51 protein-coding genes and 2 tRNA genes (1 of these 53 running past the window's edge) are annotated in these 57671 nt (G+C 62.2%); 20 read left to right on the top strand and 33 right to left on the bottom strand.

The annotated features are described in order from the left end of the window. The 8 genes from GJ695_RS15480 to GJ695_RS30135 all read right to left on the bottom strand — a co-directional run. Positions 1–1770 carry the 5' portion of a TonB-dependent receptor gene (locus tag GJ695_RS15480; protein WP_154366201.1) on the bottom strand. It extends 1251 nt beyond the left edge of the window, so only the first 1770 of its 3021 coding nucleotides appear in the window; it begins with the start codon at positions 1768–1770; the stop codon falls past the left edge of the window. 349 nt (positions 1771–2119) lie between these two features. Further along, positions 2120–3262 (bottom strand): sugar ABC transporter permease, encoded by a 1143-nt coding sequence (locus GJ695_RS15475; protein WP_154366199.1) that lies wholly within the window; start codon positions 3260–3262, stop codon positions 2120–2122. Next, entirely contained in the window at positions 3259–4779 is a 1521-nt protein-coding gene (gene xylG, locus GJ695_RS15470; RefSeq protein ID WP_154366197.1) for a D-xylose ABC transporter ATP-binding protein, read from the bottom strand. Before xylG ends, GJ695_RS15475 begins: the two co-directional genes overlap by 4 nt. A 52-nt stretch (positions 4780–4831) precedes the next feature. Further along, positions 4832–5836 (bottom strand): D-xylose ABC transporter substrate-binding protein, encoded by a 1005-nt coding sequence (xylF, locus tag GJ695_RS15465; RefSeq protein WP_154366195.1) that lies wholly within the window; start codon positions 5834–5836, stop codon positions 4832–4834. A 65-nt stretch (positions 5837–5901) separates the two neighbouring features. Further along, complete coding sequence (gene xylB / locus GJ695_RS15460) at positions 5902–6681, bottom strand: D-xylose 1-dehydrogenase (RefSeq protein WP_154366193.1); 780 nt, start codon at positions 6679–6681, stop codon at positions 5902–5904. A gap of 85 nt (positions 6682–6766) precedes the next feature. Continuing rightward, a complete protein-coding gene (locus GJ695_RS15455) occupies positions 6767–7981 on the bottom strand; it encodes a XylR family transcriptional regulator (RefSeq protein ID WP_154366352.1) in 1215 nt (404 codons plus the stop codon). 125 nt (positions 7982–8106) lie between these two features. Next, complete coding sequence (locus GJ695_RS30140; protein ID WP_229260508.1) at positions 8107–9984, bottom strand: exo-alpha-sialidase; 1878 nt, start codon at positions 9982–9984, stop codon at positions 8107–8109. Continuing rightward, positions 9984–11423: a GDSL-type esterase/lipase family protein gene (locus tag GJ695_RS30135; RefSeq protein ID WP_229260509.1), complete on the bottom strand. Its 1440-nt coding sequence runs from the start codon at positions 11421–11423 to the stop codon at positions 9984–9986. The genes GJ695_RS30140 and GJ695_RS30135 overlap by 1 nt, the downstream gene beginning before the upstream one ends. Before the next feature lie 123 nt (positions 11424–11546). Here GJ695_RS30135 and GJ695_RS15445 point away from each other — a divergent pair, with 123 nt between their 5' ends. Next, the gene (locus tag GJ695_RS15445; RefSeq protein ID WP_154366191.1) at positions 11547–11966 is read left to right on the top strand and encodes a hypothetical protein; all 420 of its coding nucleotides are present in this window, start codon (positions 11547–11549) and stop codon (positions 11964–11966) included. Here GJ695_RS15445 and GJ695_RS15440 read toward each other — a convergent pair. The 3 genes from GJ695_RS15440 to GJ695_RS15430 form a co-directional block, all read right to left on the bottom strand. Next, positions 11953–13578, bottom strand: coding sequence for a glycoside hydrolase family 43 protein (locus tag GJ695_RS15440; RefSeq protein WP_154366190.1), 1626 nt, complete (start codon positions 13576–13578; stop codon positions 11953–11955). The two genes, GJ695_RS15445 and GJ695_RS15440, sit on opposite strands and share 14 nt — an antisense overlap. Further along, positions 13575–14771 (bottom strand): MFS transporter, encoded by a 1197-nt coding sequence (locus GJ695_RS15435; RefSeq protein WP_229261292.1) that lies wholly within the window; start codon positions 14769–14771, stop codon positions 13575–13577. The genes GJ695_RS15440 and GJ695_RS15435 overlap by 4 nt, the downstream gene beginning before the upstream one ends. Before the next feature lie 108 nt (positions 14772–14879). Continuing rightward, a complete protein-coding gene (locus tag GJ695_RS15430) occupies positions 14880–17144 on the bottom strand; it encodes an ATP-binding protein (RefSeq protein WP_154366186.1) in 2265 nt (754 codons plus the stop codon). A gap of 210 nt (positions 17145–17354) precedes the next feature. Between GJ695_RS15430 and GJ695_RS15425 the strand changes: the two genes are divergently transcribed. The 8 genes from GJ695_RS15425 (at position 17355) to GJ695_RS15390 (ending at position 23162) form a co-directional block, all read left to right on the top strand. Continuing rightward, the gene (locus tag GJ695_RS15425) at positions 17355–17915 is read left to right on the top strand and encodes a peroxiredoxin (protein ID WP_154366184.1); all 561 of its coding nucleotides are present in this window, start codon (positions 17355–17357) and stop codon (positions 17913–17915) included. Positions 17916–17949: 34 nt separating this feature from the next. Then, positions 17950–19173 (top strand): protein-disulfide reductase DsbD family protein, encoded by a 1224-nt coding sequence (locus tag GJ695_RS15420; protein ID WP_154366182.1) that lies wholly within the window; start codon positions 17950–17952, stop codon positions 19171–19173. A 24-nt stretch (positions 19174–19197) separates the two neighbouring features. After that, on the top strand, positions 19198–19782 hold the full coding sequence (locus GJ695_RS15415) for a sigma-70 family RNA polymerase sigma factor (protein WP_208023410.1): 585 nt from the start codon (positions 19198–19200) through the stop codon (positions 19780–19782). After that, a complete protein-coding gene (locus tag GJ695_RS15410; RefSeq protein ID WP_154366180.1) occupies positions 19775–20413 on the top strand; it encodes an LTA synthase family protein in 639 nt (212 codons plus the stop codon). The genes GJ695_RS15415 and GJ695_RS15410 overlap by 8 nt, the downstream gene beginning before the upstream one ends. Positions 20414–20461: 48 nt before the next feature. Further along, positions 20462–21394, top strand: coding sequence for a sensor domain-containing diguanylate cyclase (locus tag GJ695_RS15405; protein WP_154366178.1), 933 nt, complete (start codon positions 20462–20464; stop codon positions 21392–21394). Between the two features lie 57 nt (positions 21395–21451). After that, positions 21452–21793 (top strand): YciI family protein, encoded by a 342-nt coding sequence (locus tag GJ695_RS15400; RefSeq protein WP_154366176.1) that lies wholly within the window; start codon positions 21452–21454, stop codon positions 21791–21793. A 9-nt stretch (positions 21794–21802) separates the two neighbouring features. Continuing rightward, the gene (gene udk, locus GJ695_RS15395) at positions 21803–22543 is read left to right on the top strand and encodes a uridine kinase (RefSeq protein WP_229260510.1); all 741 of its coding nucleotides are present in this window, start codon (positions 21803–21805) and stop codon (positions 22541–22543) included. A 196-nt stretch (positions 22544–22739) separates the two neighbouring features. Further along, positions 22740–23162, top strand: a complete 423-nt coding sequence (locus tag GJ695_RS15390; RefSeq protein ID WP_154366174.1) for a type II toxin-antitoxin system HicB family antitoxin — start codon at positions 22740–22742, stop codon at positions 23160–23162. Between the two features lie 289 nt (positions 23163–23451). On the opposite strand, the gene GJ695_RS15385 is transcribed toward GJ695_RS15390, so the two are convergent. Together GJ695_RS15385 and acs are read right to left on the bottom strand one after the other, a co-directional pair. Then, positions 23452–23541, bottom strand: a tRNA-Ser gene (locus GJ695_RS15385). A 133-nt stretch (positions 23542–23674) separates the two neighbouring features. Next, the gene (gene acs, locus GJ695_RS15380) at positions 23675–25660 is read right to left on the bottom strand and encodes an acetate--CoA ligase (RefSeq protein ID WP_154366172.1); all 1986 of its coding nucleotides are present in this window, start codon (positions 25658–25660) and stop codon (positions 23675–23677) included. Between the two features lie 209 nt (positions 25661–25869). Between acs and GJ695_RS15375 the strand changes: the two genes are divergently transcribed. From GJ695_RS15375 to GJ695_RS15355, 5 genes are all read left to right on the top strand, one after another. After that, on the top strand, positions 25870–26460 hold the full coding sequence (locus GJ695_RS15375) for a YqhA family protein (protein ID WP_154366170.1): 591 nt from the start codon (positions 25870–25872) through the stop codon (positions 26458–26460). 16 nt (positions 26461–26476) lie between these two features. Then, positions 26477–28006: a fumarate hydratase gene (locus GJ695_RS15370; RefSeq protein ID WP_154366169.1), complete on the top strand. Its 1530-nt coding sequence runs from the start codon at positions 26477–26479 to the stop codon at positions 28004–28006. Further along, the gene (murI, locus tag GJ695_RS15365; RefSeq protein WP_154366167.1) at positions 28006–28836 is read left to right on the top strand and encodes a glutamate racemase; all 831 of its coding nucleotides are present in this window, start codon (positions 28006–28008) and stop codon (positions 28834–28836) included. The genes GJ695_RS15370 and murI overlap by 1 nt, the downstream gene beginning before the upstream one ends. Positions 28837–28951: 115 nt before the next feature. Next, positions 28952–29027 (top strand) — tRNA-His (locus GJ695_RS15360). Positions 29028–29151: 124 nt separating this feature from the next. Then, positions 29152–29478: a hypothetical protein gene (locus GJ695_RS15355; RefSeq protein WP_154366165.1), complete on the top strand. Its 327-nt coding sequence runs from the start codon at positions 29152–29154 to the stop codon at positions 29476–29478. On the opposite strand, the gene GJ695_RS15350 is transcribed toward GJ695_RS15355, so the two are convergent. Further along, positions 29475–29882: a response regulator gene (locus GJ695_RS15350; RefSeq protein ID WP_154366163.1), complete on the bottom strand. Its 408-nt coding sequence runs from the start codon at positions 29880–29882 to the stop codon at positions 29475–29477. The two genes, GJ695_RS15355 and GJ695_RS15350, sit on opposite strands and share 4 nt — an antisense overlap. A gap of 186 nt (positions 29883–30068) precedes the next feature. Here GJ695_RS15350 and GJ695_RS15345 point away from each other — a divergent pair, with 186 nt between their 5' ends. Further along, positions 30069–30518 (top strand): hypothetical protein, encoded by a 450-nt coding sequence (locus GJ695_RS15345; protein WP_154366161.1) that lies wholly within the window; start codon positions 30069–30071, stop codon positions 30516–30518. A 325-nt stretch (positions 30519–30843) separates the two neighbouring features. On the opposite strand, the gene GJ695_RS15340 is transcribed toward GJ695_RS15345, so the two are convergent. The 5 genes from GJ695_RS15340 to dusA form a co-directional block, all read right to left on the bottom strand. Further along, positions 30844–31245: a hypothetical protein gene (locus tag GJ695_RS15340; protein WP_154366159.1), complete on the bottom strand. Its 402-nt coding sequence runs from the start codon at positions 31243–31245 to the stop codon at positions 30844–30846. Between the two features lie 139 nt (positions 31246–31384). Then, on the bottom strand, positions 31385–31726 hold the full coding sequence (locus GJ695_RS15335) for an energy transducer TonB (protein ID WP_154358880.1): 342 nt from the start codon (positions 31724–31726) through the stop codon (positions 31385–31387). Positions 31727–31795: 69 nt separating this feature from the next. Beyond that, positions 31796–32128 carry an energy transducer TonB gene (locus tag GJ695_RS15330; protein WP_154366157.1) on the bottom strand — a complete coding sequence of 111 codons (333 nt, stop codon included), beginning with the start codon at positions 32126–32128 and terminating at the stop codon, positions 31796–31798. A gap of 109 nt (positions 32129–32237) precedes the next feature. After that, the gene (locus GJ695_RS15325) at positions 32238–33989 is read right to left on the bottom strand and encodes a methyl-accepting chemotaxis protein (protein WP_229260511.1); all 1752 of its coding nucleotides are present in this window, start codon (positions 33987–33989) and stop codon (positions 32238–32240) included. 338 nt (positions 33990–34327) lie between these two features. Continuing rightward, the gene (gene dusA, locus GJ695_RS15320) at positions 34328–35311 is read right to left on the bottom strand and encodes a tRNA dihydrouridine(20/20a) synthase DusA (RefSeq protein ID WP_208023411.1); all 984 of its coding nucleotides are present in this window, start codon (positions 35309–35311) and stop codon (positions 34328–34330) included. Positions 35312–36754: 1443 nt separating this feature from the next. On the opposite strand from dusA, the gene GJ695_RS15315 reads away from it, so the two are divergent. Continuing rightward, a complete protein-coding gene (locus GJ695_RS15315) occupies positions 36755–37510 on the top strand; it encodes a helix-turn-helix domain-containing protein (protein WP_154366153.1) in 756 nt (251 codons plus the stop codon). After that, positions 37497–38231 (top strand): hypothetical protein, encoded by a 735-nt coding sequence (locus tag GJ695_RS15310; RefSeq protein ID WP_154366151.1) that lies wholly within the window; start codon positions 37497–37499, stop codon positions 38229–38231. The genes GJ695_RS15315 and GJ695_RS15310 overlap by 14 nt, the downstream gene beginning before the upstream one ends. On the opposite strand, the gene GJ695_RS15305 is transcribed toward GJ695_RS15310, so the two are convergent. Then, on the bottom strand, positions 38228–38800 hold the full coding sequence (locus tag GJ695_RS15305) for a helix-turn-helix domain-containing protein (RefSeq protein WP_154366149.1): 573 nt from the start codon (positions 38798–38800) through the stop codon (positions 38228–38230). The genes GJ695_RS15310 and GJ695_RS15305 overlap by 4 nt on opposite strands. 44 nt (positions 38801–38844) lie before the next feature. Between GJ695_RS15305 and GJ695_RS15300 the strand changes: the two genes are divergently transcribed. Beyond that, complete coding sequence (locus GJ695_RS15300; protein WP_154366147.1) at positions 38845–39297, top strand: GNAT family N-acetyltransferase; 453 nt, start codon at positions 38845–38847, stop codon at positions 39295–39297. A 3-nt stretch (positions 39298–39300) separates the two neighbouring features. On the opposite strand, the gene GJ695_RS15295 is transcribed toward GJ695_RS15300, so the two are convergent. From GJ695_RS15295 to GJ695_RS15275, 5 genes are read right to left on the bottom strand one after another with little or no spacing between them, the layout of a single operon-like run. After that, positions 39301–40050 (bottom strand): glycosyltransferase family 2 protein, encoded by a 750-nt coding sequence (locus GJ695_RS15295; RefSeq protein ID WP_154366145.1) that lies wholly within the window; start codon positions 40048–40050, stop codon positions 39301–39303. Beyond that, the gene (locus GJ695_RS15290; protein WP_154366143.1) at positions 40044–40379 is read right to left on the bottom strand and encodes a cupin domain-containing protein; all 336 of its coding nucleotides are present in this window, start codon (positions 40377–40379) and stop codon (positions 40044–40046) included. The genes GJ695_RS15295 and GJ695_RS15290 overlap by 7 nt, the downstream gene beginning before the upstream one ends. Positions 40380–40390: 11 nt before the next feature. Further along, a complete protein-coding gene (locus GJ695_RS15285) occupies positions 40391–41122 on the bottom strand; it encodes a glycosyltransferase family 2 protein (RefSeq protein ID WP_154366141.1) in 732 nt (243 codons plus the stop codon). Beyond that, positions 41115–41750: an HAD family hydrolase gene (locus GJ695_RS15280; RefSeq protein WP_154366139.1), complete on the bottom strand. Its 636-nt coding sequence runs from the start codon at positions 41748–41750 to the stop codon at positions 41115–41117. Before GJ695_RS15280 ends, GJ695_RS15285 begins: the two co-directional genes overlap by 8 nt. Next, a complete protein-coding gene (locus tag GJ695_RS15275; protein ID WP_208023412.1) occupies positions 41737–42210 on the bottom strand; it encodes a PI-PLC domain-containing protein in 474 nt (157 codons plus the stop codon). The genes GJ695_RS15280 and GJ695_RS15275 overlap by 14 nt, the downstream gene beginning before the upstream one ends. Before the next feature lie 288 nt (positions 42211–42498). Between GJ695_RS15275 and GJ695_RS15270 the strand changes: the two genes are divergently transcribed. Both GJ695_RS15270 and GJ695_RS15265 read left to right on the top strand, forming a co-directional pair. After that, positions 42499–43677 (top strand): hypothetical protein, encoded by a 1179-nt coding sequence (locus GJ695_RS15270; RefSeq protein WP_154366136.1) that lies wholly within the window; start codon positions 42499–42501, stop codon positions 43675–43677. A 92-nt stretch (positions 43678–43769) separates the two neighbouring features. Next, on the top strand, positions 43770–44891 hold the full coding sequence (locus GJ695_RS15265) for an alpha-hydroxy acid oxidase (protein WP_154366134.1): 1122 nt from the start codon (positions 43770–43772) through the stop codon (positions 44889–44891). Between the two features lie 22 nt (positions 44892–44913). Here GJ695_RS15265 and GJ695_RS15260 read toward each other — a convergent pair whose 3' ends face one another. From GJ695_RS15260 to rluB, 8 genes are all read right to left on the bottom strand, one after another. Beyond that, positions 44914–47160: a DUF3141 domain-containing protein gene (locus GJ695_RS15260; RefSeq protein WP_166455201.1), complete on the bottom strand. Its 2247-nt coding sequence runs from the start codon at positions 47158–47160 to the stop codon at positions 44914–44916. A gap of 125 nt (positions 47161–47285) precedes the next feature. After that, positions 47286–49118: a translational GTPase TypA gene (gene typA / locus GJ695_RS15255; RefSeq protein ID WP_154366132.1), complete on the bottom strand. Its 1833-nt coding sequence runs from the start codon at positions 49116–49118 to the stop codon at positions 47286–47288. Positions 49119–49205: 87 nt separating this feature from the next. Then, complete coding sequence (truB, locus tag GJ695_RS15250) at positions 49206–50129, bottom strand: tRNA pseudouridine(55) synthase TruB (protein ID WP_154366130.1); 924 nt, start codon at positions 50127–50129, stop codon at positions 49206–49208. Further along, entirely contained in the window at positions 50129–50530 is a 402-nt protein-coding gene (gene rbfA / locus GJ695_RS15245; protein WP_154366127.1) for a 30S ribosome-binding factor RbfA, read from the bottom strand. The genes truB and rbfA overlap by 1 nt, the downstream gene beginning before the upstream one ends. Positions 50531–50608: 78 nt before the next feature. Further along, on the bottom strand, positions 50609–53497 hold the full coding sequence (infB, locus tag GJ695_RS15240; protein WP_154366125.1) for a translation initiation factor IF-2: 2889 nt from the start codon (positions 53495–53497) through the stop codon (positions 50609–50611). Between the two features lie 46 nt (positions 53498–53543). Then, a complete protein-coding gene (gene nusA, locus GJ695_RS15235) occupies positions 53544–55109 on the bottom strand; it encodes a transcription termination factor NusA (protein ID WP_154358931.1) in 1566 nt (521 codons plus the stop codon). Beyond that, positions 55106–55594: a ribosome maturation factor RimP gene (gene rimP / locus GJ695_RS15230; protein WP_154366123.1), complete on the bottom strand. Its 489-nt coding sequence runs from the start codon at positions 55592–55594 to the stop codon at positions 55106–55108. Before rimP ends, nusA begins: the two co-directional genes overlap by 4 nt. 237 nt (positions 55595–55831) lie before the next feature. After that, a partial coding sequence (gene rluB / locus GJ695_RS15225) for a 23S rRNA pseudouridine(2605) synthase RluB (protein WP_154366121.1) occupies positions 55832–57671 on the bottom strand: 1840 nt, incomplete at its 5' end.

Here is a 57671-nt window from a genome sequence, read left to right as displayed (position 1 = left end):
CGACTGGTCGTTGGTGCCGGCGTAGTTGTCGGCGCCGAAGGTCGCCTGCTGCCAGGCCGGGCACGCGCTGGCGGGACCGTTTTCCTGGCACAGGATGTCGTGATAGGTGTGCAGCTGGGCATAGCTGCCCGGGAAGCCTTGCGCCAGCGAGACGTTCGGGAAAACCACCGCCGGCACGGACACGCCGCCATTGAAGAAATTGTCGAACGAGTGCAAATTGGTGCTGCCGCTGAAGCGCGGGTCGCTCAGGTAGGCCAGGTGCGGAATGCTGCCGGCGCCGGTGCCAACCTGCCATGGCTGGCTGATGGCGGCCCAGTTGTAGTTCGGGTTGGAGTTCTGCGTCACCGCATCGCGGTCGGTCAGGCGCACGCCGAAACGCACGTCGCGCAGCACGGGATGATCGAAGTCGTATTTGACGTCGGTACGCCACGCGGTTTCATTCGCCTTGCTCTGGTCCAGGTGTTCCATGGTGAACGCCCAGTAGTAGTTCGCCGGGTTGGCCAGGTAGGCGCGGTCGGCGTCGGTGAACAGGATCTTCGGCACGTTGCCGGTCAGGTCCAGCTTCTCGCTCGGCATGGTGACGCCGGTGGCCACGGTGGAGTCGACGCTGTGGGTGTCGGCCTTGATGTGCTGGACGTCGGTGGTGACGGTCCAGTTGTCACGGCGCCAGCGCAGGTTCCACGACAGGTCGGTGGTGCTGGACTTGCGGTTCGAGGTGCGGGTGTCGTCGCCGAAGTTGATGCCGCCGTCGGCCGGATCGGTCAGGGTGCCGGTCAGCAGCGCGCCCTTGGAGTTGAAGGTCGCGTCGGGCGAGACCTTGATGTTGTAGGGGCTGGACTGGGCGAAGATCGCCTGCTCGTCCCACTGCATCTCGTACTTCGATTTGAAGTAGGTCAGGGAGCTGGACCATTCGTCCTTCTTCCATTGCAGCGCGCCGTATGCGCCTTCGCGCTTGCGGTTGAATTCCAGCGTGCGCCATTGCGCGCCCTTCGGCACGTAGACGGTCTTGCCGCTGGCGTCCTTGAGCGGGTAGTAAGGCTCGACCTGGAAGGCGTCGGTGCGGGTGCCCGACTCCGAGTAGGCCAGATCCAGCAAGGCGCCGACTTCGCCGACCGGCGTTGTCCAGCGGTCCGACACCAGGCCGGAATACGACGGCGAGGTCTTGCCCTTCTTCAGTTCCGACCAGGTGCGGTCCGCCGACAGCGAGGCCTTGAAGCCCTTGTAGTCGAACGGCATGGCGGTGCGCAGGTTCACCAGGCCGCCGACGGCGCCTTCGACCTGCTCCGCCGATGGATTCTTGTAGATGTCGACGCCGGCCACCAGTTCAGGCGGCACGTCGCCGAAGTTCAGCGAGCGGCCGCCGTTGGCCGAGAACGAATCGCGGCCATTCAGCTCGGAGCGCACGTAGCTCAAGCCGCGGATCGACACGCCGGAACCTTCCACCGAGAAGTGCTCCGGATCGCCCTTGGCCATGGTGCGGTCGATGGTCACGCCAACCACGCGTTGCAGCACCTCGGTCACCGAACGGTCGGGCAGCTTGCCCATGTCTTCGGCGACGATGGAGTCGACGATTTCATCGGAATTCTGCTTGATCTTCTGCGCCGACTGCAGCGCCGCGCGCTGGCCGGTCACGATCACCGCGACAGGTTCACCGGCGGGGGCGTCGGTGGTTTTCGGTGCGTCGCTTGTCTGGGCCACGGCTGCGCCGCTCAGCATCATCGTCATCTGGGCCAGGCCCAATGCGATTGCCGTTTTTTTGAACTGTTTCATCTGTGCTCTCCAAAGTTATACGAATTTTTCATAGCTCTCTGGCTATTTGGTATTGGCATTTCTCGTTGTCTGTGGGGGTGAAGGAAAATTCAGGGCGAGTCAGTCCGCCGGCGCTGAACAGCGCAATCGTTTTGTCGTCATTGATCTTCGTCTCGCTCGTCTGTATTTTTTTATCGCTGCTGCCTGCCGGCGGGGTGCCAGTGCGCGCGAATTTGAGCCATTGTGCAAGTTACACAATTGAGTCGCAATTGCGAAATTCACCAATCAGGCGAATGATAATCAGCAATCGTCGCGCCGATCATACAGATGCGAGGCCCGCCGCTGCGGGCCCCGTAAGTAAAACGCTTAATCAGCGGCGGCCGGAGCGCGTCGCCACATCCACCCACACCGCCAGCGTCAGGATCGCGCCCTTGACGATCATCTGCCAATACGTATCGACATCCAGCATCGACATGCCGTTGTCGAGCGACGCCATCACCAGCGCGCCGATCAAGGCGCCGTACACGGTACCGGAGCCGCCGCGCATCGACGTGCCGCCGATGAAGCACGCGGCGATCGCATCCAGTTCGCCCGAAGTGCCGGCCGACGGCGAGCCTGCGGCCAGGCGCGCGGTGTTGAGCAGGCCGGCCAATGCGCACATCAGGCCCATGATCCCGAAGATCCACAGCTTCACCGCCTGCACGTTGATGCCGGACAGGCGCGTGGCCTCCATGTTGGAGCCGACCGCGTAGATGCGCCGTCCGAACACCGTCTGCGTGGCGACGTAGCTGAAGATCCCCAGCAGCACCAGCAACAGCAGCACCGGCAGCGGAATGCCCTCGTACTCGTTGAGCGTGGTGACGAACGCGAACAGCACCACGCCGATGGCGGCCAGGCGCAGGCCATGACGCCACATCGCCGGCACCGGCAGATTGTGGCGCGCGAGGTTCACGCGCTGGCGCCAGATCAGCACAGCGGCCAGCACGAACAGCGCCACGCCCAGCGCCACGCCGATCTGCGGCGGCAGATAGCCCTGCCCGATCTGCACCATGGAGTCCGACACCGGCGCCACCGTCGCGCCATCCGTCACACCGAGCACAATGCCGCGATACGCCAGCATGCCGCCCAGGCCGACGATGAACGACGGGATGCCCGCATACGCCGTCAGGAAGCCGTTGAACAGGCCCAGGGCCAGGCCGCATGCCAGCACCACCGCGATCGTCGCCGGCAGCGGCATGTGGTGCGTCACGTCCAGCACCGCCGCGATGCCGCCCAACAGGCCGAGCAGCGAACCGACCGACAGGTCGATCTCGCCGGCGATGATGACGAAGGCCATGCCGCACGCCACCACGCCGGTCACCGCCATCTGGCGCATCAGGTTGGACAGGTTGCGCGGCGAGATGAAGCCGCCCTCGGTCTTGAAGCTGAAGAAGGCCCAGATGATGGCGATGGCGATCAGCAGCGCGAGGATTTTGTATTGCGTGAACAGCTGTTTGATTTTGGTCGGGTTCATTGATGTAGCGCCGCCGAGAGCAGCATTTCCTGAGTCAGATTCTGATTGACGAAATCGCCGCGCAATTCGCCTTCGCCCATCACCAGCACGCGGTCGGACACGCCCATCACCTCGGCCAGTTCCGACGACACCATGATGATGGACATGCCCTGGCTGGCCAGCTCCAGCATCAGCTTGTAGATTTCGAACTTGGCGCCGACATCCACGCCGCGCGTGGGCTCGTCGAGGATCAGCACCTTGGGCCGCGTCAGCAGCATCTTGGACAGCACGGCCTTCTGCTGGTTGCCGCCCGACAGCGCGGTAATCGGCAGGAACGGGCTGGCCATCTTCAGGCCAAGGCGCGCGACTTCCTCGCTCACCGTTTTCAGTTCGGCTTCGCGGTCGATGCGTGTAAAGCGCGCATAGCGGCCCAGCACCGACAGCGTGATGTTCTGGCCTACATCCAGGTCACGCACGATGCCATGCTGCTTGCGGTCTTCCGGCACCAGCGCCAGGCCGTTGCGGATTGCCTTCAGCGGCGTGGAGGTGTCGATCTTCTCGCCCGCCAGCCACACCTCGGCCTCGCTGTCGCCGGGATAGGCGCCGAACAGCGCCGACACCAGCTCCGTGCGCCCCGCGCCCACCAGGCCGGCGATGCCGAGAATCTCGCCCTTGCGCAGCTGGAAGGAGACGTTGTTCACCTTTTTGCGTTCCGGCTTTTCGACGTCGTAGCAGGTGACATTGCGCGCTTCGAACACCACGTCGCCGATGCCGCGTTCCAGCTGCGGATACAGCTGGCTCATTTCTCGTCCCACCATCTGCGCGATGATCTGCCGCACGTCCATCTGTTCCATCGGCGTGGTGGCGATGTGCCTGCCGTCGCGGATCACCACGATGGTGTCGCAGATCGCCTCCACTTCATCGAGCTTGTGCGAGATGTAGACGCAGGCCACGCCCTTGGCCTTCAGGCCTCGGATGATCTCCAGCAGCACCTGGATTTCGGACGCCGTCAGCGAAGACGACGGCTCGTCGAGGATCAGCAGACGCGCGTTCTTGTTGAGCGCCTTGGCGATTTCGATCAGCTGCTGGTGGCCGCCGCCGTAGTTCGATACCGGCAGCACCACGTTGACGTCATCGAGCTTGAGTTCCTTCAGCAACGCGTCGGCGCGCCGGTTCATGGCGGGATAATCCATGCGGCCGCCGGGCAGCGTGAGTTCGTTGCCGAGGAAGAGATTCTCGGTCACCGACAGTTCCGGCACCAGCATCAGTTCCTGGTGGATGATGACGACGCCGGCCGCTTCGCTCTCGCGGATCGACTGCGCCATGAGCGGCTGGCCGTCCAGCAGAATTTCGCCGTCCCAGGTGCCGTGCGGGTAGACGGCGGACAGCACTTTCATCAGGGTCGACTTGCCGGCGCCGTTTTCGCCGCACAAACCAATGCACTCACCCGGCCTGATTTTCAAGTCGATGCCGTCGAGCGCGGGAACACCGCCAAATTTTTTGACGATGCCCTTCATTTCTAGCAAATAGCCGGACATGGGGATTCTCGCAGAGGTGAAAAAACGGGGCCGGACGGCCCCGTTGCAGCGCTTACTTGGCCGCCAGCTGGGCCTGGGTATAGAAGCCGTCCTTGATCACGACATCGATGTTCGCCTTCGTCAGCGCGATAGGCTTGAGGAACACCGAATCCACTTCCTTGAAGCCGTTGTTGTACTTGGCATTGAAGGCCGGCTTCTCGCCGCGCACCAGTTGCACCGACAGCTTGGCCGCTTCCGACGCGATCAGCTTCAGCGGCTTGTACACGGTCAGCGTCTGCGTTCCCGCGATCACGCGCTTGACGGCCGCCAGATCGGAATCCTGGCCCGACACGGCCACCTTGCCATCCAGCTTCTGCGCAGCCAGCGCCTGGATCGCGCCGCCGGCGGTGGCGTCGTTGGAGGCCACCACGGCGTCGATCTTGTTGCCGTTGGCGGTCAGCGCATTTTCCACGATGGACATCGCCTCGGACGGGCTCCAGTCCTTCACCCACTGCTTGCCGACCACCTTGACGTCGCCCTTGTCGATCAGCGGCTGCAGCACCTTCAGCTGGCCTTCGCGCAGCATCTTGGCGTTGCTGTCGGTCGGCGCGCCGCCCAGCAGATAGAAATTACCCTTCGGCTTCACCGCCAGCACGCCCTGCGCCTGCAACTGGCCGACCATGTTGTTATCGAAGGAGATGTAGGCGTCGATGTCCGCGTTGAGAATCAGGCGGTCGTAGGAAATGACCTTGATCTTGGCTTTTTTAGCCTCGCGCACGGCGTTGGTCAGCACGGTGGCGTTGTACGGCACGATCACCAGCACGTCCACGCCACGCGAAATCAGGTTCTCGATCTGGGCGATCTGGCGCTGCTCGCTGGCGTCGGCCGACTGCACGAACACCTTGGCGCCCTGCTGCTCGGCGGCGGCGACGAAGTAGTCGCGGTCGCGCGCCCAGCGCTCCAGCCGCAGATCGTCAATGGAAAAGCCGATTTTAGGGTTCTTGGCGTCGGCCATGGCGTTGCCGCCGGCGAAAGCCATCATGACGGCGATTGCTGCCGTGCTCAGTAATTTCTTCATCAATTAAGTCTCCAATTATGCTGCCGAGTTCTATGCCCAACTAAACATTGCACCGCTATGTTACATCACGCGCCGTACCACCCCGCGTCCACATAGTATTCGCGTCCCGAACAGCGCGCCGCACTGTCGGAGGCGAGGAACAAGGTCAGCGCCGCCACGTCGGCGATTTCCACGCGGCGCGGCAGGCATTGGCCGGCCAGCATGCGCGCTTCCTCGTCCGGCGTATGCCACAGCGCCTCCTGGCGCGGCGTGCGCACGCCGCCGGGAATCACGCTGTTGACGCGGATGTTGTCGCGCCCCAGATCGCGCGCCATGCCGCGCGTCATGCCCTCGATACCGGCCTTGGCGGTCATGTACAGGGTCAGCTCCGGCAAGGCCAGGTGCCAGGAGATGGAGCTGAAATTCAGGATCACGCCGCCGCCCGCCGCGCGCATGCCCGGCGCCACGGCCTGGGCGCAGAAGTACAGGTGACGCAGGTTGACCGCCATGCGGTTTTCCCAGTACGCCGGCGTAACGTTGGCAATTTCGTGACGGTCGTCGTTGGCGGCGTTGTTGACCAGGATGTCGACGGCGCCAATGCGCTCGAAGATCTGGGCCACCTTTTGCAGATCGGTCAGGTCGCACGGCACGAAGGTCGGCGGCGTGGGCAGCGCGGCCAGGCTGGCCGCCAGTGCGCGCGAATCCTGTTCGGCGATGTCGAGGAAGGTGACCAGTGCCCCTTGGCGCGCGAAGGCTTCGACGATGCCGGCGCCGATGCCGCTGCCGCCACCGGTGACGACCACGCGCTTGCCGGCGAGGCTGGGATAGATGGCCTGCTCGCGCGGCGTGTTGTAATGTTTGTCCAAGGTCTGTTCTCCAAAATAGCTGGAGGATTTTGACCCGACTAAACATAAGCCGCAATTACGAAAATCACCAATCGCGGCAATGATATTACGCCGCCAGCTCCGGCGGCGGCAGCGCCGAGCCGTCGTCGACGATGCCCAGCATGGCACGGTCCTGATAGGTGCGCGGCGTGCATCCCAGCTCGCGCTTGAACACCGCGTGCATGTACTGCACCGACGTAAAGCCGCAGCACAACGCCACCTCGGCGATGCTGCGCTCACCGCGCGCCAGCATCGAGGTCGCGGCGTCGAGCTTGAAACGCAGGATCACGTCATGCACGCTGCAATTGAGCTCCTGGCGGAAGTAGGACTCCAGCGACGAGCGTGAAATGCCCACGTACTCCGCCACCTGGTGCGTCTTGATGCCCTGGCAGGCGTACTGGCGGATGAAGTGGCGCGCGCGCATCACGTGCGGATGCTTGGGCGCCTCGTGCTGCGTCGAGGCCAGCACGTTGATGCCGACCGGCGGCACCAGCACCCGCGTGCCGCTCATGCGCACGCCGTGCAGCATCTGGTCCAGCAGGTGGGCGGCGGTGCGGCCCATCTCCTGCGCGCCCTGGATCACGGAACTCAGCGGAATGCGGGTCAGCATGCGCGCCAGCGGATCGTTGTCGATGCCGATCAGCGCCACCTGCTCCGGCACCGCGATGCCGGCCATGATACAAGCCTGCATCAACTGGCGCGCGCGCGCATCGGTGACGGCGATGATGCCGACCGGCTTGGGCAGGCTATGCAGCCACTGGATCTGCTGCTCCACCGCCTCATCCCACGACGGCGCGCTGGTGCCCAGGCCGCGATAGATGTGCGGCTCCATCTTGTCCTTGTCCATCAGGGCGCGGAAAGCGTGCTCGCGCTCCTGCGCCCAGCGGTTTTCCTGCGCCTCCGGCAGCGAGAACATGGCGAAGTGGCGCAGGCCAGCCTCGATCAGGTGATCGCGCGCCATCTTGATCAGCTTGAAATTGTCGGTGGCGACGTAGGGCACGTCCTCCGGATAGGCGGCCTGGTTTTCGTAGGAGCCGCCCACGGCCACCACCGGCACGCGGCTGCGCGTCAGCGCGGCGGCCACCGCCGGATCGTCAAAGTCGGCGATGATGCCGTCGCCCTGCCAATGCTCGATGCCCGGCAGGCGCAGCCGGAAGTCCTCCTCCAGGAACAAGTCCCAGGTCGCCCGCGTCGAGCTCAGATACGCGGCAATGCCCGCGATAACCTCGCGGTCAAAGATCTTATTTGCATTGAACAGCAGCGCAATCCGGTGTGACTTCATCTGCATATCGACTTTCCCGCTCCAGGACGTATGTGGCCTTCTTAATACTACAGGCCGTCCGAACGGCGGAGATATGAAAAATTTCGCATCATCCATAACGAAATTGACTAAATTCCTAAAAGAAATTACGTTTTCGGCTTGCCGAACACGATACCGCGCCCCGCCGTGCTCATATACACCACGCCAAAGGTGTTCATGTCACCGGCCACAAACTGGGCATCGCCGGGGCCGCCGTACTGATGTTGGTCGTCATTAATCCGCAACCATGTGGCGCCGATGTCGGTGGAGCGGTATACGCCGCGCACGCCGTCGACCTCGCCCCAGATATAAACAGTGGGATAATTCGCGCCCGGCGCGGCCTTGCCGAAGCCGACCGCCGCCGTGTAGCCGACGCCAGGAATGCCGGTGAAACTGGCGCCGGAATCGGTGGAACGGGCCAGGCCGCCGTCATACAGCGCCACCCAGACGTCGCCTTCCCGGCCCGGCGCCGCGCGCACGGTCTTCGATCCGCGCGGCGACGCCAGCCTGGCGGCCGGCGCGAAACTGGCGCCGCCGTCGGTGCTGACCAGCATGCGATCGCCCGCCAGCGCGTAGAACTTGTGCGGATTGAGCGGATCGGCCACCGCGCGGCCACGCTCGGTATTCAAACCCTTGACCTCGTTCCAGCTTCCGCCCTCATCGGCCGAGCGGTAGCAGATGGTCGATTTTTCCGGGCAGTGGACGATGACCTTGCCGTCCGCGCTCAGGGCCACCTGCCCCTGCTTGCCGTTCATGGCGGCGGTTTTGCGCCAGCTGACGCCCATGTCGTGCGACACATACATGGCGCTGCCGGCGCGCACCACCACATTCGGACTGGCGGCGGCATAGTCCAGGCCCCACGTCGTGCCCATGGTCGGCGTGTGGATCGGTGCGTACTGCGTCACGTCGGTGTGACGGAAGCCGTCGTAATCACCGATCGCCGAAATGACCGGGCCGCCGGGAATGCTGACCAGGTTCAGCGGCACGGATTCCTCCAGGCCCCTGTCTTCGAACTTCCACACCGGCCTGGCCACATGGATGTCGGTGGAGACAAACACGCCATTGCCGGAGACGGCCATCAACCGCTTGCTGTCGAACGGATCGAACTCGATGCTGGCGGTCCAGTGAATGAAGCTGCCGGCGATCCAGCTGACGCCGTTGGCATCGATCTGCACGCCGTTGGCGACGATGCTGTGCCAGCTCTTGCCGCCGTCCGTCGTTTCATAGAACTGGTCGCCAATGCCGCCGCGCATGTCGTAGTGCGAGATGGTGGACACCACCATGCGCTGCGGATCGTGCTGATCGACGGTGATGCCGGCGTAGGCGGCGTTCAGCGGCGGCGAGATGTCGGTCCACTTGCCGCTGGCGATGTCGTACTGCCACACGCCGCCCTCTTCCAGCCCTTCGCCGATCTTCTTGTCCGCGTGCGGACCGGCGCCCAGCGCGAAGGTGACCACCAGTTTGCCATCGGCGACCACGGCGCGGTGCGGCATCAGCTTCTGCGGACCGCCTGTCATGGCGCTGAAGGTCTTGCCGCCATCGGACGACACATACATATTTTCGCCAAAGCGCGAGACGCCGACAAACAGCTTGCCACCGTCCAGCAGCACCAGGCTGATGCCGTTCTTGTTGGTGGTCGTCGTGACGTCCAGGCCATCCAGGCGGTGCCAGCTCAGGCCCTCGTCGGTGCTCTTGAACAGGCCGTTGGCGCGGGTGCCAACGTACAGGATCTTGCCGTCGCGCGGATCGACTTGCAGCTTCTCGCCGTTGCCGCGTCCCATGCCGTTGCCGTGTACCTTGAACTGGCTGGTGACGTCGATGCGCTGGAACGTCTGTCCGTAATCGCTGGACTTGAGCACCGCGCTGGCGCCGCCGTTCAGGTAGGCGATGCCGGCGGTCATGTAGAGCTTGTTGGGCGCCGATGGATCGAGCGCCAGCGATTCGATGCCGAGCAGGCCGGTGTCCTTATCGGACACCCAGTCCATCAGCGGAATCCAGCGTTTTTTTTTGCGTCCCAGCGGTAGGCGCCGCCGACATCGGTGCGGGCGTAGACCAGCCCTGGCTCGGTCTTGCTGGTGACCAGGCCGGAGACGAAACCGCTGCCGCCGATGGAGACGTTATCCCAGGCGTATTGCGCTGCGTTCGGCAGCAGCTTGTTCAGCGTCGGCGCCATGGCCTTGGCCCAGATTTCGTAGCCTTTCTCATTCGGATGCAGCAGGTCCGGCATGATGTCGCGCGACAGCGTGCCGTCCGCTTGCAGGAAGGACTTGCCGATATCGAGGAAGAACACCTTCTGGTTGTCGGCAAAGCCGGCGATGATGGCGTTGACCTTCTCGTTAATCTGGCGCAGTTTGTCGTCCGGCTTTTCGCCGCGCGGGAAGATCGCCAGCAGCAGGATCCTGGTGTCGGGCAGACGCTTTTGCAGCTCGTCGATATTGCGCTTGATGCCGATGGCGGTGGTCTTCGGATCTTCCTGGCGGTGGCCGGTGTTGTTGGTGCCGAACATCAGTACCGCGACTTTCGGCGCCAGGCCGTCCACTTCGCCGTGCAGCAGGCGCCACAGGACATTTTCGGTACGGTCGCCGCCGAAGCCGAGGTCCAGCGCGTTCAGCGGTTTGTAGACACGGTTCCACACCGGCAGGCCATCTTTTTCCCAATTGTGGGTGATGGAGTCGCCGATGAAGACCACCTGCGCGCTCTTGCCGACCTGTTTGGCCTCGGCCAGCTTGTCCTCATGGCGCTTGGTCCACCAGTCGACCGACCAGGATTCATTCAGTTTGTCCGGCGTGACGGAGACGGTTTTGTAGTCGGGGCAGCTGACGTTGGGTTTGCCGCTGGCTTGGTACTTGACGTTGGCGACCGACACCTTGCCGGTGCCGCTACCATCCAGCGCGAACGGCTGGGTGACGGCGCTGAAGTCGTCGCCCTCGCGATAGAAGCAGCTCATCGAGAACACCAGGTGCTGCCAGCCCTTGCCGGCCATGGCGCGCGCCGGCACCAGGTATGGCACGCTGCGCTCGCAATCCTCGCCGCAGCGCAGCTTGAAGGTGATGCCGCCATTCGACAGTTCCTGCACATTGACGTCCAGCGCCAGCACGCCCTTGGCCAGATACGGACGCAGATCGACCGGCTTGCCGCCATCCACCCGCAGGCTGGCGTACCAGGCCTTGTTGAAATCCAGCGTCAGCGCGTCGTCCTTTTTGCCCTTGGTGGATTTGGCGACGGTGACCACGCTTTCCGGCACCTTGACCTGGCGTGAAATCTCGACCTTGTCGCCTTCCAGCGTCTTGTTGGTTTCAAAGTCGGAGACCTGGATGTGCCACGAGTCCAGCGGACGGCTGGCGTACACATTCAACTCATTCGGCGCGGCCGCGAAGGCGGACGATGACAGCACAGCCAGGGCTGCGGCAAGGCGGATGTTCATGGGATGTCTCACGTATTTTTATGCGCACCATTGTGCTGCCACCAGCCGCGCACGGCAATTACGAAAATCACCAACTGGCACAACAATATTGAACTTGTTTCTTTGCTTACGGTCTAACCTTGCATGAGTCAGCCAAACAACGCCGAAGAAACGCCAATAGCCGTCCTCGAAGCGAGGATGGATGGTCGCATATCATCCATGGAGGCAACATTCTCCAGTTTCGTCAAGCTGATGGATGAACGACAGAAGATCTCGGACGCAAGATTCGACCGGATCGAGGCCATGCTCACAGAAATGCGCGCCAACATCGCCAGCCTGCGCACCACCATCGTCGTGACCGGCATTAGCAGCGTGCTGGCCGCAGTCCTTGGCATCTCTGCATTTAACGCTGCGCTCTACTCCAATATGTTGGCGGCCCTGACCGCCGGCAAGGAAATGGTGGCAATACAGGCGGAAGTGAAAAAGCAGGCCGAGCAAACCGCAGTGCTCATCAAAAATATGCAGGCGCAACAGGAGAAAAAAAAGCCGCCTACTTCGGATTAACGCAATACGGCCGCTCGCGATATTCGAAGTAATCAAAGTCCGCATGCAACGCCGTGCCCGCCATATCCTGGCAAGCCACGCCGACAAACGCGCCGGTGAAGTTGGGCATGCCCGGCGCATTGGCCTCGTCCGACAGAATGCTGGCGTCAAACTGCTGCGGCAACCACTGCCAGTCGCCATCGCCGAGCCGATACGCAAACAACAGCCGCTCCTCGTCCACCTCCACGCGCAGCTGCACCGGCACGCCCGGCGGCAACGCAATCGGCGCGGTAAAAGTATCGGTCTGCAAATGATTCGGCAAACTGCTCATCACCCGAACATGCCTGCCCAGCACCTCATCATGCGAAATGTACAGATAGTGGAACTTGGACGCGTTGTAGTAACAAACCAGCCCAGCCTGCTGCTGATAATGCTCCGGCTCAAACTCCACCACCGTCGACGCGCTGTAGCAATGCGATTGCTGCCGACGCGCCACCAACGCCTGCCGGAACTGGCTGCCCATGCTCTCCCGCCCGTACAAGCGCAAATGCCCCGGCCGCGCAGTCAGACTGAACAGCTCCTCCGGCCACGGCGAGCGCAACCACTGAAACGCAACCGGCAACTCGGGCACATCGAAATCCTCCCGCACCGGCAACGCCGCAAAGCGATGCTCCGGCAAGCCCGGCGTCGCAGCCGCCAGCTCCGGCGTGCCCAGCCCGTCCACGGTGCGCAGCCAGCCATCCTCACCCCACACCATCGGCTGTATCGCCGTCTCGCGCCCCAGCGTGCAGGTGCCGCGATTGCGCAACGGCCGCCCGCACAGATAGACCATATACGTCTGCCCATCCTGCGTCTCCACCAGATCCGCATGGCCCGCGCGCTGCAACGCCAGATCCGGCCGATGCCGCGAACTGAGTATGGTCTGATCCGGATGCAATTCATATGGCCCGTTCAGATTGCGCGAACGCGCCATCGTCACACCATGATTCCAGCCAGTGCCACCCTCGGCCGTGAGCAGATAGTAGTAGCCGTTGCGCTTGTACAGATGCGGCGCTTCCGTCAGCCCATGCGCCGTCCCCTTGAAGATATTCTCGCGCTTGCCGATCAGCCGCCCTTCCGCATACTCCTGCGCCACAATGCCATTGAACCGGTTGCTGCCCGGCCGGTGATCCCACAACTGATTCAGCACATACTTGCGGCCGTCATCATCATGGAACAGCGACGGATCGAAGCCGCTGCTGTTGAGATACGCCGGCTCCGACCACGGCCCCTCGATGCTCGGACTGGTCACCAGATAATTATGAAAATCGCGCAAGGAAGCACTGCCCGTCGCGCCGCCGGTCGACGTGCGGCCATAGCGCTTGACGTCGGTATAGACCAGCCAGAACAAGCCATCCGCATACGTCAGGCAAGGCGCCCACACGCCGCAGGAATCCGGCGCACCCAGCATGTTCAACTGGCTCGCGCGCGTCAGCGGACGGGTCAGCAAACGCCAGTTCACCAGATCGCGCGAATGGTGGATCTGCACGCCCGGATACCACTCGAAGGTGGACGTGGCGATGTAGTAATCGTCGCCCACGCGCACGATGGACGGATCGGGATTAAAGCCCGGCAGGACAGGATTCTGAATCATGAAGTTTTCTCTCGTACCAAAGTCCACAGCAACAGCGCCGCCACCAGATCCAGCACCGCCAGGCTGACGAAGAACGGCGTATAGCCCACGCTGGCCATCAGCCCGCCGATCAGCAGCGAAAACAGCAGCAGCCCGAAATTGCCGAACGTGCCGCACATGCCCGCCACCGTCGCCACCTCATTGCGGCGGAACAGATCGGACGACATGGTGATGACGGTGACCGACAAGGTCTGGTGGGCAAAGCCGGCCAGGCTGAGCAACGCGATCGCCGCATAAGGACTCTGCACGAAGCCGACAAACGCCACGCCCATCATCATGCATGCGCCAAGCGTGAACGCACCACGCCGCGCATTAATCAAGCGCACGCCGCGCCTCTGCAAGGCCAGCACCACCATCGGCCCGAACAGGCAGCCAAGGTCGGCGGCGAGGAACGGCAGCCAGGCAAACATGGCGATCTGCGCCAGATCGAAATGCCGCACGGTGGTCAGGTACAGCGGCACCCAGAACGACAGCGTGCCCCATGCCGGATCGGCCAGGAAGCGCGGCAGCGCAATGCCCCAGAAATTGCGCATCCTGAGAATGCTGAGGATGGAAGGCCGGCCCTCGCCCTGCAGATGCTGCTCCTGACCGGCCGCGATATGCTGCGCCTCCTCGGCGGACAGGCGGCGATGCCGCGCCGGCGCGTCGTACAGCAGCAGCCACGCCGCCACCCAGACCAGCCCCAGCGCGCCGGTGATCACGAACGCGGACTGCCAGTTGTAATGCAGGATCGCCCACACCACCAGCGGCGGCGCCAGCATCGAGCCGAACGATGCGCCGATATTGAAGATGCCGCCCGCCATGCCACGCTCCTTGGCCGGGAACCATTCCGACACCGCCTTCATGCCGGCCGGATTGGCCGAGCCTTCCGCCAGCCCCAGCATGCCGCGCAGCACCGCCAGCATCTGCCAGTTGGTGGCCAGGCCGTGCGCCATGCAGACGAACGACCAGGCCGTCGCAAACAGGGCGAAGCCGAATTTAAGGCCGATCACATCCAGCACGTAACCGCACAGCGGCTGCAGCATGATCGCGCCCTGGAAGGCGGCGGTAATGTACGAGTATTCCCTGGTGCTGATACCCAGTTCCGTCAGCAGCGTCGGCGCGGCGACCGCCAGCGTGCTGCGGGTCAGGTAGTTGATCACGGCTCCCAGCATGATCAACCCTATCATCCACCAGCGTAGTCCCTTGATTTTCATGGTTGCGCAATCATTATGGCGGGACCGCAAAGATAGCACACTACCAGCGGCAGTCAAACTTTATGATTACGACAACTGTGGCGTACCGCCGCCCATCTCGGCCAAAGCCTCCGCCAGCTCCTGGCGCAGCGCCTCAAGGTGAGGCCTGATCGCTTCCAACTCGCCGGCGTCAGCCAGCTTTTCGATCTGCGCGCAGCGCGCGTGCAGCGTGTCGACGCCGAGATAGGCGGCGCCGCCCATCAGGCTGTGCGCGGCCAATGCGATCATCATGGCGTCCTCGTTATCGAGTCCCAGCGCCGCCACCGCCAGCAGGCGCGGCCCTTCGATCATGAAGGCGGCGCGCATGGCGTGGTGCAGCTTGTCTTCCAGCTCCGGTCGCTGCGCGTCGGACGCCTGCAGTTCGGCCACATCGAACATCACATCCAGTTCCGCCAGCGTCGGCGCCACCGCGGAGCGCTGCTCGCTGACCAGCGGCCTGCCCTGCGCCAGGATGACCTCGATCTGGCGCGCGATCTCCGCGTGCAGATCATGTTCATCGATCGGCTTGGCCAGGAAACCGTTGGCGCCGGCCGCCAGGAAGCGCTGCCGTTCCTCCGGTGTTGCGTTCGCCGTCAGCGCGATCACCGGCACGGAAGGATCGCGTACATTGTCCAGCCCTGCGCGCAGGTGCTGCACGGCGGCGATGCCGTCCATGCGCGGCATGCGGCCGTCCATGATCACCAGGTCGTAATCGCGCGCAGCCAGGGCCTCCAGCGCCAGCACGCCATCCTCGGCGATGGTGACGGTGTGGCCCATGATGCCCAGCAGTTCGCGCAGAATGATCTGGTTGGTGCTGCCATCTTCCGCGCACAGCACGCTCAGGCGCGCGGCATGCGGATGGCGTACTTCCGTCTCGCGCCGGGCCACCGGCACGCCGCGTTCGAGCGGCAAGTACACGCGGAACATGCTGCCGACGCCGACTTCGCTGCTGGCCTCGATACGTCCGCCCATGGCGGCAACGATATTCTTGCAGATGGCCAGGCCCAGGCCGGCGCCGCCGTATTTGCGCGAGGTCGCCGCATCGGCCTGCTCGAACTTCTGGAACAGCCGGCCCAGCGCCTCGGCCTCGATACCGATGCCGGTGTCGCGCACGGTGATGACGATGCCCTGTTCCGCCTGCGCCGCCACCGTGACGCGCACCTCGCCACGCTCGGTGAACTTGATGCCGTTGCCGACCAGGTTGACCACCACTTGCCGCAGCCGCGTCGGATCGCCGCGCCACCACAGCGGCAGCGCCGGATCGACGACAGAGATCAGCGAAATGCCCTTGGCGCCGGCGCGGTCGCCCAGCAGGCTGGCCACATCGTTCATCAAGGCCGGCAGGTCGAAGTCCAATACCTCCAGCGGCATCTTGCCCGCTTCCAGTCGGGAGAAGTCGAGGATGTCGTTAATGATTTGCAGCAGCACCTCGGCGTTGCTCAGACTCAGGCGCAACTTGTTTCGCGTGTTGGACGTCAGCGCCGCATCCTTCAGCGATGAGCGCAGCATGCCGATCACGCCGCCCAGCGGCGTGCGCACCTCGTGGCTGATCATGGCCAGGAAATCGCTCTTCAGCTGATTCGACACTTCCGCCGCGCGCTGCGCCGCCAGCGACTCGGCATAGCGCTCCTGCGACGCCCGCAAGTCCGCCTCGCGCGCATGCAGCGTGACGATCTGCGCTTCCAGCGTCTGGCGGTAGCGCTGTTCATTCTCCAGGCTGCGCGCATGCGTGGCGCGCTGACGCGCCAGCGCGCCGTCCAGCCCGTGCAGCAGATAGGTGCAGGACACCGTCAGCACAGCGGAGACAAACAGGAAATTGACGCTCAGGATGGACCAGTGCGCCAGCGAGCCGGCCAGCACCACGGCCATGCCCGGCTCAATGCCGCCGACGTAGCCGGCCAGGAACAACGTGGCGCTGCACCACAGCAGCGCCAGCGTCGCGGCGCGACTGCCGATCAGCACCGTGCACAGCACCGGCACCGCCAGCAGGTAAATCTGCGACACCGGCCCAAGCGAGCACAACAGAACGACCGCGATCAGGTAAGCGATGCCCAGCAAGCCGAGCGCCCGCCAGCGGTACGCCAGTTCGCGCCGGTAGTGGAGCACGCCGACACCGGTCAGCGCGACCACGTCGGTCGCCACCAGCGGCCAGTGGCCCGCGAGCGCGCCGCCCCACATGCTGGGCAGGATGATCAGCACGCCCAGCCAGAAGGAAACGGCACACAAGCCATTCAGCAGGCGGACGCGCCACCCCTGCAGATCCTGGTCGCCCTGCCCTGGCGACGCCAGGCGCAGGTCCAGGGCTGCGCGCAAGGCACGTACCGGTTGGCTGTCTATCAAAACGGACTCACTGAAGAGAGGGTTGCAATTAGCGCATGATTTTACTACTTTCTTCCGGCTGAGCCGCCGAATTCCGCGCGTAACTTTTTTTATGATTGACCGCAACTTTCGTCCGCTGTCCGGCGAACTGGCAGGTATGCCCCTCAACCGAGGAGCCAACCACCATCACCAACGGAGATCACCATGACACGATTCGCGACCTTTCTGGGCAAAGCGGTAACCTCAACCGTACTGGCGCTGTCGGCCGTCACCGCCATGGCGGCACTGCCCCAAGGCGCGAAGGCGCCCGATTTCCAGCTGGACGCCGCGCTGGCCGGCAAGCCGATGAGCTTCTCGCTGGCCAAGGCGCTGCGCCAGGGACCGGTCGTGCTGTACTTCTTCCCTGCCGCCTTCACCCAGGGCTGCACGCTGGAAGCGCACGCCTTCGCCGAAGCCACGGACGACTTCAAGAAAATGAACGCCACGGTGATTGGCGTAACGGCCGGTAACGCCGAGCGCGTCGCCGAGTTCTCGAAACTGGAATGCCGCGACAAGTTTGCCGTCGCCGCCGATCCGGGCGCCAAGGTCGCGGCCGAGTACAAGACGCAATTCCAGACCAAGGACGGCAAGATGCTGTCCGACCGCACCTCGTTCGTCATCGCGCCGGACGGCAAGATCCTGTTGAGCTACACGGATGGCAATCCGGAACTGCACATCCAGAAAACCATGGACGCCGTCAAAGCATGGCACGCGGCAAACAAATGAAGAATGCAGTCTTGAGCCGTAACGGGAGCGGCACATGCTGACCCTGCTCGCCGGCGCCTTCCTCGGCGGGCTGATCCTTAACCTGATGCCCTGCGTCTTCCCGGTGATTTCGCTGAAGGCGTTCGGCCTCATCCGCCACAGCCAGGACCGGCGCGCGGCACGGATGGAGGGACTGGGATTCCTCGTTGGCGTGGTGGTCACCATGCTGCTGCTGGGCGCCGCGCTGCTGGCGGCGCGTGCCGGTGGTTCCGCTGTTGGCTGGGGCTTCCAGCTGCAATCGCCGGCCCTGATCGCGGCGCTGGCCCTGATCATGCTCGCCCTGGCGCTGAACATGATGGGCGTGTTCGAGATCGGCCTGGCAGCGCAGCGCATCGGCGGCATGGCCGGCCCGCGCAGCGGACCGCTGGGCGCGGCGCTGACCGGCGCGCTGTCGATCATCGTCGCCACGCCGTGCACCGCGCCATTCATGGCCGGCGCGGTCGGCGCGGCGCTGCTGCGTCCACCTGCCGAAGGCATGGCCATCTTCCTGGCGCTGGCGCTCGGCTTTGCCGCGCCGTTCACCACGGTTGCGCTGGTGCCGGCATGCGCACGCTTGCTGCCCAAGCCGGGCGCCTGGATGGCGGTGCTGAAACACGTGCTGGCGTTTCCGATGCTGGCCGCCGCCGCGTGGCTGGCGTGGGTGCTGGACCAGCAGGCAGGTTCCAACGCACTGGGAACGCTGCTGGCGGCCTCGGTGGTGCTGGCGTTTGCCGCCTGGCTCTACGGCGTGGCGCAGCGGCGCCAGCTGTCCGGACTGGGTTACCGGCCGCAATTGGCGTTTGCCCTGCTGCTGGTTGTCGGCATGGCGCTGCCCCTGGCAAACCTGCCACGGACCAGCGAGCGCGACACCGCGACCGCGTCGGTCAAGCCGGGCACCTGGACGCCGGCCGCGGTGGCAGCGCAGCGCGGGCACGGCAAACCCATCTTCGTCAATTTCACCGCATCCTGGTGCATCACCTGCCAGGTGAATGACAAGGCGGCGTTATCCGTCAGCACGGTAAAAGCCGCGATGGCGCAGACCGAAACAATTTACATGGTCGCCGACTCAACCAAATATAATCCGGAGATTGACCAGGCCATCAACGAGTTCGGTCGAGGCGGGCTGCCGGTGTACGTGGTCTATCCGGCCGACGGCGGCGAACCTGTGCTCCTGCCCCAGCTGCTCAGTCCGGACATCGTGATCTCTGCTTTGGAGAAGGCCTCGCACAAACGCTCCTGACACCACATCAACCGGAAAGCAGATTTGAGAGATACGCCGCCATCCGAGAACGACACCGCCAGCGCCGCGTGGCCGCTGCTGATGGTGCGCGCTCAGGATGGCGACCAGCTCGCCTATGCCCGGTTGCTGAAGGCCATCGTACCCGCCGTGCGCGGACTGGTGCGGCGGAAAATTCGCCAGGACGAGGCGCTGGTGGAAGACGTGGTACAGGACGTGCTAATGGCCGTGCACCGCGTCCGCCACACCTATGACCCGAGCCGGCCGTTCTTGCCGTGGCTGTCCGCCATCGCCTCGGCCCGCGCGATTGACGCCCTGCGCGCGCGCGGCCGCCGCGAATGCTGGGAAGTGATCGATGAGGAAGCCGTGTTCGAGCATGCGGACGAATCCATCGCCCAAGGGCATGAGCAGCTGGCCATCCAGCAGCAGGTGGGCAGCCTGTTGAGCCGCCTGCCCGAACGGCAGCGCAACATGGTGGAGATGGTGCACCTGTCCGAAATGAGCCTTGCCGACGCGGCAACCGCCAGCAGGATGACCTTGTCGGCGGTGAAATCCGTCCTGCATCGCGCCCTGACCACGCTACGCCGAGATAGAAATACCGACTATGACTAATCACGACGCCCTGATAGAACAGCTTGCCAGCCAGGCCCATCCGGTCAAACGCACCGCCCCTGCCTGGCCGCGCGCGGCCGGCCTGATGCTGCTGGCCCTGCCGAGCGGATTGCTGGCCTCGCTGCTGATGGATCGCGGCACGGCGGACTGGTCGCATCCCGGCGCGCTGTGGGCGGGCCTGTGGATGCTGGTCTCGTTTTGCCTGGGCGCGCTGGCGATCAAGACCGCCTTCGCCCTGAGCATCGCAGGACACCGCATTACCCACCGGCGCTGGCTGATCGCCCTGTCCGTCGCCTGGCTGCTGGTCGGACTGATCGATGCCACGCTGTCGCCGGACCCGGTGGGCCAGCTCGGCGACGGCCAATACTGCTACACCTTCATGCTGCTGGCCGGTGCGCCCATGGTCGTGCTGGTGGTGGCCGCCCTACGCCGCACGCGCGCGCTGCATCCGGCGCGCAGCTTGGCCATCGCCGGCGTGGGCGTGGCGGCCATGACGCAGATCCTGCTGGGATTCTGCCACCCGGTCGCCGGCGAGTTGGTCGACCTGATGATGCACCTGGCCGCCGCCATCACCCTGGTCGGCGTCACGGTGCTTGGCGGACGGCACTGGATCAAAATATCAACGCCGTAGTCACTCCGTGGCAGAATCATGCCCTTTCCGCCTTTTCCGTCTGCCCCAATGACCTCCTCGCCTCCCGACGCCAGCGTTTATCGCACCCTGCTTGAATCCACCCGCGCCATTCCCTGGCAGATCGACTGGGCCACGATGCAATTCACCTACATCGGTCCGCAAATCGAAGAACTGCTGGGCTGGAAGCAATCCAGCTGGCTGTCCGTGAACGACTGGGCCGAGCGCATCCACGAGGAAGACCGCCAGAAGACCGTCGACTTCTGCGTCGCCCAGTCGCAAAGCGGCGTGGACCACGAGGCCGATTACCGTGCGCTGACCAACGACGGCGACTATGTCTGGATCCGTGACGTGGTGCACGTGGTGCGCAACGCAGACGGCAGTGTTGCATCGCTGGTCGGCTTCATGTTCGACATCACCGCGCGCAAGCAGGCCGAAGACAAAATCCTGCAACTCCAGCGCGAACTGGAAGTGCTGTCCTACCGCGACAGCCTGACCGGCGTGGCCAACCGCCGCATGTTCGACACCCTGTACCCGGTCGAATGGGCCAAGGCGCGCGCCACGGGCGAGCCGCTGTCGCTGGTGGTGATCGATATCGACTACTTCAAGCAATACAACGACCACTACGGCCATGTACAGGGCGACGAATGCCTGCGCCGCGTGGCCCAGTCGCTGGACACCGGCGCGTCGCGCTCGCGCGACCTGTGCGCCCGCTTCGGCGGCGAGGAGTTCGTTCTGCTGCTGCCGGCCACGGACGAAGCCGCCGCCCGCAACGTCGCCGAGCGCTGCCGCAAGCTGCTGGCGCAGAAGGAAATCCCGCACGCCCGCTCCGGCGTCGGCCGCCAGATCACCACCAGCATGGGCGTCGGCACCATCGTGCCCGGCTCGCAGGATGATCCGAGCGTGTTCCTGGACCGCATCGACCGTCGTCTCTACCAGGCCAAGTCCGCCGGCCGCGACCGGATCTGCGACACGGAAACGTGATTGTCGATATTGGGGCGTGTCGTTCGTCTATATTGAACAGACGAGAAAGGAACCATCATGACCCAATATCTTGTAGCGATTCACCATCCCGACAATTACGACCCAGCCGCGATGGAAGATGAAGCCATGCACCGCGATATCGATGTGCTGAACGACGAAATGGTCGCCGCCGGGATCAGGATCTTTGTCGGCGGCTTGCGCCCGGCAAGCAATGCCCGCTCGATCCGCGCCCAGGCGGACGGCAAAGCGAGCATCACCGACGGCCCGTATCTGGAAACCAAGGAGCACATCGGCGGCTTCTGGGTGCTCGAAGCACAGAGCCTGGATGAGGCGCTGGAGTGGGGATGCAAAGCCGCAATCGCCTGCCGCGCCCCGGTCGAGGTGCGGCCATTTTTTTAACAAAATGGCATGCCACGGAAGGAAGATTTGCCTTTGGCGGCAAGGGCTAAAGCCGCCAATTCCGGGCCTTCCCCTGTCGATTCGGGCGCGATTCCGGTATCATTCGGCATGAATACGATTTCCTTCCAACCGTTTATTATTGGCGTCGCAGGCGGTAGCGGCAGTGGCAAGTCCACTGTGTCCCAGAAAGTGCTCGCTGCGTTTGGCGCAGATATGGTCTCGGTCGTGATGCAGGACGATTACTACCGCGACCAAACCCACCTCAGTCCTGAAATCCGTCCCCAGCAGAATTACGACCACCCACAAGCCTTTGAATGGTCGTTGCTGGTGCAGCATATCCAGGCGTTGCGCAACGGCGAAACGATCGAAATGCCGGAGTACGACTTCACGCTTCACAATCGCTCCGACCGCACCATCACCGTCAAGCCAGCGCCGGTCATCGTGATCGAAGGCCTGTTTGCCCTGTACGACGCGGACCTGTGCGACATGATGTCGCTGAAGATCTACGTCGACACCGCCTCCGACATCCGCTTCATCCGCCGCATGCAACGCGACATCACCGAACGCGGCCGCTCGGTGGAGAGCGTCGTCGGCCAGTACCTGGAAACGGTACGCCCGATGCACAAGCAATTCATCGAACCCACCAAGCGCAACGCCGACATCATCATTCCCCATGGCGCCAATGGCCCGGCGGTTGATATGATTACAACCAAGGTGGCAAGCGTTATCGGTCAGGCGAAGCGAAACTGATTTGTTGGCACGAGTCTCTAACAACTCGTCCAGTCCTGCCCCTTCCTGTTAGACCTGCAAACACTGCACTCAGCCACATGCGCCAAGGATTTCATCCTTCGGCGCATTTGTCGTTTGACGCCCATCACTGCTACACAAATACGTTCTTGTATGTAGTAGGATCACACACTCGGGAATGAGGTACAGGGGGCAACAAATGGACATCCCAGTTGTCATTTTCAAAGACGAAGGTAGCGTGTACGGCGTGAACGTACCTGACATTAAAGGCGTTCATTCTTGGGGCGATACCATAGAAGATGCGTTGAAAAACGTCAAAGAGGCTATCGCCAGTCACATCGAAACTCTACTGGAGTTGGGCGAGACGATAGACATCACTAAGAACAAGATTGAGGATTTGCAGAGAAATCCAACACATGCCGGTGGGATTTGGGCATTGGTCACTCTCGATCTGGACAAGCTGGACAGCAAACCGGAGCGCATTAACATCAGCCTGCCTCGGTTTGTTTTGAACAAGATTGACCGATATGCAATCATTCGCCATGAAACGCGCAGCGGCCTGCTGTCGCATGCAGCGCTGCAATTAATCGACACCGAGTCAAAGAGTCTCGATTCTGCTTAACCTCGGCAAAGGCACAAACGCTCATCATGACTGAGCACGCCACCCAATGAGACGTGCCGGCCTTTGGACATTTGCGAGAGAGAATGATGCTTTTAGGAATTTTGCGCTGCGCGCGGCGCCTTCGGCGCGCCACCGCGCAGCGGTGGCAATCGGGCGATTCGGAGCGGCTCGCCCCGGTAGGGGCGATGCCTTCGAATTCCCCGCGCAGAGCGCGCAGGCGCTCTGCTTCTCTCCGCCCAGGCACAAAACAAAAAAGCCACCCGAGGGTGGCTTTTTGCTTTTGTGTCCTTGGCGGAGAGAGGGGGATTCGAACCCCCGATAGGTTTGACCCTATACACGCTTTCCAGGCGTGCGACTTCAACCACTCATCCACCTCTCCTGCATTTCCCCTACATCCGGGAAGCGCCAGATTATAGCAAAGATTCCGGACAGTACCAAGATTATTTGCCGCTAAGTCATGACACTCAGATCACACCCGGATGGGATTCCCGCCTGCACGGGAATGACGCATCTTACGAGGTCTCTTTCAATTGCTCCAGAATGGCCGGATTCTCCAGCGTCGACACATCCTGCGTGATGCTCTCGCCCTTGGCCAGCACGCGCAGCAGACGACGCATGATCTTGCCTGAACGCGTCTTCGGCAGGTTGTCGCCGAAACGAATCTCCTTCGGCTTGGCGATCGGGCCAATCTCCTTGGCCACCCAGTTGCGCAGCTCCAGCGCGATCTTCTTGGCGTCGTCGCCAGTCGGACGCGCCTGCTTCAGCACCACGAACGCGCAGATCGATTCCCCCGTCGTGTCATCCGGCTTGCCGACCACCGCCGCCTCCGCCACCAGCGGATTGGCCACCAGCGCCGATTCAATCTCCATCGTGCCCATGCGGTGACCCGACACGTTCAGCACGTCATCGATACGGCCGGTGATGGTGAAGTAGCCGGTGTCCTTGTTGCGGATCGCGCCATCGCCAGCCAGGTACATCTTGCCGCCCAGCTCTTCAGGGAAGTACGACGTCTTGAAGCGCTCAGGGTTATTCCAGATGGTACGAATCATCGACGGCCATGGACGCTTGACGACCAGGATACCGCCCTGCCCGTTCGGCACATCCACACCCGCCTCATCCACAATCGCGGCCATGATGCCCGGCAGCGGCAGGGTGCACGAACCCGGCACCATCGGCGTCGCACCTGGCAGCGGCGTGATCATGTGGCCGCCGGTTTCGGTCTGCCAGAAGGTATCGACGATCGGGCAACGCTCGCCGCCGACCTGCGTGTAGTACCACATCCAGGCTTCCGGATTGATCGGCTCGCCCACCGTGCCCAGCAAACGCAGCGACGACAGGTCGTAGTTTTTCGGATGGACTTTCGGATCGACGTCCGATGCCTTGATCAGCGAACGGATCGCCGTCGGCGCGGTGTAGAAGATGTTGACCTTGTGCTTGGCCACGGTTTCCCAGAAGCGGCCGGCGTTCGGGTAGGTCGGCACGCCTTCGAACACCACTTGCGTCGCGCCCACCGCGGTCGGGCCGTAGGCGATGTAGCTGTGGCCGGTCACCCAGCCGATGTCGGCGGTGCACCAGTAGACGTCGGACGGCTTCAGGTCGAACGACCATTTCATCGTCAGCGCCGCCCACAGCAGGTAGCCGCCGCTGGAATGCTGCACGCCTTTCGGGGTGCCGGTCGAGCCGGACGTGTACAGGATGAACAGCGGATGCTCGGCGTCCACCCACTCCGGCTCGCACACCGCCGACTGGCCTTCGACCAGTTCATGCAGCCACAGGTCGCGGCCTTCCTTGAAGGTGATGGCGCCGCCGGTGCGTTTGTAGACGATCACATCCTTGATGGTGTCGCAGCCGCCGAGGCCCAGCGCTTCGTCGACGATGGCTTTCAGCGGCAGGTGTTTGCCGCCGCGCAGTTGTTCGTCGGCGGTGATGACGGCCACCGCGCCAGCGTCGATGATGCGCTCCTGCAGCGACTTGGCGGAGAAGCCGCCGAACACCACCGAGTGCGTGGCGCCGATGCGCGCGCAGGCCTGCATGGCGGCCACGCCTTCGACCGACATCGACATGTAGATGATGACGCGGTCGCCTTTCTTGATGCCGCGCGCCTTCAGGCCGTTGGCGAACTTGCAGACTTTTTCGTGCAGTTCCTTGTACGACACGCGCGTCGACGTGCCGTCATCCGCTTCGAAGATGATGGCGGTCTTGTCGGCGTTGCCGTTGGTCAGATTGCGGTCGAGGCAGTTGTACGAGACGTTGAGCTTGCCGTCTTCAAACCATTTGTAGAACGGCGCGTTGTCTTCGTTGAGGGTTTTGGTGAACGGCGTTTGCCAGTCCAGATGTTCTTTCGCCAGGCGCGACCAGAAGCCTTCGTAGTCGGCTTCGGCTTCGGCGCACAGCGCGTTGTAGGCGTCCATGCCGGAGACGGCGGCTTGTGCTGCAAACGCCGCCGGTGGCGCGAAGACGCGGGATTCCTGTGGACCTTGTTGGGTAGTGGTGCTCATGGTGTCTCCAAAATGTTGTAATCGTTTGCTAGCAACATAAACGCTATCGCTTACTGCGCCCTTACAGCCTGCCCCATCCCCGGCGGAGAATGGTGTGCCGGACAATTTTACCAATAATTCAATGCAGCGTTCCGATGCGGCCGCTCGGCAGCGCGTGTAAAATGTCGGCAGTTTTCATAGTCTGCCTCATTTCCAGGAGTTTTGCCCTAATGACCGAGCCAAAGCAGAAGCTGCGTCCCCTGCCCGCCTTTATCTTCATGACCCGCTGGCTGCAGTTGCCGCTGTACCTGGGCCTGATCCTGGCGCAGTGCGTCTACGTGTTCCACTTCTGGGTCGAGCTGAAGGACTTGATCGGCGCCGCGCTTGGCAACGACGCAGCGCTGCAGCACATCTTCCAGGCCGTCGCCGTGCCCAACGCGCCGGTGCCGGACAAGCTCAATGAAACCACCATCATGCTGGTGGTGCTCGGCCTGATCGACGTGGTGATGATTTCCAATCTGCTGGTGATGGTGATCATCGGCGGCTACGAGACCTTTATCTCCCGCATGAACCTGGATACCCATCCGGACCAGCCGGAGTGGCTGTCGCACGTCAACGCCTCGGTGCTGAAGACCAAGCTGGCGATGGCGATCATCGGCATTTCGTCGATCCATTTGCTGAAGACGTTTATCAACGCCAGCTCCTACAAGTCGGAAGTGATCATCGCGCAAACGGTGATCCATGTCGTGTTCCTGCTGTCGGCACTGGCCATCTCTTACACCGACCGCATCACCACGGTGACGCACAACGAATCCCATTAACCCCCGCGAGAACATCATGACCATCATAAAGCAAGAAGACCTGATCGAATCCGTTGCCGCCGCGCTTCAGTACATCAGCTATTACCATCCAGCCGATTACATCGAGCACCTGGCCCGCGCCTACGAGCACGAGCAAAGCCCGGCCGCCAAGGACGCCATCGCGCAGATCCTGACCAACTCGCGCATGTGCGCCGAGGGCAAGCGTCCGATCTGCCAGGACACCGGCATCGTCAACGTCTTCCTGAAGATCGGCATGGGTGTGCGCTTTGAAGGCTTCACCGGCACCGTCACCGACGCCGTCAACGAAGGCGTGCGCCGCGCCTACAACTACGACGACAACAAGCTGCGCGCGTCGATCGTGGCCGACCCGCACTTCGACCGCAAGAACACCAAGGACAACACCCCGGCCGTGGTCCACATGGAACTGGTCGAAGGCGATACCGTCGACGTCAAGGTCGCAGCCAAAGGCGGCGGTTCGGAAAACAAATCGAAGATGATCATGATGAATCCATCCGATTCGCTGATCGACTGGGTACTGAAAACCGTGCCGACCATGGGCGCCGGCTGGTGCCCGCCAGGCATGCTGGGCATCGGCATCGGCGGCACCGCCGAGAAGGCCATGCTGATGGCCAAGGAAGTGCTGATGGAAGACATCGACATGTTCGAGCTGAAGCAGCGCGGCCCGCAGAACAAGCTGGAAGAACTGCGTATCGAACTGTGCGACAAGATCAATGCGCTGGGCATCGGCGCGCAAGGCCTGGGCGGCCTGACCACCGTGCTGGACGTGAAGATCATGATGCACCCGACGCACGCCGCGTCGAAGCCGGTCGCCATGATTCCGAACTGCGCCGCCACCCGCCACGGCCACTTCGTGCTGGACGGTTCCGGTCCTGCCTACATGACGCCGCCACCGCTGTCGACCTGGCCTGACGTGTCGTGGGCGCCGGACACCGAGAAATCGAAACGCGTCGACCTGAACACGCTGACCAAGGAAGAAGTCGCTTCGTGGACGCCGGGCCAGACCCTGCTGCTGAACGGCAAAATGCTGACCGGCCGCGACGCCGCGCACAAGCGCATCCAGGACATGCTGGCCAAGGGCGAAGAGCTGCCGGTGGACTTCAAGAACCGCGTCATCTACTACGTCGGCCCGGTCGATCCGGTGCGTGACGAAGTGGTCGGCCCGGCCGGTCCCACCACCGCCACCCGCATGGACAAGTTCACCGACATGATGCTGGAGAAAACCGGCCTGATCGCGATGATCGGCAAGGCCGAGCGCGGCCCTGCCGCCATCGAGTCGATCAAGAAGCACAAGTCGGCCTACCTGATGGCGGTGGGCGGTTCGGCCTACCTGGTGTCGAAAGCCATCAAGCAGTCGCGCGTGCTGGGCTTTGCCGACATGGGCATGGAAGCGATCTACGAGTTCGACGTGGTCGACATGCCGGTCACCGTGGCCGTCGATTCGCAAGGCACGTCGGTGCACAACACCGGTCCGGCGGAATGGAAGACCCGCATCGAGCAGCTGAACGTCCCTGTCGTGACGGCCTGATGCAGATCGCCCACGCTCCCGGTTCGCCCATCGGCGTCTTCGATTCCGGCGTGGGCGGACTGTCGGTGCTGCGCCACATCCGCGCGCAGCTGCCGCACGAAGACTTGCTGTACTTCGCCGATTCCGGCCATGCGCCGTATGGCGACAAGACCGAGCAGTATGTGGTCGACCGCGCGCTGGCGGTGACGGACTATCTGCTGTCGCACGGCGCCAAGGCGCTGGTGGTGGCGTGCAATACCGCCACCGTGGCCGCCATCAAGGCGGTGCGGGCGAAGTATCCGGAGCTGCCGGTGGTGGGTGTCGAGCCGGGCCTGAAGCCGGCCGCGGCGGCCACGCACAACGGCAAGGTCGGCGTGCTGGCGACGGCGCGCACGCTCAAGGGCGACAAGTTCCTGCAGCTGCGCGAACAGATCAGCGCGGCCACCCAGGCCGAGTTCCTGCTGCAACCGGCGGTGGGCCTGGTCGACGAGATTGAAAAAGGCGACCTGCACGCGCCAGCCATCGGCGCCATGCTGGAACGCTACATCGCGCCGCTGCTGGAACAAGGCGCCGATACGCTGGTGCTGGGCTGCACGCACTACCCGTTTGTCCGCGACGGCATCGAACGCGTGCTGCGCGACCATGCGCGCGCGGACGTCACCTTGATCGACACCGGCGACGCCGTGGCGCGCCAGCTGGGCCGCCTGTTGGAGGCTGCCGGCCTGTTGCATGCTGGCGATGACAGTCAGGCCATTCTGCGCGGCTACACCACCGGCGACGCGGTCGCCCTGGCGCAAGCCTTTGCCGATTTGCTGGGCCTGAAGCCGGATGTGGAAAAGGTTGATGTTTAAGCCATGAGGCGTCGCCGGAAAGAATGCTGTAATTAAATTTGCAGGAATCGGAACTGGCTTGTATAATTCTGGCTCGTTGTTCAGCAGTAGTCGAACAGCAAGTAGTAAATCAGTGGTGGCTGTAGCTCAGTTGGTAGAGTCCAGGATTGTGATTCCTGTTGTCGTGGGTTCGAGCCCCATCAGCCACCCCAAAGAATTAAGTAAAAAGCCCAGTCCCAGGACTGGGCTTTTTGCGTTTCAGCCGCCGTTTGATGCACCTCTACGCTGACATACGCGACACAAGCTAGCCTGCTCCGATAACCAACGGAGGCCGCCATGGCGCGCAAGAGCTTGCTTGACATCGAATCGGAGCAGCAGGATGATCATCTACCCTCTTCTGAACAACAACCTGCGATCATGAACGAGCTCATCAAGGCGGTTGCAGTGATTCAATCCAATTACGCGACCAAGGAAGAGCTAGCGGTCATCAATGGCAAGCTGGATGTCCTCGCCAGCAATCAACAAGCATTTCAAGCGCACGTGTCCCATACTTTTGCCACCAAAGCAGAGCTTAACGATGCGGTCTACCAGCTCACTTGGCGCATGGCGGGATTTTCCGTGGCAATCATTGGCGCCGTGGTGGCATCCATCCGCTGTCTCTAGCCCCTGGCCGCAGCGCGCTGGGCGCGGATCTGGGTGGCGATTTTTTCCAGCGTGTCCATCACCGCGCCGGGCGTGAAGGGTTTGACGATGTAGCCCTTGGCGCCGTTGCGCAAGGATTGCTCCACGGTGCTGCGCTCGGTGCTGGCCGTGACCATCAATACCGCCGCTTTCGGCTGCTTCTCGCTAATCCAGTTCAACAGGCTCAGGCCGTCGCCGTCGGGCAGCTGCACGTCGAGGCAGATGATGTCGGCGCGCTGCGAGCGCAGGCGGGTGCGGGCTGATTCGGCGGTGGCGGCGTCGCCCACCACGTCGAACTGGTCGCCCTGGATAATCACGCGCAACAAGCTGCGCGTCATCTCGTTGTCGTCAATAATGAAAACGCTCAGTCCCTGGTGCAATGGCATGCAGGCCTCCTGTGGCTATCATGCTGCCAACTATAGCGCAATGTCCTTACTAATGCGTAACGTTACAACTTTTTGGCCATGCTTATTGCCCGCTGGAACTGGATTCCCGCTACAATGGAACGATCGTTGCATGCGTATGCAAAGCCTCGCAATACCTCTACTTATCCCCCAGAACCGCATAAGTGTATGTCTCAAGAAAAACCTATCACTGAAGTCAGCACCTACAGCAAAGACACGCCGATCGGCCGCCCGGACATCGATGGCCGCGCCGCCGTCTTCGTGCCCTCCGAAACCTTCGATCCGAACGCCAACTCGGCGATCCGCCTGGGCGCCGGCATCGTCGGCTTCGGCAACCCGGACGGCACGCTGACCGTCTACTTCGAGGCCAACCGCTTCGACGACAGCAGCCTGCACAAATGGGAAAACAAGGCCCGCAAAGCCTACGACCGCATGGTGGCCGGCGCGCCGACCGTGTCCAAGGCCAAGATCAACGCCAGCAACCTGGAACAGATCGGCACCATCGACGGCATGGGCATCCACCTGAAGCAACCGGAACGCCTGAACCTGTGGCTGGAACGCGCCAACGCGCTCGACACGGCGCCGGCCAATCCGGTCACGCTGTGGAAAACCAAGTAAAAGTTGACTGAAAGATAGACACAAGCTTTAGTCCTACATTTCGTCGGACGTTTGGCTGATTCCTGGAAGACAGGGGGTGGACTATTCTGGAGTTATTCCAGTTCCCACCTACTTTCAGGAGCCTGTCATGGCACGTTATCTACACATCGCATTTGGCGCCTTGCTGATCACTGTAGCCGGCGCATCGGCCTACGAACTGTGCTCGGAAAACGTGCTGCACCAGTCTTCCATCTACGTGATGCGTTAAGCGTCACCAGCTCACCAGACAAAAAAAATCCCGCCGCGCCTTCCCAGGCGCCGCGGGATTTTTTACGTCCGCAAGCGATCAGCGGCGGTGGTAGCCGCCCCAGCCGCGTCCGCCCCAGCCACGACCGCCGCCGCAGCACCAATGGCCGAACGAAAAGTCCAGGCCGATCGATACCGGCGGGTAGTAGTACGACGGCGCCGGCGCGTAATACACGGGCGCCGGTGCGTAGTACACCGGCTGGGTGACGTAGGTGGTGGTGGCGTAGCTCGGCTCGGTACTGTAGACAACGCGCGCCGGTTGCTGCGCCGGCAATTCCTCGGTCCAGGTGCCCGATTGCGTCTGCGCGCCGGACGGCAGCACCGACACGGTGTGCCACTGGTACGGATCCTGCACGCGGGCAGTGGTGTAATAAGCTGGACGCTGCGTGGCGCAGCCGGTCAGCGCCGCCAGCGCGGCAACGGCGATAACGATAGTTTTCATGGCGGTTTCTCCTCAATCCAGATCGTACTATATAAGGAAGCGCAGCACGCTTCGCGTCCCATTACAGTTTATTACAACCCGCGTGTTACACGAAAAAAAAGGAACCCGCGGGTTCCTTTTTTGCTCAGGCCGCAGCCGCTCAGTCCAGCTTCCAGGCGTAATCCACCTTGGTCCAGGTCTCGGCCGGGGCGCCGTCCTTGGTGCCCGGCTTGAACTTGCAGGCGCTCAGCGCCTTGATGGCGGCCTTGTCCAGATTCTTGAAGCCGCTGCTCTTGTCCACTTTCGAGTCCGCGACGCTGCCGTCCGGCTTGACCAGGAACGACATCGAGACCGTGCCCTGCTCTTCGTTCATCAGGGATGCCTTCGGATATTCGGCCTTGCAGTTCTTGGCATCGAACGATGCAGGAACTTCAGCGGCAAAAGCGGTGCCCGATACCAGCACTGCTGCGATCACACTCAACCAACGCTTGTTTGTAAACATCTGATTTCCCCAAAAGTGTAAGAATCCGGCGAGCAGGCCATGCCCGGTGCATGGCCCGGTTGAGACTGATTACAGCTTCCAGCTGTAGTCGACCTTGGTCCAGGTCTGGGCTACAGCGCCATCCTTGGTGCCTGGTTTGAATTTGCAGGCGCTCAGTGCTTTCAGGGCGGCTTTATCGAGGTTTTTGTAACCGCTCGATTTTTCCACTTTGGAATCCATGACGTTGCCGTCGGCGCCGACCAGGAAGGCCATGGTGACGTCGCCCTGCTCTTCGTTCATCAGCGAGGCTTTTGGATATTCCGCTTTGCAGTTTTTGTCGCTCAGCGAAGCTGGCACTTCAGCGGCGAACACAGCCGAGGTAGCGATCGACAGGATGGCGGCGGCGAATACAGACTTGTTCATATTACGATTTCCCAACAATTTGTTATTAACGACTGGTTAAACGAACTCCACAGCGGGCCATCTGTCCACAACAGCGGACGGCAGACTGCGGCAAATAATTTAGAACTGCTTAGAACTCTTCCCACTCATCGCTGCCGGCGGTGCTGGCTGCCGCGGCGACTTTTTTCGGTTTGGCTGCCGGTGCAGGCGCTGGCTTGGTCGCCAGTTTCTTCACAGGAGCCCGTGCTGCGGCGATCGGTTTGACAACGGCTGCCTTGGCGGCCATCGCCGGCGCGGCCACTGCTGCGCGCTCTTCACCTTCCACCAGCTTGAAGATGCTGACCACGCGCGACAACTCGCCGGCCTGATCTTGCAAGCTTTGTGCTGCGGCAGCGGCTTCTTCCACCAGCGCGGCATTCTGTTGGGTCATGCTGTCCATCTCGATGATGGACTGGTTGACCTGGGCAATACCAGCGCTCTGTTCCTGGCTGGCATTGGCGATTTCACTCATGATGTCGGTCACGCGACGCACCGAGGTCACCACCTCGTCCATCGTCACGCCGGCCTGGCCGACCAGCTTGGTGCCGGCGCCGACTTTTTCGACCGAGTCATCGATCAGCATCTTGATTTCCTTGGCGGCGCCAGCGGAACGCTGGGCCAGGTTGCGCACTTCCGACGCCACCACCGCGAAGCCGCGGCCTTGTTCGCCGGCACGGGCCGCTTCCACCGCGGCGTTCAGCGCCAGGATGTTGGTCTGGAAGGCGATGCCATCGATCACGCCGATGATGTCCACAATTTTCTTGGCCGAGGCGTCGATCGAGCTCATGGTGTCGACCACTTGCGACACCACCTGGCCACCCTTGACCGCCACATCCGAAGCGGCCGAGGCCAGCTGGTTGGCTTCACGGGCGTTGTCGGCGTTCTGTTTCACGGTCGAGGTCAGCTCGTCCATGGCCGAGGCGGTTTTCTCCAGCGACGAGGCCTGCATTTCGGTACGCGACGACAAGTCGACGTTGCCGGCGGCGATTTCACGCGAGGCGGTGCCGATGGTCTCGGTGCCGGTGCGCACCTGGCTGACGATGTCGCGCAGGCTGTTGCGCATTTCACGCATTTCGAAGACCAGGCTGTTCTTGTCGGCGCCGGTGGTGTTGATCGAGATCGACAGGTCGCCGCCAGCGATGGCGCCGGCGATCGATGCGGTGTAGTCCGGCTCGCCGCCCAGCTGTTTCTGCAGGCTGCGGGTGATGACCAGGGCGGCGGCCACCGAGATCGCCACGGCCAGCAGGCCCATGATGATCATGAAGCTGCGGGCGCTGGAGAAGCCGCTGGCGGCATCGACCTGCATCTGCGCATTCATCTTGTCTTCCAGCGCGCCCAGTTGCTCCAGGGCGGTCATCCATTTTTTCTGCGCTGGACGGATTTCCTTGACCAGCACGCGGGTGGCTTCTTCCGCTTTGCTACCCAGCCACAGTTCCGAGGCCTTGGCGATGGCAGGCATCGCGGTGGCTTCCGCTTCCTTGACGGTGGTCAGCAGGGCTTTTTCTTCCGGAGTCGATTCGGCGTTGAACTGCGTGGTCAGCTTGGCCTGGAACTCGGCGTATTTGCCGGCCAGTTCCTTGATGCGGTTCATGTCCGCTTCCATGTCGGCCGGGTCGGCGATCATGGTCAGCACGCGCAGCGAGTTGACGCGCTCGGCGACGTTGTTGCGCATATCCAGCACCAGACGGGAGACGACGTTATTGACGTTGATCACGTGATCGAGACGGTTCTGGATCTGCGACATGCGCAGGATGCCGACAGCAGTCACGGCGACCAGGAACACCAGCACCAGGGCGAATCCGAGGCCCAGCCGCGTTCCGACTTTCATTTTTGCTAAATTCATTTCGTCTTCTTCTTAAGTGACTGTTGATAGAAGTTGCCCTGAACGACGCACGGCTCAATGTGCGGCGCCCAAACAAAACCCTTGCTGATAAGTAATAAGCTGTGACAGTAGCAAACAATGACTGCGAATGCAAAAATTTGCAGGTCCACCGGCAGCCAGCATGTAGTTTTTTGGAACCGCAATACAACACGAAAGACGGTGGATATGTGTGTATATTCAGGAATTATAGATGCAAATTTTGCCTCAAAGCAAGCATTTACTGCCTCCAAAATACGCAAACGAACTTTCTACGTGGAAATTCCACCACACCCGATAAAAGTTTGTGTAAATACGTATTTCTACGCAGCAATACGCAGGCGGGCTGCGGCTTCCAGCAGGAGATTGGCGTCGCCGAGGGCGAGCTTTTTGGAGTCGGACAAAGTCTGACGGAAGGCACGGGCGCCGGGCAAGCCGGTCATCAGACCCAGCATGTGGCGCGTGAGGGAATTGAGCTTCATGCCGTGCGGACTGTACAGGGCCAGCTGGGCTTGAATGTAGGGGATCATCGCTTCGAGCACCTGATCGCGGGTCTTCGGCGCGCGGCTATCACCATAGTAGCGTTGGTCGAAATTGGCCATCACGAACGGATTGTGATAGGCCTCGCGGCCCAGCATCACGCCGTCCAGGTGCTTCAAATGCTCGTCGATTTCGGCTTCGGTCTTGATGCCGCCGTTGATGATGATTTCGAAGTCAGGGAAGTCGCGCTTGAGCTGGTAGGCGTAGTCATACTTCAGCGGCGGGATTTCACGGTTTTCCTTCGGCGACAGGCCTTTCAGGATCGCATTGCGGGCGTGCACGATGAACGTGGTGCAGCCGGCATCAGCCACTTTGCCGACGAAATCGCGGACGAAGTCGTAGCTTTGCACGTCGTCGATGCCGATGCGGTGCTTGACGGTGACGTCGATCGACACCGCGTCGCGCATCGCCTTGACGCAGTCGGCCACCAGTTGCGGCTCGGCCATCAGGCAGGCGCCAAACGCGCCCTTCTGCACGCGCTCGGACGGGCAACCGCAGTTCAGGTTGATTTCGTCGTAGCCCCACTTCTCGCCCAGCCTGGCGCTGGTGGCGAGGTCGGCCGGATCGCTGCCGCCGAGTTGCAGGGCGACCGGATGCTCCTCCTCGTTGAAGCGCAGGTGGCGCTCGACGTCGCCGTAGACCAGCGCGCCGGTGGTCACCATCTCCGTATACAGCCAGGTGTGCTGGCTGATGTGGCGGTGGAACACGCGGCAATGGCGGTCGGTCCAGTCCATCATGGGGGCCACGGAAATCCTTCGACCGCCCATTTTTTCTGTATGTACTTGATTTTCAAACGTATATTGCATTTTTTAACTTCTTAAGACTTCATTAAAGACTCACGACTTTTCACTCCCAGCTGCCACAACTTTTGCCACACAGCCAATCGTTCCTCTAAGATAGTTTTGTCAAAAACTTTTCTATCAAGAACCAAAAAAAATGATTGATAGCAACTATTCTATCAATCGGTGACAAGTGACAAGCCAGGATTCGAAAGCACGGATTTCCATCGATGTCTCAGAACTTTAACAAAAAGCAAGACGCGATTGCATGGGCAAAGACGACAGAGGCCGACATGATAACCCGAAAAATCACACCGGGCCTAAGTACCGGTGCGATCCGAGTTGCCAGTGTCGTCGACAAATACATCGAGGAAGCCACCGAGGTGCAGAATCTCAAAGTGTCGCGGACGATGCACACCCACACTTTCCTCGACTCGAACTTACTAAAAAGACACCATCACTCAAAAAATACTCATTTGTTACATTAAGTGAGTTTTCCCTACATGTCTTTATATATCTTTACATAAGTTCAACCAAATAAGGCAAGTAAAAATTTCTCAGGGAGGAAATATGTTGATTAAGAGAAAACTAAGTAAGCGTTTTTTTTTGGGCAAGTTTAGCTCTAGGAATTTTTCAATTATTAACGACAGATGCGCTAGGGCAAACTGAATCAACCACCGGTCCGGTCGATCATAAACATGATCAATACAACAATATTTGTAAACTCATTGAGAAAGAAATAAATATAGCCACCTCAATCATTAATGATGAGAAAAATCTCGAAAATAAAAAATTCGTTAGTTTTTACGATAAAAATGCGCCTTTATATAAAGTAAAAATAAATGATATAAATATTGAATATATTTTAACTGAAGAAAATAAAAAAGTAACAACAAAAATAAATATCAAGTCTGGAGTTAGCTCAAGTGAAGTTGGGAAACTACTTAATATTGCAGTTCCGCTTCCCAAAAAAATTAAGGACGGTTGTGATGCCTACAACTTAATATTTTCCAAGAGAGGAAGTACATATGACCTAGAAATCTTTGCAGCCTTTGTCGATTAAAAAATACGGGAGATATCTATGCCAACGTTCACGCCATCCTCAACAAGTTACCAACCAGGTGTTCGTTTGCTGGCCGGATTGTCCCGCTCTCCAGGTCCTCGCGAACGCCGCCCCCCCCTGTCGTAAGCCCCGACCCCCACGTCTTTTAGATCATCGTGAATCTGTTTCAACGTGCGCCGCTGCTTGCGCGATCGCGCCGCCTCCGTTTTGAGGGGGGGCGTCGTTATAGAGCGAAAAGTTGATGCGCCGCCCGGCTCGCCACGGCGGCTTGGGGCGATATTCACGTATATTCCGCCATATTCAGCTTCTCATTCCCGCGTGAATCCAGAAGAATACGCCTCAAGCTCACCATAAAAAGGGACATACAGATGAATTTTGGGGAAAAGCTGAAACAGATCCGCACCGAGAAAAATCTGACGCAGCCGCAGTTCGCGGAAGCGATCGGCATCGAGCAGTCCTACCTGTCCAAGCTGGAGAACGACAAGTCGCAGCCGTCGGCCGACATGTTCAGCGCCATCGTCAAGTCGCTGCAACTGTCGCCCGGCGAGGTGCTGGCCGATATCGACCGCACCGTCCTGCACACCAGCTTGCGCCATATTCCGGAAGTCAGCCAGTTCCTCAACGGCGAGGTGAAGCGCCGCCTGCACGACGCCCGCCAATACATCTGGAGCGCGGCGGCCGCCTGCCTGCTTGGCTTCGCGCTGATGCTGGCTGCCAACGACGGCATCTTCTACGCCAACAACCTGTACAAATACAAGTCGCCCGGCGTGATCCTGGAGGGCGAGTCGGACCAGATCTTCGAACAGTTCATCAAGATCGGCAACCTGAAAGTGCAGGCGCACACGCTCACCCTGGAAGAATTCATGAAATCGCAGGCCGAGTTCGAAGCCAACCGGGTCAAGGTCCAGACCATCGAGGTATGGGGTAATCGGGGCGGCGTATTTTTTGAACCGGCCGCCGGCGGCAGGCGCAAGTTCGAGCTGGTCGACGTGACCAACGTGCGGCCGGCGCAAAACCAGATCCTGCAATACCTGGGCGCGCTGCTGATGTTTGGCGGGCTGCTGTTGCTGGTGGTCGAATGGCGCATGCGCAAAGCCGCCGGAGGTCGCCATGTCGCAGCTTAGGACCTTCTTTGCCGGCGCCGCCGCCATGGCCGGCGCCCTGGTAGCTGTGATGCTGCTGACCGGCGCGCGCGATCCGGGCAAGCACGCCGAGTTCGACGACATCACCGTCGGCCGCATCAACATCGTCGAGCCGGACGGCACCAGGCGGCTGGTGATTTCCAACCGCGCCCAATTCCCCGGCGACTTCATGCAGGGCAAGGAAGGCGAACGGCCGGACCGCCGTGCATTCGCCGGCATGCTGTTCATCAACGACGAAGGCACCGAGAACGGCGGCCTGATCCAGAAAGGCGGCATCAGCGACGACGGCAAGGTATCCTCCGGCCTGTCGCTGACCTTCGATCGCTTCCGCCAGGACCAGACGCTGCAACTGCTGACCAACGACAGCGCCAATCACCAGCAAACCGGCATCAAGATCAACGACGTGCCCTATTTCCAGAAAACCTCGATGGCCGACATCCACCGCTTCGCCGACGAGGCGCGCACGCTGGCGCCCGAGCAGCGCGCAGCCTATTGGCAAAAGCTGACGGAAGAAGAGCGACTGAGCGTCAACCGCATCTGGCTCGGCAACACGCGCGACCACGGTTCGGCGCTGCAACTGAAGGACGCCCAGGGCCGCGTGCGCATGATGCTGCTGGTCAGCGCCAACGGCGCCACTGAAATCCAGATGCTGGACGCAACAGGCAAGGTCAGCAAAACCATCTCGCCAGCTTCCAAGGATTAAGCGAACGGCAGCGTCACCAGGCCGACCAGGTAGCGGGCGGGTGCGGCGCCGGGATTGGCGTAAGTGATGGGCTGGTCTTCGCGGAAGGCCAGGCAGTCGCCGGGATGCAGGCGCCAGCTGCCGTCGCCGGCGGTGATGTCCATCACGCCTTCCAGCAGCCACACCTGCTGATGCGTGTCGGCCTCGCGCCGCACCTGGCCGTAGGCGACGCGCTGGCCCGGCGGGAAGATCACTTCCACCAGTTGCAGCGGCGAGCGCGCCGCCGGCGACAACTGACGCCGCACGTAGCCGGATGCCGGATCGGTCCACACCGCCTGCGTGTCGGCCGTGCTCAACGGCGACGGCGCCGCTGGCGCGTCCTGGGCCGCGTCGAACAGCGAGGCCAGCGTGACGCCCAGCGCGCCGGCCAGCTTGTCCAGCACGGTGGCGGTGGCGCTGCTCTCGCCGCGCTCGATCAGCGAAATATTGGAACGGCTGACGCCGCTGCGCTCGGCCAGGGCCGTCAGCGACAACTGGCGCGCTTCGCGCAGGGCCAGCACGCGGCTGGCGATCAATTTGTTGATATCCATTTAATCCATTATACTGGATTACATCATCCAACAAACTGTCCGCCATGCACATCGCCTTCGAAACGCCCAACCAGCCGGAAGTGATCGCCCTGATCGCCGACCTCGATGCCTATCAGATGACCTTGTATCCGCCGGAATCGGTCTACGCGCTGGACCTGAACGCGCTGATGCAGCCGGAAGTGAAGTTCGCGGTCGCCCGCGACGCGGCCGGCGCCATCGTCGGCTGCGGCGCGGTGGTGCTGTCGCCGGCATACGGCGAGATCAAGCGCATGTATGTGCAGCCGGCCCTGCGCGGCCGGGGCCTGGCGCGTCGCCTGATGGACGCGCTGGAACACGCCGCGCGCGACGCCGGCTGTCCGCTGCTGGTGCTGGAGACCGGCCCGGCGCAACCGGAGGCGATCGGCCTCTACACCCGCCACGGCTTCGCGCGCTGCGGCCCGTATGGCGGCTATCCCGACGATCCCTACAGCGTCTTCATGCGCAAGCCGCTGGCTTAGCGGTCATGCGCTGCGGCGCGCCACCAACTCGCCGCAGTGGGCGATGAAATAATCCAGGTCGGACGGAACGCCCAGGCCATACATGCCGGCGCGGTCCGCTCCGATATTGTAGTACGCCAGCTTTTGCCCCTTGGCGATCATGCTGTTGTAGGCCGGCGCCACATAAAACTCGCCGTTGACGCGCAGATCCTGGGCAATCATGGCGTCGGCCGCCGCGACAAAATCGCTGCCGCGCGCATAGTTGTAGATGCCGACGGTGGCTTCGTGCGACACCACCTGCTTTTCAACCACTTCGGTGATCTCGTCATTGTCATTCAGGCGCACGAAAGACCATTTCGGATCGTCCGCCGTCATGGTCATGATCAGGCCGTCGACGCCCTGCTGGCGCGCCAGGTAGTCATCGATACTGACGTCGATATACTGGTCGCAGTTGGCGATCATCAGCGGCTGGTCGTTATCGATCAGCTCGCGCGTGAGCAACACCGTGCACGCCGCGCCTTCGGTCACCTGCTGCACCGGAATCACCGCGCTGCCCGGCGCGATCTGCAGCAGGCGTTCGCCCAGCGCGTAGCGCTCCAGGTGTTCCTGCTGGCACACGAAGATAAAGCGGTGCGGCTGCGCCGGGCGCAGGTTCTCGATGACCAGCTCGATCATGGGCTGGCCGAATACCGGGATCAGCGGTTTCGGATCGGTGTAGCCGGCCTTGGCAAAGCGGCTGCCGTGCCCGGCCATGGGAAGCACAATGTTCAGCATGCCGTTGCATCTCCAAGGTATTTGTCGTTGATCGCCCCCGGCACCTTCACCACCACGGTGACGGTATCTTCGAGCACGTTGAAATCGGTGGACTCGTTCGGGGCGATCACGATGATGTCGCCGGTCCGGTATTCCACGCCGTTCATGGTCACGCGGCCGCTCTGGATCATGGTGATTTCGGTGGCGATCTTGTGGTAGTGGCGCGCCTCGCTCATGCCGGCGGCGTAGCTTTTCACGCCCACTTCAGCGGCCTGGGTGGCCAGCGCCGTCGGCGTGAAATCGCCGACGAACCAGCCGCGGATCATGTCGTCCTGCTTGAATACTTGCATAGCTTTTTCCCTTACGCGCGGCGCATTTCGTATTCTTCGATCTTCTTCGGCGAATAAAACGTGTGATAGGACTCGTTGGCCACCGCCAGCGCCTTGACGCGGCGGTTCAGCAGCACCATTTCGTTGAGCACCGGGGCGATGTAGAACACGCCGTCAATCGACGCTTCCTTGCGGATGGAATGCTGCGCCGCCCGCACGAAATCACTGCCGTGCTTGAAGTAGTAGAAACCAGCGATGGCATGGCGGCTGATTGGCCGCTTCTCGGCCGTCTCCACCACATCGCTCTCGTTTTCGATCAGCACATACGACCAGCGCGGATGCACGGAGTTGAAGGTGATGCAGCCGGCATCGGCCTGCATGGCGTTCAATTCGGCCAGGTAATCGTTCAGGTCGACATCGAAAATCTGGTCGCCATTCACGATCAGCAGCGGCTCGTCATTGCCGATGTGCTCGATGGCCAGCAGCGCGCTGCAGGCCGCGCCGCGCGTCGGTTGGCGCAGGCGGATGAAGATGCTGCTGGGGCCTGCCAGCAGGCGCAGCGTGCTGTCCAGGTGGAAGCGCGTGCAGTCCTCTTCGCTCAGCACGAAGATGAAGCGCTTCTCTTCCTTGATGCTCGCCAGATTCTCCAGCACGTGCTGGATCATCGGCTTGCCGAAGATCTCCACCAGTGGCTTGGGGAAGGGATATTCCGGCGTTTCGAAGAACGATGACGGCACGCTCATCGGCAGCAAAATATTAAGCATGTTCGGCCTCAATCATGGCAATTTTCTGTTTGATGGTGAGGTAATTGACTTCGCTGACATCGTTGACGCACAGCACATGCGCGCCCGATTCGCGCGCCGCCTTGATGCCGTTCGGATTGTCCTCGACGATCAGGCATTCGTCCGGCTGCAGCCCCAGCCGCGCAATGGCCACGTTGTAGATTTCCGGCGCCGGCTTCGGCAGTTGCACGTCTTCATTCGACAGGAAGAACTCCAGCATCGGCATCAGGCTGGCGCGCTCCAGCATCATCTCGATCGTGTGCCGGATCGAATTCGAACACACCGCCATGCGATAGCCTTCATGTTGCAGGCGGGTCAGCGCAAACTGGTGGTGAAAGATCGGCTTGCACTTGGCGTAGATCACTTCCATCGTGTAGACCTGCTTCATCTCATTGATAAAGCCGTGCAGCGCCTGCGGCAGGCCGCGCTCCATGGAGAGCATCTTCAGCTTGGTCTTGGTCGGCAAGCCGTCGTAGGTGATCAGGTGGTCATGGCGGCTGATTTCCATGCCAAACAGGCCCAGCGCGCGGTTCAGCGCTTCGTAATGCCATTCCTTGGCATCGATCAGGACCCCGTCCATATCGAAAATAACAGCTTTAATTTTGGCCATGGAAGAACTGCCTTGCAATAGTAGGGAAATCGGTGCACAGGCTGAGCGACGCCTGCTGGTGCAGGCCGGCGTCTTTCAGTTGCTGCCAGAAGGCCAGGTGCGGACGCTTGTGCAATTCCGGCGACACCAGGCAGACCTGCTTGCCCTGGGCCAGCCAGTCGGCGACGTTCGCCATGGTATACCATTCGCCGCGGAAGGCATCGAGCCAGATCCCCACGGCGGCCTCCAGAAACGGTGGCGACAGTTCATATTCGCTGCAACGGGTGTAGGCCGGCACGCCTTGCGCCAGATAGCCCAGCGCGTCCGGCACCGCCATGTCGAACACATAGGCATCGTCGATCCGGTGCCGGGCCAGGGCCTCGCGCACCAGCGTTTGCAGGCCGTCGGCTTTGATGTTCAGCGCCAGTGGCCGCGATTGCGGATGGGCGGCGCACAAGGCCAGGAAATCATCGAGCGGCATTTCGCCGCCGGTTGGCATATCGTGTGAAATTACCACACGCCCCTGCGCATCGCGGAGGTCGGTCTCGATCCCGAAGCCCTCGTGCAACGCCCGCTCAAACGCGATGAGCGCGTTTTTCTCTGGCGCTTCGGTCCAGAAACCCCTATGTGCTAGTATCTTCATCACTGATTATGTCAAGTCGAATCCGGAAGATTTTATAGTACCCATTTCTCGCGTGCAATGGTATCGTTGCGCAAAGAATTTGACCAGCTTAACCCCACTGTTTGCCACTTCATTCCCCCGAAAAAAATGCAAATCACCTCGCTTATCACCGGCAAAGTTCGCGACGAAGCCAAAGCCCTCGACACGACCAGAGCCCTGGTGGCGCTGCGCTCCGAGGGAATAGTGGACCTCATCATTTTTTCGACCTGGATGGGGGAACTGGATGCCTACCCGGCCCTGAAGGATTATTTCCGCCAACAAAATATTTTTGTTGTTGAAGCGCCCGAGCAAAAAATGTCGATCCAGGAATCGCATCAAAAGATTCCCCTGCTGGCCGCGTTAAATCTGCTGGACGCCAACAATTACGTGACGCGCCACCGCTTTGACCGCGTCAAACCCTCGCCGACGTTCCGCGAGCACCTGGTCGCCATTCGCGCCCATGGCGCCGAAGCGACCAGCTATAGCTGGACGCCGAACAAGCACCGCATCACGGTCAACTCGGCATTACTGGATGTGCCATTCTTTCTCAGCGATATAGTTTTTTCGGGCATGAGAGATGATTTGCTGGAACTCATTTCCATTGATGGGATGACCCAGTTATATTGGTCGAACCATATCAATCCCGAGTTCTCGTTTTTTGCCAACGGCTTTATGCCGTATTACCCGGAAATCGGGGATTATCTGGCGACGTATCCCGGTTTGTCTTACGGAAATGAAGAAAAGTGGAAAGCGCTGAAACTCGCGCAGCGCGACACGGAATTCTACGCCCGGATCACCGCGCTTTATTATTTCCTGGTGAGCGCCTGTTTCCAGGTAGGGTATGGCGGCAAAACGGCGCCGCAGGGCGATCAGCCCATTTCGCTGGAAACATTGCTGTTTGAGTATGGTGGCTGGCGCCAGTATCCGGATACCCGCTGGTTTGGCCAGGCCGGCCACCCTTACGTCAAATCGCGGGAAAAATTTGATGCCATTGTGGCTGGAAAATATGCGGCGTCGGATTTCTCCGCCCGGCTGGGACATTATCTGGAGTATTACAAGCAGCACATCCCGACCCGAAAACGCATCGGCCTGCCAAAACTGTCCAGCGAGGCGCTCGGCTACGCCCAGAGCCAGATCGCGCATGGATTGCGGATTCCGCCCTTCGCCGGCCAGATCGAGCAGGATGGCCTGCGCCACAAATATTGGACCAGCCAGATCGGCGGCAGCGAGGCTACGCTGCAACGCAATTCGTCCGCCCAGGAATGGGGCGAGTGGGAAGTGTTCTGACGCATCGTTTTGCCCCGGGCAAAATCGCTTAACGATGGAAAAACCGGGCTGCGGGCTATACTCGAATTTCCGCAGCCTGCCATCGATCAAAAATGTCCGCCCCAACCATTTCGCCGCCCCTCCACAGCATCCCCGCCGACATCCGCAACGCCCAGGACTACGCCGCCCTGGCGCCGCATTTCATGCCGCCCGCGCATTATGCGTACATCAGCGGCGGCAGCGGCCACGGGCAAAGCGTGGCCGCCAACCAGACGGCGCTGGCGCAATGGGCGCTCTACCCGCGCCTGTTGCGCGATGTCAGCCATGGCCACACGCGCATCACGCTGGCGGGCGAGGAGCATGCGCATCCGCTGTTGCTGGCGCCGGTGGCGTTCCACAAGCTGGCGCACGCCCACGGCGAAATTGACACCGCGCGCGCAGCCGACGCCACCGACACCTGCATGATCGCCAGCACCCAATCGTCGTACACACTGGAAGAGACCGCCAGTGCCGGCGGCGCGCGCCGCTGGTTCCAGCTATACCTGCTGCCGCGCCGCGAGGACACGCTGGACCTGCTGCGCCGCGCCGAAGCGGCCGGCTACCGCGCCATCGTGCTGACGGTCGATGCGCCGATCCAGGTCGCCAACCGCCGCGCGCTGGCGGCCCAGTTCCAGCTGCCGCCGGACGTGGCCCCGGTCAACCTGCGCGGCTACGACATCGCGCCGCGCTACGCCGGCAACGGGCCGGGCGACAGCCGCTTCTTCCAGGGCGCCATGCGCGGCGCGCCAGGCTGGGACGATATCCATTGGGTGATGAGCCAGACCAGATTGCCGGTGTGGGTGAAAGGCGTGCTGCATCCGGACGACGCGGCCGCCTTGCGCGATGCCGGCGTGACCGGCCTCGCCGTCTCCAACCACGGCGGCCGCAGCCTGGACGGCGCGCCGTCCGGACTGGACGTGCTGCCCGCCATCCGCGCCGCGGTCGGCCCGGACTACCCGCTGATGTACGACGGCGGCGTGCAGTCCGGCAGCGACCTCTTCAAGGCGCTGGCCCTGGGCGCCAACGCGGTGGCGGTCGGCCGGCTGCAACTGTACGCGCTCAGCGTGGCCGGCGCGCTTGGCGTCGCGCACATGGTCAAGCTGCTGCGTGAGGAACTGGAAATCTGCATGGCGATGGCCGGCTGCGCCACCGTCGCCGACATCACCGGCAAGGCGCTGTTCAAGCCGGCGCGATAGCCGGCCCGAACAGACAAGGCTTTCAAGCGCTCTCGCCTTTCTTCTTGCGCACCACCGCCAGCTTGGGCGCTTGCGGTCCGAAGATGGCGGCCACGCGCTCCAGCCGCACGGCCGCCTCGCCGGTCAGCGTGCCGGTCGCGCCGGCGACCTGGCGCACGATGCCGAGCGCCGTGGTGCGCGCTTCCGGCTCGTCCGGCAGCAGTAGCGGCAGGTCGTCCAGCGCCGCCTCTTCGTTCACCTGCAACATCAGATACTGCTCGCGCAGGATCTTCTTCAGCAGCGTGACGCTCATTTCCTTGTCGTCCGAGGTGCGCAGGCGCAGCTGGCGCATGGCGGCAAAGGCGCGCTCGTCGGCCGCGCTCATCTCCGGGCTGCGGAAGATGTACAGCAGGCCGCGGATGATGGCCTCGGTCACGCCGCCCTCCTTGGTCTTCAGCGCCGCCGCCGCGCGGTTGGCGGTGATGGCCGCCTCGCGCGCGATGTCGCGGCCGATGCGGCGCGGCTTGCCGCCGTCGGTGCTCAGGCCCACCAGCGCCTGCAGCAGCGGCGAACCGTACACGCCGAGGAACATATTTTCCGTGGCCTGGTCGCGCGCATCGCGGTAGCGGTCGAGCGCCTCGACGATCTGCTTCGACCACGCCTCCTGCATCTGCAGGAACACATTGTCCTTGGCCAGCGGACGGCGTTCGGCGCGCACCTTCTCGGCCAGCGCCGGGATCTGGTCCATCAGCGGATTCTTGCTGGAGAACGCCGTGTAGCGCATGCGCAGCGGATGCGCCTCGCGCAGGTGCTCGGCGCTGGCGTCCGTCACCAGGCTTTTCACCAGCGGGCTGGCGAAGGTCTGGTACAGACCCTTGTTGATTTCCGACACGCGCGCGACGGTGGCGAAGCGGCGCTCGTCGGCCACGTCGTTGCCGCCCAGCGCGCGCAGCGCGTCGAGGTTGCGGCGCTCGAAACGCATCACGTAGTCGCCGGCCGCCAGGTCGCCGGCGGCGATTTCGGCTTGCAGCATTTCCTCGTCCTTGTCGAGGAACACCGCTTCGTACAGGCCCGGCGGCATGATGTCGATCATGTCCATGGCGGCGGTGAATTCCTCGTGCTCCTTGTTGGCCACCGAGGCGGACACGAAGATGCCGAGGTGGCCGATGCTCTGGTGCATGGAGTAGATGATGGTCTGGCCGCCGGACACCAGCGCCGCGTCGTCCTCGTACAAATCCAGCACCCAGCCCAGCGCCTGCTGCGGCGGCGTGATGTCGTCGCCCCACGAGCAGAACACCACGATCGGCGACTTGACGTTGCGCAGGTCGATGCGGTGGCCGGCGCTGTCGAGCAGCGCGGCGTCGCTCAGGCGGTTGCCGACGAACAGCGAATCGGCGATGTACTGCATCTCGCCGGCGTTCAGCAGCACCGGATTGCCCCACCATTTTTCAAAGTCGAGGAAGCGCTGCGCCTCGGTGTCGATCTTGGAATAGACGTTGTAGTTCTTGCTCCACAGCGTATTGGACGGATTCATCTTCTCGAAATTCTCGACCAGCTGCGCGCCGTCGAAGATGCCATTGCCAAGGTCGCCCGCCAACGCCGTCATCCAGGTGCCGCCGAGGATGCCGCCGAGGTAGCGCAGCGGATTCTTGCCGCGCACGCCGGCCCAGTACGACAGCGGCGCACCGGCCAGCACCAGCGGACCGACCAGGTCGGGATTCAGCGCGCTGGTCATCATGATCTGCCAGCCGGCCTGGCAGTTGCCGATCAGCGCAGGCTTGCCGTCGGCCTGCGGATGCAGCTCGGCCACCCTGGCGATGAACTGCGCCTCGGCGCGGCACACGTCCTCGATGGTCTGGCCCGGCACCGGATGCGGCGTGAAGCCGACGAAGTAGCATGGATGGCCGGCCTTCAGCACCACGCCGATTTCGCTGTCGTGCTTCATGCCGCCGATGCCGGGGCCGTGGCCGGCGCGCGGATCGAACACGATGAAGGGACGCTTGGTGGGATCGGGCTGCACGCCGTCCGGCTGCAGGATGTGCAGCAGGCCGTAGTTGACGGGGCGTTCCAGGTGGCGGCCGTCCATGACGACCTCGAATTTGAAGGTCAGCACGTGCGGCGCGGTTTGCTCGGCACGGTGGTTGCGTTCGTTGCCGCGCTCGCGCAGCACATCCATGAACAGGACCGAACGCTGCACTGCGTCGACCCAATAATCGCTTGCCTGTTGGGCAAGGTTGAGGGGATTGCCTGGCCAGTTCAGCCAGGGGTTGGTCGTCTTGTCGTCGCTCACCGTGATCCTCCAATGCGTTTATGTTGCCACGCACCAAAGTACCGCAGTAAAAAGGAAAAGGCAAATGAAACAAATGAAAAAAAGCCGCCCGAGGGCGGCTTCTTGATCCAGCGGCAGAGCGTGGCTTACGCTTCGCGCGAAGCTTTCTTACGCTCGTGCTCTTTCAGGAAGCGCTTGCGCAGACGGATCGATTTCGGGGTGATTTCCACCAGTTCGTCGTCGTCGATGAATTCCACGGCGTATTCCAGCGACATCTGGATCGGCGGCACCAGGCGCACGGCTTCGTCGGTACCCGACGAACGCACGTTGGTCAGCTGCTTGCCCTTGATCGGGTTGACCACCAGGTCGTTGTCGCGCGAGTGGATACCGATGATCATGCCTTCGTACACCGGGTCGTTGTGGACCACGAACATACGGCCGCGATCCTGCAGTTTCCAGATCGCGTAGGCCACGGCGGCGCCGTCGTCCTGCGAGATCAGCACGCCGTTGCGACGGCCGCCCAGTTCGCCTTTGCTGTTGTCGACTGGCGCGTAAGCGTCAAACACGTGCGACATCAGGCCGGTACCGCGGGTCAGGGTCATGAATTCGCCCTGGAAGCCGATCAGGCCACGTGCTGGAATACGGTATTCCAGGCGCACACGGCCTTTGCCGTCCGATTCCATGTTTTGCAGGTCGCCACGACGACGGCCCAGCTCTTCCATGACGCCGCCCTGGTTGGCTTCTTCCACGTCAACCGACAGTTGCTCGAACGGCTCGTGGCGCACGCCGTCGACCATCTTGAACACCACGCGTGGACGCGACACGGCCAGCTCGAAACCTTCACGACGCATGTTTTCGATCAGAATGGTCAGGTGCAGCTCGCCGCGGCCCGACACTTCGAAGGTGGTGTCGTCGTCGGTTGGTGCAACGCGCAGCGCGACGTTGGCTTTCAGTTCTTTGTCCAGACGGTCGCGCAGCTGGCGCGAGGTCACGAACTTGCCTTCGCGGCCAGCCAGCGGCGAGTTGTTGACCATGAAGTTCATGGTCAGGGTCGGCTCGTCGACGGTCAGCATCGGCAGCGCTTCCGGGGTGTCCGGTGCGCACACGGTCGAGCCGATGCCGATTTCGTCGATACCGTTGATCAGCACGATGTCGCCGGCAACCGCGTCGTCCACCAGCACGCGCTCCAGGCCCTTGAAGTTCAGCACCTGGTTGATGCGGCCCTTGATCGGGGTCGAATCCGGACCGTTCAGGACGATCACGTCCTGGCCGGTTTTCACGCGGCCGCGGTTGATACGGCCAATGCCGATCTTGCCGACGTACGACGAGTAGTCCAGCGAGGTGATTTGCATCTGCAGCGGGCCGTCCGGATTGTCGTCGCGCACTGGCACGTGTTCCAGGATGGCGTCGAACAGCGGCTTCATGTCGCCCGAGCGCACGTCTTCCGTCAGGCCGGCGTAGCCGTTCAGGCCCGAAGCGTAGACGATAGGGAAGTCCAGCTGCTCATCGGTGGCGCCCAGCTTGTCGAACAGTTCGAAGGTCTGGTTGATCGCCCAGTCGGCGCGCGCGCCCGGACGGTCGACCTTGTTGACCACCACGATCGGCTTCAGGCCCAGGGCCAGCGCCTTGCGGGTCACGAAACGGGTCTGTGGCATTGGGCCTTCCTGGGCATCCACCAGCAGCAGAACCGAATCCACCATCGACAGCACACGCTCCACTTCGCCGCCGAAGTCGGCGTGGCCTGGGGTGTCGACGATGTTGATGTGGGTGCCTTCGTACTCAACAGCGCAATTCTTCGACAGAATCGTAATGCCGCGCTCTTTTTCGAGGTCGTTCGAGTCCATGACACGGGTATCGACCGCTTGGTTTTCGCGGAAGGTGCCGGACTGGCGGAGCAGTTGGTCAACCAGGGTGGTTTTACCGTGGTCAACGTGGGCGATGATTGCAATATTGCGAATTGCGCGTTTAGTAGTAGACATGGTCGTTATCTTGGGGAAAAACTGCGGGTACGTACAGGAGGTACGTAAAGCCGGCTAGTATAGCATGTTGCGACGCAACTTTATCTTTTATTGCGCCACAAACGCGATTAATCGTTCCGGCGCCAGGATGCTGTAGTCGCCGAGGTGGGCGGTGCCGAGCAGCTTGTCGTCGAGGTAGACGCGCACCCTGCCCTGCTCGGCCGGCACGGCGACCGCTTCCTTGCCCAGCGCCAGGCGCTGGCCGTTCAGGAAGCGTTTGGCCAGCTCGGCGTTCAGCTGCACCGCCGGGAAACTGGACAGCAGCGCATCGACCGGCGACAACAGGCTCAACGGTGCTTCGTGCGCAACCAGTTCATCGAGCGTGATCATGTGCTCGGTGGTCAGCGCGCCGACCTGCGTGCGGCGCAGCGCGTTCAGGTGGGCGCCGCAACCGAGCGCTTCGCCGATGTCCTGGCCCAGCACGCGGATATAGGTGCCCTTGCTGCACGTCACCGTCAGCTTGAGGAACGGCGCCTCATACGACACCAGCTCCAGCTGGTGGATGATGACGTTGCGCGCTTCGCGTTCCAGCGTGATGCCGGCGCGGGCGTATTCGTACAGCGGCTTGCCGTCGCGCTTCAAGGCCGAGTACATCGGCGGCACCTGCGCGATCGGGCCGCGGAATTTTTCCAGCACGGCGTGGATCTGTTCCAGCGTGACGTTGACCTCGCGCGTTTCCACCACTTCGCCTTCGGTGTCGCCGGTGTCGGTGGTCTGCCCCAGGTGCACCGTGGTTTCGTAGGTCTTGTCGGCTTCCAGCAAGTCCTGCGAGAACTTGGTGGCCTCGCCGAAGCACAGCGGCAGCAGGCCGGTGGCGAACGGATCGAGGGTGCCGGTGTGGCCGGCCTTCTTGGCGTTGAGCACGCGCTTGGCCTTGATCAGTGCGTCATTGCTGGAAAAGCCCACAGGCTTGTCGAGCAGCAGCACGCCGTCCACCAGATCGCGGACGCGTTTTACACGGGCCTGATTCATTACGCTTCGCCGTCGTCGGCGACGTCATCCAGCGAACGGGTGCTGTTGGCCTGGTCGATCAGCGCCGACATCGCCATGCCGCGCGCGGCCGAGGTGTCGTGCACGAAGTGCAGCTGCGGCAGCGTGTGGATGTGCAGGCGCTTGCCCAGCATATTGCGCAGGTAGCCGGACGCCGCCTGCAGGCCGGCCAGGGTGTTCTTCACCGATTCCGCATCGTCCTTCAGCATGGTGAAGAAGATCTTGGCGTGCGCGTAGTCCGGGGTGACCTGCACCTCGGCCAGCGTGATCATGCCGACGCGCGGATCCTTGAGTTCAAAAACGATCAGTTCGGACAGGTCTTTCTGGATCTGATCGGCCACGCGCAGACCGCGCTGGGGAATGTTTTTACTATGTTTTGCCATGATGATTCCATAAACGGCAAGTGGACGGGAGCTGATGCCCCCGTCCACTTTACCAGATACTGCTGTGTGCCCGCGAAATTACAGGGTACGAGCGATTTCCTGTACTTCGAACACTTCCAGGGAGTCGCCCACCTGGATGTCGTTGTAGTTCTTCAGCGACAGGCCGCACTCCAGACCGGCGCGTACTTCCTTGGCGTCGTCCTTGAAGCGTTTGAGCGAGTCGATTTCGCCGGTCCACACCACGATGTTGTTGCGCAGCAGGCGTACCGAGGACGAACGCTTGACCACGCCATCGGTGACCAGGCAGCCGGCAACCGCGCCGACCTTGGACACCAGGATAACCTGGCGTACTTCGACCTGACCGATGACGGTCTCGCGCTTCTCTGGCGCCAGCATGCCCGACAACGCCGATTTGATCTCGTCGATCGCATCGTAAATGATGTTGTAGTAGCGAATGTCCACACCGTTCGACTCGGCCAGCTTGCGCGCCTGGGCGTCGGCACGGGCGTTGAAGCCGATGATGACCGCTTTCGAGGCCACCGCCAGGTTGACGTCCGACTCGGTGATGCCACCGACCGCCGCGTGCACGATCTGTACCCGCACTTCCGAGGTCGACAGTTTCTGCAGCGAGCCAACCAGCGCTTCCTGCGAACCCTGCACGTCGGTCTTGATGATCAGCGGCAGGTTTTTCACTTCGCCTTCGGCCATCTGGCCGAACATGTTTTCCAGCTTCGCGGCTTGCTGCTTGGCCAGTTTCACGTCGCGGAACTTACCTTGACGGAACAGACCGATTTCGCGGGCCTTGCGTTCGTCGGCCATGACCATGACTTCTTCACCGGCTTGCGGCACTTCGGTCAGACCCTGGATTTCGACCGGGATCGATGGGCCGGCTTCGGTGATCGGTTTGCCGTTTTCGTCCAGCATCGCGCGCACGCGGCCGAAGGACGAACCCGCCAGAATCACGTCGCCGCGCTTCAGCGTACCCGACTGCACCAGCACGGTGGCAACCGGACCCTTACCTTTATCCAGACGGCCTTCAACCACCAGGCCGCGGGCCGGTGCATCGACCGGCGCTTTCAGTTCCAGCACCTCGGCTTGCAGCAGCACTTGCTCCAGCAGGTTGTCGATGCCTTCGCCGGTCTTGGCCGATACCGGCACGAATGGCGATTCGCCACCGTATTCTTCCGGCACCACACTCTCGGCGACCAGTTCCTGCGTCACGCGGTCGATATTGCCGCCCGGTTTGTCGATCTTGTTGATCGCCACCACCAGCGGCACGCCGGCCGCTTTCGCGTGGGCGATCGCTTCCTTGGTCTGCGGCATCACGCCGTCGTCGGCTGCCACCACCAGGATCACGATGTCGGTGGCTTTCGCACCGCGGGCACGCATCGCCGTAAAGGCTTCATGACCCGGCGTATCCAGGAAGGTGATCATGCCGCGCGGGGTGTCCACGTGGTAGGCGCCGATGTGCTGGGTAATGCCGCCAGCTTCGCCGGACGCCACTTTGGCGCGACGGATGTAATCCAGCAGCGAGGTTTTACCGTGGTCGACGTGACCCATGACGGTGACCACCGGCGCGCGCGGCGTCGCTTCGAAGTGCGCGTGCTCGCCCTGGTCGGCCAGGATCGCTTCTGGATCGTCGATCTCGGCGGCGTGGGCCTTGTGGCCCATTTCCTCGACCACGATCATCGCGGTTTCCTGGTCCAGCACCTGGTTGATGGTGCACATCTGGCCCAGCTTCATCAGCTGCTTGATGACCTCGGACGCCTTGACGGACATCTTGTGCGCCAGTTCGGCCACGGTGATGGTTTCCGGCACGTGCACGTCTTTGACGACGGCTTCGGTCGGCGCCTGGAAATTGCTTTCGCGGTCATCCGACTGGTGGTGACGGCGACCGCCGCCCTTGCCACCGCGCCAGCTGTCGCGGCCGGTGCCGGCGCCAGCGCCCGCACCACGGCCCTTGTTGCCACCGCCTGGCGCGCCGCGTTTTTTCGCGTCGTCCTGCCAGGTCGACGACACATTGGCCGACTTGATCGATTTCTTGTCCGCGCCGGCAACGGCGGGTTTCTTGTCGCCCGGCTTGTCGCCCGGCTTGGCCGTGGCGCTGGTGGCCGGCTTGTGCAGCGTGCCTTCGGCAACCTTCGGCTTGACCGGCGCCGGCGCAGGTTCAGGGGCCTTGATGGCGCGGCGTGGCGCGTTCATCATGGCCTTGATCTGGGCCACTTCGTCGGCCACGGCCTGGCGTGCGCGCTCGGTGGCGGCAGCCTGCTCGGCGGCTTCCTTGGCGGCAGCGGCGGTTTTCTTCTTGGCTTCGTCGGCAGCCGCTTTTTTCTTCGCGTCTTCCGCAGCGGTATCGACCGCAGGTGCGGCGACCGGGGCCGAGGCTGGCGCGGCGGCGGCGGCCTTGGCGGCGGCGGCTTTCTTGGCTTCTTCCTTGGCTTCGGCTTCGGCTTCCTTCTTGGCGGCGGCTTCGGCTTCGGCGTTGGCTTTTTCCTGGGCGGCTTTGTCCGCTTCCAGCTTGGCCAGGCGCTCCTGCTTCTCGCGCAGGTCCGCTTCCTGACGGGCGATCAGTTCAGCCTGCTTACGGGCCTCTTCTTCGCGGCGCGCGTTTTCCGCCGCGTCGACCACCGGCGCCGCCGGTGCGGCAGGCGTGGTGGTCAGCGGTTCGTCGCGCTGCACGAAGGTACGGGTTTTCTTGACCGCCACCTGGATCGTGCGGGCCTTGCCATTGGCGTCGGCCTGCTTGATCTCGGTGGTTTCCTTGCGCGTCAGCGTAATTTTCTTCTTCTCTTCAGCGCCGGCGCCGTGGGTACGGCGCAGGTGATCGAGCAGCTTATCCTTATCCTCTTTCGACAATGGATCTGACGCCGAACTTTTGTCGACGCCGGCAGAACGCAGCTGCGTCAGCAGCAAGTCTGCAGGCATCTTCAGTTCGGTGGCAAATTGGGCTACGTTGTTACTCGCCATTCAGTCCTCTTTTCTATGTGTCGCGGAGATGATAAAGATACTCAAATTAAGCCTTTGCGGATTCAGTCAGACTCCACGCCTTGGCTTGCAGGCCTTTGGCGCGGTCATCGTATTTCGCGTCGACCAACTTCATCTCATCGTCGGTCACATCTTCAAATTCACTCGTAATCAGTGCTCGTGCACGGTCCGACGACAACGCCAGGATGGCGCCAAATTCGTCGTAAGCCAGGCCGGCAAAAGCTTCTACCGTTTTGATACCAGCCAGGCCCAGCTTGCCCGCGGTGATGCGGTCCATGCCTTCCAGACCGACCAGCGCCTCGTCCATGCCTTCCAGGCCTTCTTCCGAAGCGATCGCTTCGGTGACCAGGGCGTCACGGGCGCGGGTGCGCAGTTCGTTGACGGTATCTTCGTCGAACGATTCGATTTCCAGCATCTCGGAGATCGGCACGTAAGCGATTTCTTCCAGGCTGGCAAAGCCTTCTTCCACCAGGATGTCGGCCACTTCCTGGTCGACGTCCAGTTTTTCCATGAACAGCGCGCGGATCGCGGCGGTTTCCTGGGCTGCCTTGTCGGCCGATTCCTCGGCCGTCATGATGTTGATCTTCCAGCCGGTCAGGTCGGAAGCCAGGCGCACGTTCTGGCCGGAACGGCCGATCGCGATCGCCAGGTTTTCTTCATCCACCACCACATCCATGGCGTGTTTTTCTTCATCGACCACGATCGACGACACGTTGGCCGGGGCCAGCGCGCCGATCACGAACTGGGCCGGATCTTCCGACCACAGCACGATGTCCACGCGCTCGCCGCCCAGCTCGCCGGTCACGGCCTGCACGCGCGAACCGCGCATGCCGACGCAGGTGCCGATCGGGTCGATGCGCTTGTCGGCCGTGTAGACGGCGATCTTGGCGCGCACGCCGGCGTCGCGCGCCGCCGATTTAATTTCCAGCATGCCTTGTTCGATTTCCGGCACTTCCAGCTCGAACAGCTTCATGATGAATTCCGGCGCGGTGCGCGACAGAATCACTTGCGGGCCGCGCATATTGCGGTCGACGCGCAGGATGTAGGCACGGACGCGGTCGCCGATACGCAGATTCTCTTTCGGGATCATCTGGTCGCGCGGCAGGCGGGCTTCGATCTTGCCCGATTCCACGATGGCATCGCCGCGCTCCATGCGCTTGATGGTGCCGGTGACCAGCGAGTCGCCGCGTTCCAGGAAGTCAGCCAGGATCTGCTCGCGCTCGGCGTCACGGACGCGTTGCAGCACGACCTGCTTGGTGTCCTGGGCGAAGCGGCGGCCGAATTCGACCGACTCGATCGGCTCTTCGATGTGGTCGTCCACTTCGATATCGGCGATCTGTTCCTTGGCTTCGAAGTGCAGGATTTCCTGATCCGGCAGTTGCAGGCCGGCTTCGTCAGGCACCACGTGCCAGCGGCGGAAGGATTCGAACTCACCCGACTCGCGGTCGATCGAAACGCGGATGTCCACTTCACCCTCATAACGTTTCTTCGTGGCTTGCGCCAACGCGAACTCCAGTGCGCCGAAAACGACATCTTTATCGACGTTCTTCTCACGCGCCAGCGCGTCTACCAATAACAAAACTTCGCGACTCATGCTTTGCGTCCCTTAAAATCCACCTGCGGCACCAAGCGTGCCTTATCCATATCGGCGAGCGTAAAATCCAACTGCGCCGGACCTTCCTTGCTTTCAAATTCCAACGACAATTTCTCGCCTTCAGGCTCCAGCAGGATGCCCGTGAACGATTTCCGGTTGTTCGTACCCGGCATGGCCGCGCGCAGCTTGATGACCACCTCGCAGCCGACAAAACGTGAAAAATCCGACAGCTTGCGCAGCGGACGGTCCAGCCCCGGCGACGAGATCTCGAGACGCTCGTAATTCACGTTCTCGACCGTCAGCACGTGCGACAGCTGGTGGCTGACCGTGGCGCAATCCTCCACGGTGATCAGGCCTTTTTCTTCGGCATCTTCCGCGCTGAAATCGATAAACACGCGCAGCAGTCCACGCTCGGCCCGTTCGACATCAACCAGCTCATAGCCCAGACCGACAACGGTCTTTTCAATTAAATCCAGAAGCTGCAAGAAATTCTCCAGTTCAAGGCCTGTTTACATGGTGCAAAACAGGCCGTTTAAAACGGTTCAACAAAAAAAAAATGGGCATCTGCCCATCTTTCTATAACACCTAGCCAGATGAAGAGTCCCGGGGCAGTTACGCGAGTTGGAACTTCTACTAGGCTGGATATTATAACCTTATATGAACTTCGCTGCAATGCCGCACGGGCGGCATGGCAGACTTACAACAAGGCGAAAGTGATCTGCTTAACCCTTGCGACGACGCGGCATGCCGTGGTCGGCGGCGCCACCACGCGGCGGCTGGCCACGGCGCGGCGCGCCACTGGCAGCGCCGAAACCGAACGTGGTTTGCAGCGGATCCGGCTGGCGCGGACCACGGCTCGGGCCCTTCGGCTGCTGGCCGCGAGGCTGGCCGCCTTGTCCCTGGCCCTGGCCTTGCGGACGGCCACCCTGGCCCTGCGCGCGCGGCGCCGGACCCTCGCCGAGCGGACGGCCGCCGGCGTAGGCGCCGATGCCTTGCGGACGACCGCCTGGACGACTGGAAGTCTGCCCCTGGCCGCCTTGCGCGCCGCCCGGACGGCCTTTGCCGCCGCGACCGCCGCCATTGCCGCCACCGTTGCCGCCGAAGCCACCCTGGCCACGGCCATTGCCGCGCGGTTGCTTGGCGAACGGCAGCGCATTGGCGTTGCTGGTGTCGGCACGGTTGAAGTTCGGCTCGTTTTCGTCGTCCTCGTCGTCATCGTAGAAATCACGATCGTCACGGCGGTCGGCGCGTTCCGCCTGCTGGTCGCGTCCACCGTTGCGGCCGCGTTTTTCCGGACCTTTGTTCTGTACCGGCTTGGCCTGTTGCTGACCTTGGCCCTGGCCCTTGCCGCGCGGAGCGGCGGCGGCAGGCGCTGCCGCAGGCGCGTCGCCGCTACCTTTTTTCTCGACCGCGTAGGCCGCCATCAGGCCGCGCACCGCGTTTTCTTCCATCTCTTCCCAGCGGCCGCGTTTCAGGCTGCTTGGCAGGGTCATGGCGCCGTAGCGGGTACGGATCAGGCGCGACACGGTCAGGCCGATCGCCTCGAACATGCGGCGCACCTCGCGGTTACGGCCTTCGCCGATGATCACGCGATACCACTTGTTGATGCCCTCGCCGCCGCCGTCGGCGATCTTGGAGAACTGCGCCACGCCGTCTTCCAGCTCGACGCCGGCCAGCAGTTTCTGGCGCATGCCCTCTTCCAGCTCGCCCAGCGTGCGCACCGCGTATTCACGGTCGATACCATAGCGCGGGTGCATCAGGCGGTTGGCCAGGTCACCGGAGGTGGTAAACAGCAGCAGGCCTTCGGTGTTGAAGTCGAGGCGGCCGACGGCCAGCCATTTGCCGGCCTTCATGGTCGGCAGACGGTCGAACACCGATGGACGGCCTTCCGGATCGTCCATCGAGACGATTTCGCCGGCCGGCTTGTGGTACACCAGCACGCGCGGCGGCTTCTTGCTGACGCGGCGCTGAATCAGTTTGCCGTTGATGCGCACGGCATCGGTCGGCAGGATGCGCTGGCCGATGTGGGCCGGCTCGCCGTTGACCGACACGCGGCCGGCAACGATCAGGTCTTCCATGTCGCGGCGCGAACCCAGGCCGGCTTCGGCCAGCACCTTGTGCAGCTTCGGCGCGTCGTCGTCCGAGGTCAGGTCGCGGCGCACCGGCTTGGCCGGCTGGCGGCCCTTGCCGTCTTCGCGGTCGAACGCATCCGAGGTCACGTAAGAGAATGCGGCGTCGGCATCGTTACCCTTGGCGCCACCGGCGTTCTGGCCGCCCTGGCGTGGTTTGCCGTTCTTGCCGTTGCGCTGCGGCTTGCCGTTGCGCTGTTCATTGCGCGGACCACGCTCCTGGCGCGGCTTGCCGTCACGGCCAACGGCTGGTGCTGCGGCAGCCCCCTCTTCCGCTGGCGCGGCAGCGCCTTCCACCACGGCGACCGGTTCCGGACGCGGCATACTGGCTTCACGCAGCGCGCGCTGTTCGCGCATCTGGCGCGGACCGCGTGGACGCTGCTGGCGCTCGGCGCGCTCGCCGCCTTCGGCCGGCGCGGCGGCTTCAACGGCC

The sequence above is a fragment of the Duganella alba genome, from assembly GCF_009674495.1.
GTDB classification, from domain to species: Bacteria; Pseudomonadota; Gammaproteobacteria; order Burkholderiales; family Burkholderiaceae_D; genus Rugamonas; species Rugamonas alba.
The sequence above is the reverse complement of the archived record's forward strand: the minus strand, read 5'-3'. Positions and strand labels throughout refer to the sequence as shown.

Excerpts from the sequence above, each read along its gene's own strand:
- GJ695_RS15345 (WP_154366161.1), top strand. The coding sequence starts at position 30,069 with ATGTCTCAAGAAAAACCTATCACTGAAGTCAGCACCTACAGCAAAGAC.
- GJ695_RS15440 (WP_154366190.1), bottom strand. The coding sequence starts at position 13,578 with ATGATTCAGAATCCTGTCCTGCCGGGCTTTAATCCCGATCCGTCCATC.
- GJ695_RS15425 (WP_154366184.1), top strand. The coding sequence starts at position 17,355 with ATGACACGATTCGCGACCTTTCTGGGCAAAGCGGTAACCTCAACCGTA.
- GJ695_RS15405 (WP_154366178.1), top strand. The coding sequence starts at position 20,462 with ATGACCTCCTCGCCTCCCGACGCCAGCGTTTATCGCACCCTGCTTGAA.
- nusA (WP_154358931.1), bottom strand. The coding sequence starts at position 55,109 with ATGAGTCGCGAAGTTTTGTTATTGGTAGACGCGCTGGCGCGTGAGAAG.
- acs (WP_154366172.1), bottom strand. The coding sequence starts at position 25,660 with ATGAGCACCACTACCCAACAAGGTCCACAGGAATCCCGCGTCTTCGCG.
- GJ695_RS15400 (WP_154366176.1), top strand. The coding sequence starts at position 21,452 with ATGACCCAATATCTTGTAGCGATTCACCATCCCGACAATTACGACCCA.
- GJ695_RS15340 (WP_154366159.1), bottom strand. The coding sequence starts at position 31,245 with ATGAAAACTATCGTTATCGCCGTTGCCGCGCTGGCGGCGCTGACCGGC.
- GJ695_RS15435 (WP_229261292.1), bottom strand. The coding sequence starts at position 14,771 with ATGCTGGGAGCCGTGATCAACTACCTGACCCGCAGCACGCTGGCGGTC.
- GJ695_RS15475 (WP_154366199.1), bottom strand. The coding sequence starts at position 3,262 with ATGAACCCGACCAAAATCAAACAGCTGTTCACGCAATACAAAATCCTC.
- GJ695_RS15390 (WP_154366174.1), top strand. The coding sequence starts at position 22,740 with ATGGACATCCCAGTTGTCATTTTCAAAGACGAAGGTAGCGTGTACGGC.
- GJ695_RS15455 (WP_154366352.1), bottom strand. The coding sequence starts at position 7,981 with ATGAAGTCACACCGGATTGCGCTGCTGTTCAATGCAAATAAGATCTTT.
- GJ695_RS30135 (WP_229260509.1), bottom strand. The coding sequence starts at position 11,423 with ATGAACATCCGCCTTGCCGCAGCCCTGGCTGTGCTGTCATCGTCCGCC.
- GJ695_RS15300 (WP_154366147.1), top strand. The coding sequence starts at position 38,845 with ATGCACATCGCCTTCGAAACGCCCAACCAGCCGGAAGTGATCGCCCTG.
- typA (WP_154366132.1), bottom strand. The coding sequence starts at position 49,118 with ATGTCTACTACTAAACGCGCAATTCGCAATATTGCAATCATCGCCCAC.
- GJ695_RS15370 (WP_154366169.1), top strand. The coding sequence starts at position 26,477 with ATGACCATCATAAAGCAAGAAGACCTGATCGAATCCGTTGCCGCCGCG.
- GJ695_RS15305 (WP_154366149.1), bottom strand. The coding sequence starts at position 38,800 with ATGGATATCAACAAATTGATCGCCAGCCGCGTGCTGGCCCTGCGCGAA.
- GJ695_RS30140 (WP_229260508.1), bottom strand. The coding sequence starts at position 9,984 with ATGGACTGGGTGTCCGATAAGGACACCGGCCTGCTCGGCATCGAATCG.
- GJ695_RS15375 (WP_154366170.1), top strand. The coding sequence starts at position 25,870 with ATGACCGAGCCAAAGCAGAAGCTGCGTCCCCTGCCCGCCTTTATCTTC.
- GJ695_RS15280 (WP_154366139.1), bottom strand. The coding sequence starts at position 41,750 with ATGGCCAAAATTAAAGCTGTTATTTTCGATATGGACGGGGTCCTGATC.
- GJ695_RS15275 (WP_208023412.1), bottom strand. The coding sequence starts at position 42,210 with ATGCCGCTCGATGATTTCCTGGCCTTGTGCGCCGCCCATCCGCAATCG.
- GJ695_RS15265 (WP_154366134.1), top strand. The coding sequence starts at position 43,770 with ATGTCCGCCCCAACCATTTCGCCGCCCCTCCACAGCATCCCCGCCGAC.
- GJ695_RS15270 (WP_154366136.1), top strand. The coding sequence starts at position 42,499 with ATGCAAATCACCTCGCTTATCACCGGCAAAGTTCGCGACGAAGCCAAA.
- GJ695_RS15445 (WP_154366191.1), top strand. The coding sequence starts at position 11,547 with ATGAGTCAGCCAAACAACGCCGAAGAAACGCCAATAGCCGTCCTCGAA.
- xylG (WP_154366197.1), bottom strand. The coding sequence starts at position 4,779 with ATGTCCGGCTATTTGCTAGAAATGAAGGGCATCGTCAAAAAATTTGGC.
- rbfA (WP_154366127.1), bottom strand. The coding sequence starts at position 50,530 with ATGGCAAAACATAGTAAAAACATTCCCCAGCGCGGTCTGCGCGTGGCC.
- GJ695_RS15310 (WP_154366151.1), top strand. The coding sequence starts at position 37,497 with ATGTCGCAGCTTAGGACCTTCTTTGCCGGCGCCGCCGCCATGGCCGGC.
- GJ695_RS15335 (WP_154358880.1), bottom strand. The coding sequence starts at position 31,726 with ATGTTTACAAACAAGCGTTGGTTGAGTGTGATCGCAGCAGTGCTGGTA.
- GJ695_RS15325 (WP_229260511.1), bottom strand. The coding sequence starts at position 33,989 with ATGAATTTAGCAAAAATGAAAGTCGGAACGCGGCTGGGCCTCGGATTC.
- xylF (WP_154366195.1), bottom strand. The coding sequence starts at position 5,836 with ATGAAGAAATTACTGAGCACGGCAGCAATCGCCGTCATGATGGCTTTC.
- infB (WP_154366125.1), bottom strand. The coding sequence starts at position 53,497 with ATGGCGAGTAACAACGTAGCCCAATTTGCCACCGAACTGAAGATGCCT.
- dusA (WP_208023411.1), bottom strand. The coding sequence starts at position 35,311 with ATGGGCGGTCGAAGGATTTCCGTGGCCCCCATGATGGACTGGACCGAC.
- GJ695_RS15410 (WP_154366180.1), top strand. The coding sequence starts at position 19,775 with ATGACTAATCACGACGCCCTGATAGAACAGCTTGCCAGCCAGGCCCAT.
- murI (WP_154366167.1), top strand. The coding sequence starts at position 28,006 with ATGCAGATCGCCCACGCTCCCGGTTCGCCCATCGGCGTCTTCGATTCC.
- GJ695_RS15285 (WP_154366141.1), bottom strand. The coding sequence starts at position 41,122 with ATGCTTAATATTTTGCTGCCGATGAGCGTGCCGTCATCGTTCTTCGAA.
- GJ695_RS15290 (WP_154366143.1), bottom strand. The coding sequence starts at position 40,379 with ATGCAAGTATTCAAGCAGGACGACATGATCCGCGGCTGGTTCGTCGGC.
- udk (WP_229260510.1), top strand. The coding sequence starts at position 21,803 with ATGCCACGGAAGGAAGATTTGCCTTTGGCGGCAAGGGCTAAAGCCGCC.
- truB (WP_154366130.1), bottom strand. The coding sequence starts at position 50,129 with ATGAATCAGGCCCGTGTAAAACGCGTCCGCGATCTGGTGGACGGCGTG.
- GJ695_RS15330 (WP_154366157.1), bottom strand. The coding sequence starts at position 32,128 with ATGAACAAGTCTGTATTCGCCGCCGCCATCCTGTCGATCGCTACCTCG.
- GJ695_RS15295 (WP_154366145.1), bottom strand. The coding sequence starts at position 40,050 with ATGCTGAACATTGTGCTTCCCATGGCCGGGCACGGCAGCCGCTTTGCC.
- GJ695_RS15315 (WP_154366153.1), top strand. The coding sequence starts at position 36,755 with ATGAATTTTGGGGAAAAGCTGAAACAGATCCGCACCGAGAAAAATCTG.
- GJ695_RS15350 (WP_154366163.1), bottom strand. The coding sequence starts at position 29,882 with ATGCCATTGCACCAGGGACTGAGCGTTTTCATTATTGACGACAACGAG.
- GJ695_RS15420 (WP_154366182.1), top strand. The coding sequence starts at position 17,950 with ATGCTGACCCTGCTCGCCGGCGCCTTCCTCGGCGGGCTGATCCTTAAC.
- GJ695_RS15355 (WP_154366165.1), top strand. The coding sequence starts at position 29,152 with ATGGCGCGCAAGAGCTTGCTTGACATCGAATCGGAGCAGCAGGATGAT.